Here is a 52,888-nt window from a genome sequence, read left to right on the forward strand (position 1 = left end):
CCGGATCCGGTCTTTATAAGCTCTTTGTAAATAAGATCGGATCCGTATAATAATATAGCTATTAGCTGATAGGACGGCTGCGCCTTTAGGACGCTTCGCTTTAGCTTAATTGCTTGCTACTACAGCATTTATCTTCAGGAACAACATTTCCCCGGATCCGTTCTTTATAATCATCTCCTTGTAAATAAGATCGGATCCGTATAAATCAGGTCAATAGTCAATAGCCATTAGTTGATAGGACGGCTACGCCTTTAAGACGCTGCGCTGTAGCTTGATTGCTTGTTGCATGGTACTTCCCCCTTGCCTCAGGGCAAAGAGGAAGATTGGTTTTTGTAGGAGAAGGCTGCTCTCCGCTCTCAACCCTCTGCTCTTTGCACTCCGCACTTGCCATTGCTCATTGTCTCAGCGCAAGGGATAGCAGCGGTACCCCACAGCGGTGTTATATACCAATGCTTTGTTGCATATGATTGTGTTGGTTGGTGGTGTAGTTGTATGAATATAATAGTGGTAGCGAGGAGTATTAGCGGATAGCCCGACCCGACCTGGAGTGTTTTGCTGATTAAACAAGGGCTTTGGGGAGGGATGCGCCCTAAAAAAAGAAACAAGCTGCTTAAAAAAATAAACAACTTGTTTCAAACTACTAAATCAAACTATATAGAATTATAATGCTCTTGTGATTGGATACCCATGCCGGATTAAACCAGGCATGGGAGGTTACACCTCTTATAAACCTCACTTTATAAAAAGTGTAACGAGGAAAATATGGTTGATTTAAATTTTAATCCACCAAAGGGGGAAATTATGCATTAACTGTTTCTTTGTTTAGTTCAGCCAGAAATTTTTTCATGGCTATTTCGGCTGCCTTGCTTGTTGCAACAGAGCCAGGGCCGTTGATGCATCCACCTTCGCAACCCATTACTTCAATAAAGTTGTAGTCGGGTGCTTTGGCCGTAAAAGCTTTAAGCAACTTGATGTTTTTCTTTGTCAACCCGTTTACCAGGTATTCTTTAAAAGCATATCCATTGGGGATGCTCTGTTTAATGGCATTGGCCACACCTCCACTCAATGCAAAACCACGGGCTTCGGCCGAAATGGTTGGGTATAGTTCAATTTCGCTGGTTTCAGGGAACTTGATGTTGTAAGCCATAAATATGGTGCTGAGTTCCTCGAATGTTAGTACGTAATCGATGTTTCCTGCTTTTTCTGCTTCGCTGCGTTTTGCCAGGCAAGGCCCAATGAAAACACGCTGTGCATTAGGAAACCTTTCTTTTGCAATTTCAGCTGTATATATCATTGGCGATTTGGTGTGTGACACGTTGGGCTGAATATTTTTGATGTGTTTTTCGCTTAATAGTGTATGTGCCGGACAACAAGATGAGGTAAGGAAAGGTTCGTTTTTCTGAACTGTTTCAATCCACTCTTCTGTTTCGTTTTTAGCTGTGATGTCAGCACCTTCAGCTACTTCTATGATATGTGTAAATCCTATTTCTTTTAATGCGCCCAAAAGGTTTTCGGGTTTGGCCTTAAACTGACTGAAAATTGCCGGGGCAACCATGGCTACCATTTCTTTTTTTGCCTTTAGGTTATAGGTTAGGGGAATAACCTGCGATTTTTCCATAATGGCACCAAAGGGACAGGCAGTCATACATTTTCCACAATATATACATTTGTTGTAGTCGATAACTTCAATACCGTTTTCATCCTTTTTAATGGCGTTTACAGGACAAGCCTCTTCGCAGGGAACCGGAAGGTAAGCAATGGCATGGAATGGACAGGCCTTTTGGCAAAGTCCGCAGTTTACACATTTCTGGTGATCGATGATGGCTTTACCGTTTAATACCCTGATGGCATCTTTAGGGCAGTTTACCTGGCAAGCACGGGCTTCGCATCCCTGGCACAGGTTACTAACCGTGTAGTTTACCTGTACGCATGAGCTACATGCCTCATCGATTACGGTAAGGTGGCTTTCTGGAATCTCCGTTTTTTCAATGGCCTTTAGTGCATATTCTTTTAAAGGAGTAAGTTCGTCCTCTTCATCCTCAACACAGTAACCCATCATGGCCATGGCCTTATACTTAATTACAGCCCGGTCTTTATGCACACAGCACCTGATAGGAGTTTTTGATTTAGGGCGCATTTCCAGAGGTATGCGGTCAATTTTATCAAATAACTCATCATCTTTAAGCAGTTTTATTAAGCGGGTTAATAACTCTCTTTTTGTTTGAATCGCATTGTTAAAATAGGTCATGATATGTTTTGTTGTTATTTATTCAAAATTTACTTGTTCTAAAATCTTTGATTTTAGTTTGTTAATGCTGGCCTGTGTAATCATTTCGTTATTGATCCAGGCGATGGGAGGCTTTTGGGAACGGCACATATCTGTGCATACATCCTGACAAAGTACCCCTTTTATGTTAATGCTGTCGATAATGTCTTCGGGAAGGTGGTTTTTGATTAAATGTAAACCTGAACCTCCTGTGATATAGCAATTGGTGCCACAACATATTTTTACTTCTATTTCTTTTTGCATAAACTGTTATAAATATGTTATGTCGGTTATTTTTAAAAATTTCTTTTCAAGGGTTTCGGTAATTCTTTTTATTACGTTTCTCCTTATTTCAAGCTCAACCGGAAGGTTTGGATCCTGATGGGCATTGTTTATTCTGGTGCCGGATATAAAGTGGATTTCATCACTTTCGAGCATCATTGAAATGATTTGTCCTGAAATTCCGGGTGATACACCCGCGTTAGAATCATATTTCTGGAGTTCTTCAGAAACGCGCGCCAGAGTAATAACTCCTTCTGTAACCAGGTCAATTCCTTTCATGGTTGCACGGGGAGGAAGTCCGGGTGTATAATTAGCCAGATCTATCTCTACCTCGGTATCCAGTTCGCGGGCTACAATTTTAGCTGTTGTGCCCCCGCAAATAATGGTTTTTCCCCTGAACTGATTGATGCTTCTGGCCAAATGTACATCGTTTTCTTTGTGATACGGCGGACCGGAAACAATCAATAATTTCCGAGGCTTTCTGTAATAAAGAACACAACAGGATGCATCGTCTTTTAAAGCTCCTTTGTCAATGTTAATGGCTTTATTCATGATGCTTTGTGCCAGTTGTTTGGCCGAGATTCCGGGCTCTTCGCTTACTGTTTTTTGTATGTGTTTTTTTAGTCCGTTTATTTGTAAGCCAAAGTGCATTTCATCGCTACCCATGCCGCTTTGGGTAATTCCATCGCTCACCAATATAATCCGGTCTTCCTTTTGTAGCGAAAAATTATATTGATATAGTTTATTTCTTTTTGTGTGCAGATGGTTTATTGTTTTTTGCTTTTTAGGGATGTCGATAAATTTTCCGTCCCGTAACACCAAAACCGAAGGGTTATCGTATTCAATAACCTTTACTTCGCCCCGGTAATTAACATCTATAATAGAAAAGGTTGAATAGCTCACTTTTCGAAAGGAATCTTCCGGTAGCGTTTTGGTGATGAACTCAGCTGTGCGCTCAATCGATTCTCCCGCTAATGTAAACTGAAGTGCCATGGTGCTTGTCATGGTAGCCGAAATGTTTGCCTTTGCACCACTTCCCAAACCATCAGACATAACGGCAACAAAACGGTTCTCTTCTTTCACTTTACTGAAAAGAACGGCATCGCCGCAGATGACCTCCCCAGCCTTTGCTTGACAAATATTTTCGGCATCAATAACAAACTTACTATGCATGTGTGCTGGCGTTTGGGGCGTTGTTGTCGGCTTTTTCTTCAGAGTAATCGGTGAGGATAGAGTTGAGTAAAGAATCGGTAAAAGATGCATTTTCGCCCAATAGTGCTGCAATCTTTTGTGCTGTTTCCATATTTTTTTTAATTACAACCCTTGTTCTCTTTTCTATAATATCACTTTTAAATTCTTTGCTTTCAAAATTTTGGATGATGCCGGCTACCAACTTATATTTTTGTATGTTAAAAATGGATAGCTGGAAACTCTTTCCATTTTGTACAATAGGCAATTGGTTGTATTCTTTACCTGTGTGTATGGCAGTAGTAAAATGCTCGGTAAAATAACCCAGTTCGTTTATATGTTTATTTAAGATATTGTTGCTTGCTTCATCCTTATGCCAGGGCTGGTGTCCAAGCATATTGATGCAGCTTTGGTTTATTTCAATAATTTTTAACTGCTGGTCGACCAAAACAACTCCTGAAGGAATTTTTTTGAGCAGGATGGAGGCCTGGTTATAGGCTATTTTCTTTAAATGAGAAACGCACATATTGGGTTCTGCCATTCCGCTTAAAGTTGCAATGGCAAATTCGCGGCATGTATTATACCCGCAACTGCCACAATTAAGCTCATCTTTTGGAGATGTTTTTCCAATATTACTTAAAGCCTCCTGTATGGCTTCATGTTTATATTCAGGTTGCTTGATTGGGGTATAGCCAAAGTAATCGCATTCAATATTTAATAGCGCCAATTCTTTGAATGGCACTTCCGGTTTGTTCGATTTGCTGTTTAAAATCTGAATTTTGTTTTGAACCGGATTGTTTTCGCTATTGCACCCAGGGCCATTTACACAGCCTCCTTCACATAACAATAGTTCCAGAAATACAGGTCCGTCATGTTGAATGGTATCTAAGCGGTTTAATACTCCCTTCACTTCATCAATGCCGGCAAACGATAGCTTTAGCAAATTGTTATTGCTGGAAAAGGTGTTGATCATACCCCCTTCAATTGGGTAAATATTTCCGGAATTGGCCTTGAAGGGAAAAAACTCAACATCCTCACTGTGGTTGCTATTATTTGTACCGGGTTCATTCATCCAGGTTTTAAGTTCGTCAAATGTTATCGCCGTATCAACAAGAGAAGGCCAATTGTCGGCCTCTGCCTTTTTAGCAATGCATGGTCCGATAAAAACTACTTTTGCTTCTTTGTTGAGTTCCTTTTTTAAGCTTTTGGCATGAGCCAGCATGGGTGAAAGGAACGGAGTGATATTTACTATATATTGAGGGTAATATTTTTTAATCAACTCAACAACCCCAGGACAGGCAGAAGATATATATATGCCTTTGTTCCTGGCTTTTAGAAACTGCTCGGTATGCCCGCTTACAATCTGGGCACCCAAAGCAGTTTCTGAAATGTAGTTAAAACCAAGTTTTGTTAATTGGGTAATAAACTCTTCGTCAGAAAAATGGCTGAATTCTGCACGAAAAGATGGGGCTACCGATGCAACAGTAGTAGCTCCTGAATTAATTAATTGTTTTACTCTTGATAAACCATCTCTGATTTGTTTGGCATTGGCCGGACACACAGAAACACAACGGCCACAATAGATGCAAAGCTCATCAATTATCGATGCTTTTTGCTCTGTTATCTTAATTGCTTTTGAAGGACAGTTGCGAATACATTTGTAACAATCCATGCAATCATTTTCAATGGTATATATGGGTTTCGTGTTCATTTCAATTAATGATGGTTAATTGCAAATTTTGGTGTTATAGTTGTTCTTGTTTGATCAGATCAGTTTTTCCATTAGTATTTTTTCTACCTGGAACGGCTGAACTTCTTCAAACGACTCACCATCAATTGTTATAACGGGTCCCCTGTTGCAGTTTTCGTTACATAAGTGCCCCCTGAAATCGAGTGAGGCTGCAATGTTTCTTCCTTCAACAAATTTTTGGATAATCTCGAGATTTTCAGCATTTCCTCGCGTGTAGCATGAACTGCCTAAACAAATCCTGATTACATGTTTTGTGTCTTGTGTTTTCATATGATACCAAATTTATATGATGGTATTACCAAAAGTTGGTTTATGAATAACTATATTTGTGCCAAATCATGTAAGTGGTTGTAGTAGATGTGTGTAGTGATTGTATTCCCGGTGATTCAATATGGGAGTGTCCTAATGTATGACATCTTTAAAGTATTATAAATGTCCTAAAAAAGAACAGTGTTCCAAATTAGAACACTCATGTGGTATAGTAAAGCTTAAGAACTCTCTAATCTCACTTTCCACCTCTCATCTCTTATCTCTTATCTCTCATCTCTCATTTCTCAAGTATCCTCTCTTTTAAAACTTAGGATAAAGGCTTTTCTATACCGTATTTTTTCAATTTCTGATATAGAGTATTTCTTCCAATGCCCAATGTTTTTGCTACTTTCGACATGTTTCCCTTGTGTTTTTTGATGGACATACTGATATGTCTTTTTTCCAAATCCTGCAAAGTCATATCGGGAACGGTATCTGCATCAACCGTATTTTCATTGGAAAAGGAATGTTCTTCTTCTGCTGTTTTAAGTTTATGGAAGCTATCCAACGATATTTTTCCATTAAAGTTAACCAATTGTTCAATGTAGTTTTCTAGTTCACGAACATTGCCTGGCCATTCGTAATCAAGCATTTGTTGTAAACTTGAGTATCCCAGGTGGGGGATGTCTTTGTGGAGTTTAAGGCTCTTCTGGTTTAAAAAGTACCTGATTAATGTGGGGATGTCTCCTTTGCGCTCGCGTAAGGATGGTATATATAAAGGAATAACACTGATACGGTAAAATAAATCCATCCTGAATTTACCTTTGTCAACCTCGTTCTGCAGATTTTTATTGGTTGCGGCAATAATCCTTACGTCAACCGGAATTACTTTGTCGCCACCTACACGGGTAATGCTGCTTTCCTGAATTGCCCTTAATAGTTTCACTTGCATATCGGGCTTCATGTCGCCAATCTCATCCAGAAACAATGTGCCGTTGTTGGCAAGTTCAAATTTTCCCGGGTGCCCTCCTTTTTTTGCTCCTGTAAAGGCGCCATCATCGTATCCAAACAACTCGCTTTCAATAAGGTTTTCGGAAATGGCAGCACAGTTTATGGCCACAAATGAAGCATTTTTTCGGTTGCTGGCATTGTGAATACTTTGTGCAAACACTTCTTTACCAGTGCCGCTTTCTCCCTCAATTAATATGGTTGACGGACTGTTAGAGATTGTTTCGGCATACTCTATGGCCTGGCGCATGATTTTGCTTTTGCCAATAATGTTGTCAAATGTATATCGGGCCTGCATTCCTGTGTACTTGTTTACCAATTGGTAAACTTTTTCTATGGAACGAAAGGCCAAAACAAATCCTATTTCATTGTTGTTCGAGTCTTTTATCGACGAACAGTTTAAATTGAATTTTAACGATTCTTCTGGAGTAACCAGGGTGATTTCTTTGTTTGATATCTCGTTGCCCGAACTTACCATTTTGGCAATACTGTCCCAGTTTGGTATTAGTTTGCTGATGGAATACTCCAGTAGTTCGGTCCTTTTAATATTCAATACCCTGCAGCAATGATCGTTGGCATATATTATTTTTCCGGTACTGTTTGTTGATAATACGGCAAAGTTTACGGCATTCATTATTGCAAAAGTAAACTGCTCGTTTTTGTTAAGCAGATGGTGACTGCTTAAATTATTAGTTGAATGGGTGATGATTGTTTTGATTAAACCAACATAGCTATTTGCCAAAGATGGATTGCCTTCAATTAAAACTCCTATAGTGTATAGCAGGTTAGGAAGGATTGTTAATTCCTGAGATGAAAAATTAATATTATCGTTTTCAATCTGGTTGCTGTTTGGTTGTTCCAGAAAATTAACTGTTGAATATTTTTCATAGATATTGGCAGAGGAAGTTGAGTGACTGGAAATTAGTTTTTTATTGTTGTCGAATAAGTATATGATAGCAGGTTCTGCAATTAAATCTTTTATTTCTAATGAAATACAGTTGTTTATATGTTGTACGATATTTTTAGTGCTTATTCCTGTCATTATATCTGGATTTGTACAAGTACAAATCTAGTGATATTTTATAAGAAGCCTCTTGCAGCGACTAGTAAATAAAAATACTAATGGATTATTGCTTTATACATATTTAAAATTAGTAGCTTCATCAAAAAATATTTACAATATAAACTTCAAAAATTATGAGAAAAATTAAAGTTTTGGCCCTTATGTTAGTATTAGTGGCCTCAGTATCTGCCCAAAAAGTAAAGCTTACTTTAAATTTGAACAAAGGCCAGGAATATAACCAAAATATGGACTCAAAAATTACCATTAGTCAGCAAGTTAGCGGTATGACCATGGATATTGGTATGGATATAAAGGGGGTTATGGCGTTTGTAGTAGATGAGGTTAGTAATGAGGGGTACGACATGTCTGTTAGATATAAAAGCCTGACTATGAAAATGGATTTACCAACGGGAGTAATGGAATATTCTTCAGAAAAGGGTGATCTCAACGATATATTTTCCGGTATTTTAGGTAGTATGGTGAATAAAACTTTTTATATAACCATGTTAAAAAGTGGAAGGATTAAAGAGGTGCGTAATGTTGATGTGTTGTTTGGATCTATGTTTGAAAATTTCCCCAATGTTCCGGAAGCACAATTAAAGCAGATTAAAAAACAGTTAAAAGATGCATATGGGGCAAAAGCTTTAAAAGGAAATATGGAAATGGTTACATCTGTTTTTCCTGAAAAGCCTGTTGCGGTTGGAGATACTTGGAATGTGGATACCGATATGGAGTCTGGCTTTGCTGCAAAAATGAACTCAGTTTACAAATACATGGGTCAGGATGAAGGATGCTATTTGATTGAAGGTAATTCAAAAATTAATACTGTTGACAAAGATGTCTATGTTGAAAATAATGGCATGAAAATGAAATACAACATGAAAGGATCTTTGGTTTCTAAAATTAAAGTAGATAAGAAAACAGGTTGGATTGTGGAAGCAAAAATTGACCAGGAGATGAAAGGAACCACAGAAATTCAAAGCAATGCCCAAATGCCCAACGGAATGTCTATCCCAATGGAAATGAAAAACAAAATGACCGTTACAGGAGAGTAAGGATTGGATTGGTACGATTATGGGGCGCGGTTTTATGATGCTGCTTTGGGGCGTTGGCACGTGATTGATAACAAGGCTGAGAAGTATGCCCCAATTACTCCTTATGCATATGCTGCGAATAATCCAATTCTGTTTATAGATCAAGATGGACGGGAAATTAGGGTTTCATCGGTTCAAAATCAAAAAACAGGAGTTACTACAGTTACTTTTACGATGAATATAAAAGTTAAGAATTCATCAAGTTTGTCTCAAGATCAGACTAAAACACATTCTACTGTAATTAAGAATCAAATTCAAAAAAGTTATAACGGGTTCAGTAAAGAATCGAATAAAAAATTTGAAACAAATGTGAATATTGAATATGACAATAATGCAGGAGAAGGTGATTTTTACATTGAATTCGTAGATAAAGTGAGAGATCCTGAATCAAATGATATTCTAGTGTGTAGTGGTGATACAGATAAAATAAGAGATACTCAATCAAATTGAGCTCAAATATTAGCTCCTGGTCAAAGTCCTGATGCAGATGAAATGTATGAAGCGGCTACTGCAGAAAGCGTTGAAAAAAGAACAGGTGCACATGAAGTTGGACACATGGCTGGTTTATATCATCAAAAATCAAAAGATAGCAGAAATGAAATAAATATTGGTGTAAATAACCTTATGTACGTGTATGGAAACAACGGAAATTCTATTAATATAGAACAGTTAATGGATATGTGGAAACGAGTAAAAGAACAACAAGATGAGAAAGAAGATAAGTAAACGTATTTTATTATTATTATATATTATGCCATTGCTTTTCATTTCGGCTTTAAAATGTTATGGTCAAAAAGTAGAGTATGATATTGAAATACTTTATACAACAGTAGACGAAGGTAAACTGTCTTGTAAGAATGATTCCCTTCCTATGTTTGTAGGAAGTGGATTTAATAATGATACCATTGATATATATATAAATGGAAAAAAACGTTTCAATGAAATTGTAAAAACTAGGAATACAACAGGGCTTGCAAAACACTTATATATATCGGATTATAAAAAAACGGATTATATAGGAATCAGAATTAATCGAGGTCATTTAGTTTATATCGAAACTAATAGAAAGTACTATCAACTTGGAGTTGACTTCGAATTTAGGAATAAAGTAATAGTAACTTTTAATAGAAATCCATTTGACTTTCATTAACAATCTCTCCATAGATGCGAGATTGCATCTCGTACCTTTTGAAATAAAACAACAAAACCCGGCAATGACCGGGTTTTGTTCAATTAAAAACAATAAATAATGAAATGATTACGACGATAAATGGTCATACTGAAAATATAATTGCGATGGGCAAAGAAGAAATAACCCAGTATGCGCGGATCTATGATCTGCGAAATAAGCAAGTTGTAAATCATATAAAAGAGTCACAATTTAAAAAGTTGTGGCTTTTATCTTCATCGGAGAACTTACTTAGTTTCAGAATACGTTTCAGAATATTTTTATCAATCTGCACATCCGTTTTACTAACCAGGTAACCCGGCTGTTTATAAAGCAGCCATGCTTTTATTAAAGGAGGCCTTTGAATTTTGTCATTGAATTATTCGGAATCAGACCCAACAAGTTTTTAAAACCTATCAGGTCTAAGTAAACTTTGCAACTATACTTTATCGCAAATAAGGAACGGCTCTGATTTACACGGTGCTTATATAGATCCGATCCATTCAACTAGCATATTGAGTAGAGTCGAGGCCTCAGATTGTGGCTCTATAAAATAACCTACTTTATGGCTTCCGCTGCTGAACACTGCGATTATGCATGGCATAATTCGCCCCAATGGGCGAAAATGCGCGGTGCTATTTTATTTTAGAACTTAAGTTTGTAGGTTGAAAGTTGCATTAGGTCAGGTTGTTATGGTTTTAGTGGGTGGTTTTGCTATTTTTTGGTATGCAACTTGGCTATAAAATGGTACAGCTGAATATTTCAGTTGTATAACCATTTAAAAATTGAGTTATGAAAGTAAAAAAAACGAAAAAAGCCGACCTGGAAAGCAAAAGGAATATGTTTTTGCAGGTTGGTTTTGTTTTAGCCATTGGGGTGTCGTTGGTTGCTTTCGAATGGAAAACGACCAGTGAACTAGTTAAGTTATCCGATGATGAAAAGTTTATTATTGAGGAATTGGATTTGCCACCTATTACTACGGTGAAAGAACCTGAGCTACCAGAGCCTGTTCCTCCTAAGGTTTCGGTTGATGAGATTATTATTGTTGAGGATAATATCGACATTGATGATGACTTTGATTTTTCATCGGAAGCAAACGAAGAAATTGCCGTAGCATTAAATGATGTTGCACTTGATGATGAAGGATCTGATGAAGCAATTCCTTTTGTGGTGTTGGAACACAAACCTGAATTTCCAGGTGGTGAAAAGGCTTTGTTAAAGTACTTGGCCAAGTCTGTTAATTACCCATATATTGCCAAGGAGAATGGCATAGAGGGTAAAGTATTTTTGAGTTTTGTAATCGGTAAAACCGGTAAGGTCAGAGAAGTTAAAATCCTTCGTGGTGCTGACTCTGCATTAGATAAGGAAGCAGTACGTGTGGTTTCGTCTATGCCGGATTGGAAGCCTGGCAGGCAGCGGGATAAGTTTGTTTCCGTATCTTACCAGGTACCCATAAATTTCAGGTTACAATAGGCTGATATTGTTCGTTGGTAATTTTGTAACGTACAATTATCTGAGCTTTAATATTATTAAAATACTATAATCTAATACGTGTTAATAATTTCCCAAAAATGAATTTTATGATGTAAACAAGTTATTATATCAAACTACCCCGTTTATCCCTTTTTTCGGGGTAGTTGATCGTTTCTTTCTAATTTTTAAATTGTTTAATACCTAAATCCATTCAGACATGATTATTTCAAAAAAATATACTATTTTAATTAGCCGTCAGCTATCCTTTGTTGTGATTTTGATTGTCCAGGTAATGTTTTTTGCTGGTTGTAAAACCCAAAGCAGTTCTAATAAAATAAGGTCAATAGGAGCTCCCGGTGAGTTGCTTGTTGTTATGGATCCTTCTTTAAATACAACCCTGGTAAAAAGTGTTGTTGTTGATTTTGCCACCCAGGAATTCCCTTGTATTCCCCAACCTGAGCCAACTTTCAGATTAACTACTATTTCGCCCAAAAATTTTGAGAGGCATTTTAAATCCTATCGAAATATTCTGATTCTTAAACACAACCTTCTTAATAAGGAATTGATTGATTATAAAACTGATGTGTGGGCAAGTAATCAGCAAATTGTAGAAGTTAAATTTTCAGGTGTAGAAAGCTTTGCAAAACTTTTTGGTGAGAATAGAGATCAGATATTTAACCATTTGTATTATGGTGATATAAAAACGATGACAAATGCCAATAAAAAAGGAGCAGATGCAGCAACAAAACGATATGTGAGCGAAAAGTACCATATTGATATTACTATCCCGCAAGGTTATCGTTTGGTGAAAGATACCCTTGGATTTACATGGTTTAGGGCAGATAAACTGGAAACCATCCAGTCTGTTATATTTCATGAATTTGATTTAGATAGCGTCGGATCCTTAAATGTTAATGATTTGGTTACTCTTAGAAATTATGTGACCCAAAAATATGTTCCGGGGCCTAACTCTGATTCGTATATGATAACAGAAGAGCGGTTGCCTGTTCAAACGCGAAAAATATTAAATAATGAATTGGATATTATTGAAATAAGAGGGTTGTGGAAAGTTGAAGGATATTTTATGGGAGGCCCGTTCGTTAATTATTTTATTAAAGATGAACATCATAATAAACTTATAATGGTTGAAGGTTTTGTATATGCACCCAAAAAACAAAACAAAGCCTTTTATGTGCGTCAGATGGAATCGATTCTTCAATCGTTAAGGTTAAGTTAAAAGTGTGATTCAGAAAGTATTTTGTATGCGAAAAACGGGCGCGTGTAAATAATAATTACTTTCTTTGTTAGGTATTTTTTAGAAACGATTTATGTTGGGAAAGGTATTATTAGGTGTAGTAATTTTTATTGCATCCACAACTATATTAAGAGCGCAGGATAAGGATTTTGAATCCATTATTTCCAGGGGGATTGCCGAATATGACATAGGAAACTACGAAGAGGCCTTAAATTTTTTCAAACAAGCATATAAATATGATAAGCATTCTGATTTGGCCTGTTATGAGTTGGCATTAACTCATTTGGCTTTAAACCAGAATGAAGATGCTGCCGTATTAAGCGGGAAATTGCTGTCGAAAGAAGGGGAGTATAACGAAGATGCTTATCTGATAAATGGATCTGCATGGGAAAACCTGGGGAGGGAGCATCGGGCACGAAAAACCTATAAAGAAGGAATTGGAAAGTATCCATCGAACTATTTGTTGCGATATAACCTTGCGCTGTCATTGTATAATGATAAAGAATATGAAGAGGCGCAGGAATATGCTATAAACGCAGTTGAACTGGCTCCGGATCATGGAAGCAGCCATTTGTTATTGGCGTATATTATGTTTGATAAAGGCGAGCGCGTACAGAGCATGTTGCCATTGTATTATTTTTTGTTGATTGAGCAGGATTCGGAAAGAAGTACAACTGCCTATGATTTATTAAATGCATTGTGGGAACAAGGGGTTCGTGTAAAAGGGCAGCGCGATATAAAATTGGTAAAGGCAGGTTTTCATTATAACGATTTTGGTGCTGCAGAATTGGCCATTAGTTTGATTAAGGCAGGAGAGGATAATGTGGAGTTGGCAGATTTATATGGAGAAGGAAGCTGCTTGATCAGTTTTGCAAAAAACAATAAAACATTGTTTAAAATATTGGGAGAATCCGCTATTGATAAATCCGGGTTTTGGTGGGAGTTTTACGTTAACTTTTTCACTAAACTTGAAAAGAATAATCTGTCAGAGCCTTTTAGTTATTTTATTAGCAATTGTAAATATAATGAAGAAGTACTTTTGTGGCTGTCTGATAACCATAAAGAATTTCAACGCTTTACGACCTGGATGGAAGTGTATTAGTGGAAAATGTTAATTTTTGTACTCCATTTTTGTATCCAAATTTAAGAAGTTACGTACCAAATAGAAGTTTACAATAGTGTTGTACAATTTTAAATCCTAAAAAATTATGTCAAAAATTAAAACAAAGCATTTTCAATATACAGGAGTAGATGATTTTGATAAAGCTATAGACCAGCAAATAAATGATTACTTAAATGAAAAAAGTATAGATTCAGATAATTTAATAGATGTAAAGTATTCTGCGCATTCCAGTCAGGGAGTGAATACTTATTCTGCACTGTTGATTTATCAGGATTAAGTTTTTTGATATTGTTTAAAAAAGGGTTGTGTATATTACTACACAGCCCTTTTTTTATATATTTTTGTCTGCGCTTATGGATTTTAATCAGCTGTATTTAATGTTGGTTATAGGGAATCCTGTTACTCTTTTGAGGAATCAGGAACTGTACCCGCAGCCGTATTCTACCTGATAAAGGTGAGGTCAACACCACTGTTTTTCCAATTCATGTAAGGGAAAATGGGAAGGTGCTCGCAAAGAGAGTCGGAAAACCTGCCATAAGCTTTTTAGTTTCATAAACATTTCGGGAGATAGAAGTTATGATTAAGAATGTTTTGTTTTTGGGAATATTGGGGTTGATTATCTATGGTTGTAATCATCAATCTTCTGCAAAAAAGGATTTAAGCGGGGTACAGCAGCCGGACTCGGTATATGTACCCAAATATGCCAATAGGTTTTCAATAAAGTACTATTCGGACCATAAAATAGTAGAGGTTCTCCATCCCTGGGATTCATTGGCTGCTCCTTTGTCGATGGTTTTGTCGGGAAACGAAGCTTTTTTAAAGCGTAACCCTGATGCCATACGTGTGCCTGTAAAAAGATGGATATCGGTTGCTTCTACCCAAATTTGCTATGCTAATGAATTAGGTGTGCTGGATCAATTGGTAGGAATGGCAGAACCGGAATATGTATCAAATGAAAAAGTTAAAAAGGGCATAGAAAAAAGCTTGATCCGTAATATAGGTACAGCGTATGCCCCGGATATGGAAGTGGTATTGTCACTAAACCCTGATATGATGATGATTTCACCATTCAGGGACGATTATTACGGACCTTTGCGTAATGCCGGGATAAAAGTAGCTACCAATAGTAGTTATCTTGAAAATACCCCCTTGGGAAGAATGGAATGGTTAATGTTTGTGGCTTCTTTTTTTGACCGGGAGGATTTTGCGCTAAAAAAAGTTCAGGAAATTGCAGATAAATATAATGCTATCAAAGAAATTGCTTCTCAGGCAAATGATAAACCAGATGTTTTTACTGGTAAAGTTTATCAAGGTGTTTGGTATGTTCCCGCAGCGCAGAGTTATAAGGCTGTTTTTTTAAAGGACGCCGGAGTGAACTATATATTTAATGACAGGCCGGGTGTAGGATCTCATAATTATGATTTTGAAACGGTATACGAGGCTGCCGGTGATTGTAAGTTCTGGTCTATATTGGTAAATTACCCGGGAACATATAGTTATAGTGCCCTAAAAACTGAAGACACCAGATATGCCGACTTTACTGCCTTTAAGGAAAGAAATGTTATCTTTTCCAATACGAATTCATCGCGGTATTATGAAGAGGGTATCATGTGTCCGGAAGTTATTTTGTCGGATATGGTTAAGATGTATCATCCGGAATTGTTAAAAAACTACGAGCCGGTTTTTTATAAAAGGCTGACAAAAGAATAGGGCTATGCAGGGAGATATTGCAAAGGGAAGAAAGAAAGTTGTATTTGGGGGATTGGTAATTCTCTTGTTGCTGTTGTTGTTGATGAATATATCGTTAGGCTCAGTATATATTCCATTTAAAATGGTGATTAAGTGGATGCTAGGCCTGGGTATTGAAAATGAAATATGGGGCAATATACTCCTTAAGTCGAGGTTGCCTCAATCGCTTACAGCTTTGTTGGCCGGTGCTGCCCTGGCAGTAGGAGGTTTGCAGATGCAAACGTTGTTCAGGAATCCCCTGGCTGGCCCATCAATACTGGGTATCAGTTCTGGTGCGGGATTGGGGGTTGCCGTTGTTGTGTTGGCCTTCGGGATTTTTGGTAGTTTGTCTTCGCTGATAGTTTCGTCATTTGGTATGTTAACGGTTTCGTTTGCAGCTTTTTTAGGTGCCTTCGGGGTGTTGTTTGTGGTGTTGTTCTTAGCACGTAAATTAAGAAATAATGCTATGCTGCTTATTGTGGGGATTATGGTCGGCTATGCATCAAGTGCAATAGTTGGCTTGTTGCAATTTTTTAGTACTAAGGAAGATATTAAAAGTTATGTGGTTTGGGAACTGGGATCGTTTAATAATGTATCGTGGGATAAGCATCTGATCTTTATTCCTTTACTTATTGCGGGTCTTATAGCGTCTTTGTTTTTGATCAAATCACTGAATGTATTGTTGTTGGGTGAGAATTATGCCGCTAACCTGGGTTTAAACATTAAACGTTCACGTCTTGGGATATTGGTTGTTACCGGAATACTTACAGCTACCGTAACTGCTTTTTGCGGGCCTATTGCGTTTTTAGGTCTTGCAGTACCTCATTTATGTAAAGGACTTTTTAAAACTGCAGATCATTCTGTTTTGATTCCTGCAGTAATGATGCTGGGTGCAGCTTTAGCTTTGTTTTGTAATGTTATTGCCAGGTTGCCCGGATTTGACGGAGCACTACCGATAAATGCTGTTACTTCTTTGATTGGAGCTCCTATTGTTGTATCTGTTATTTTAAAGAGAAGAAATCTAAGTGAATAAGAAAATGGGCGTTAGTGATAAAGGTATGATGCAAGTAAAAGGCCTGGCTGTTGGATATGGCAATGGTTCAGTTCCATTGCATTCAAATATTGATATAGAAGTTAACGAAGGGGAATTTATATGCCTGCTTGGTCCCAATGGTGCTGGTAAGTCCACATTAATAAAAACATTGGCGGGATTTCTCAAGCCTATTCAGGGAGATGTTTTTTTTAACGGTTGCTCCTTGAAGCAATTGTCAGAATCGGATAGGTCAAAGTTGGTAAGTGTGGTATTGACTGACAGGCTTCAGGTACCGAATCTTACTGTATTTGAGTTGGTAGCGCTGGGGAGGACTCCTTATACTGGTTTTTTTGGGAAGCTAACCCCAGAAGATGTAGAATTGGTTAATAATGCAATTTCTAGGGTTGGTCTTGCAAATTATAGGCATAAGCCCATAGATAAAATGAGTGATGGGGAAAGGCAAAAGGCTATGATTGCCAAAGCGTTGGTTCAGGAAACGCCTTTTATTATTCTTGATGAGCCCACTGCATTTCTTGATCTTCCTGCCAAGTTGGAAATCATGCAATTGCTCAAAAGGCTTTCCTGTGAGCATGGGAGAGGGATTTTGTTGTCAACTCATGATTTGGAAATGGCATTGCAAATTGCGGATAAAATATGGCTGTTGGCACAGGGAAGGAAATTACAGGTAGGCATTCCTGAAGACTTGGTGTTGTCAAATGATTTTAAATCTTTCTTTGAAAGGGAAGGTGTTGTTTTTGATAACCATTCAGGTTCTTTTAAATACCATAAAATTAGTCATAAGCCAGTTTGTGTTAAGGGGACTGGAGTTGAATGTCAGTGGATTGAAAGAGCTTTATACAGGGTGGGGTATAAGCCGGTAAAAACTGAATGTGATTATAGTGTTGCTGTTGATACGGATAATGCCCATAGCTACTCCTTATTTAAAAAAAATACACTGCTTCTGTCCGGAAACAAGATAGAAGATGTTTTAAATCGGTTGGCACTGGAATATTGTCAGTAAAACTCAACCAAATCCACATCAAAAACAACAACGGCATATGGTCCTATCCTTCCGCCAGAACCTTTTTTGCCCCATCCCAATTCTGGAGGTACATAAAATTTATACCTGCTGCCCACTTTCATCATCAACAAAGCTTCCTGGTATCCTTCGATGGTTTCGTTTAGTTTAAATTCCATGGTGGTGTTTTCCTTGTAGGTATCGTCCAGTATTTTACCGCCAAGAAGCATGGCTCTTTGTTTTACAATTACAATGCTATCCTCTTTGGGAGAAGGACCGTTTCCTTCTTTTATTATTTCATATTGAAGACCTGTTGATGTTTCTATGATGTTGGGCTTTTTTAGGTTCTGGGCTAAAAAATCATCAGATTTCTTTCTGTTTTGACCTGCAGACCCACCTAACTTCTGCTTTTTATTTCCTCTTGCCATGTTTTTACGTATGTTTTAGCATAACTTGCAGCAAATATAGGATTAATATGTTATTCTCTTGCTTTTAAAACCATGTATACAGGTAAGTGGTCGCTATATCCGTTCAGATACGTTTTTCCTCCATATGTTCTATGCAAATTGCCTTTAAATTTACCATTCTGTTGAATTAAAAATGGTTTGTTAAATATTCCAGCTGTGTCCATTTGGAGACCTTTGCCTTTGTTTTTACAAAGAGATTCAGATATAATAATTTGGTCAAACAAATCCCATCCGCCGCGGTAATAAAGAGTCCCCATTCCTTGTTTGTAAGTTTTAGCTAAAGGATTATAAAGCTCGTAGTGACTGGAAAAATTGCAATTAGCTTGAGCATTGAGGAAGGTAATAATTGATTGGTCGTTAGGATTGTCGTTAAAATCGCCCATAGTTAATATTTTTGCTTTGGCATTAATACGCAACAATGAATCAATTATACTTCTATTTAAGCTAGCTGCTGCTTTCCTGTGTGGAATGCTGCGTTGCTTTCCTCCATATCGGCTGGGCCAATGATTTACAATTATATGAATAGTGTCTTTTTTTAGGATACCTGTTACCAGCAGTTGATCTCTGGTGTGGATCCTGTTTCCGGAATCTGCATCGTAAATATTGAGCGGATGCCATGAGCTGCATATTTCCTTGAAAGCCGTTTTTTTATATAATAAAGCCACATCAATACCTCTTTTGTCCGGAGAGTCCTTGTGTATGATTTCAAAATTGAATTTTTTCAAGGGAGTTGTTTTAATTAAATCATGAATAACTTGTCTGTTTTCAACTTCACAGAGCCCTATTATGTCAGGGGCATTTAATTCAATATCTTCACCTATTTGAGCAATTACCTTGCTCATATTATTTATTTTTGATGTATACTTTTGGGTATCCCATTTTTTTGATCCTTCAGGAGTAAATTCTCCATCCCATATACCTGGATCATTGATAGTGTCAAATAAGTTCTCCAGGTTATAAAATGCTACTAAATGTTTTTGTTCAGGTAGAGTGGTGCATTGGTAAAATGAAAATACCAGAATAATGAAAGTGTAGACTTGAATGGATTTCATCTATTTAACAAATTATTAGTAATGTTTGGCAAGTTACGATTTTTTTTAAAGACGACAATTTCTTTTAGATTTGTTGATGTTTTACTCATGTTAGGTTCACTTTAGGCATAGGTATGTTAATGTGGTTTTTAATGTTGAATAGACCAATTAGTCAGCAAGGAAAAATGCACTTTCTTGCAAAAATTAAATTGGTAATAAGCTTATGTTTACCCTTAAATTACATCATATCCCTATTTCTTTAATGATGTCTCTGATTCTGTCAAGATGGATATCCAGCAATTGATAATTTTTCTTTCTTAAATCCAGATGATCGGTATAATATTCGTGCTCTTCTGTAATCGGAAAGTCTTTGTTGTAAAATTTGAGTTCCTGTTCTTTTACATCAATCCGGCTTTTTAATCTGGTTAGGTTTTCTTTGTGTTCTTCAAGAGCAATAAGTTCAATGGAGTTAAGTGAATCTTTTTTTCTTTCAGCAGGGAGGTTTTGGTTATGGTGAATCATTAAATCCACTTCTGTGATAAATAGATCCAGTCTTTTTTTCCAAAGTTTATGCTCAAGTTCAATTTCCATTAGATGAATAGTCCCGTTTTTCATTTTTATGGTTTTTAGTTTTAATGTGTTACCATATTAAATTTAAGAAATTGTAGTCTAAAAATCCATATTTTTGTTAGTGTTTTATTACTCTGAGCAAGGTACTATTGTTTGTTGGTTATTCTGTTGATTATGATGGGGATATGAAAAAAGCCAAAGAAAAATCTCTGGCTTATGGTATATTTAGTAGTGTTTTTTTTGTTTAGATGGCTTTTAGGCTGAGATCCATGCTTTTGATGTGATGGGTAAGTGCTCCTACAGAAATATAGTCAACCCCACATTCGGCATAAGATCTTAAAGTTTCAAGGGTGATGCCTCCAGATGATTCTGTTTCGTATTTACCATCAATTAATTCAACCGCCTTTTTTGTTTCCGCCGGAGAAAAATTATCCAGCATGATTCTGTGGATATTTCCAACCCGCAAAACTTCATTGAGTTCATCAAAGTTTCTTACTTCAACCTCAATCTTTAAGTCTTTGTTTTTTTCTTTCAGGTATTTATGAACAGAATGAATTGCTTTTTCAATCCCTCCGGCAAAATCAATATGATTGTCTTTGAGCATTATCATATCGTAAAGACCTATTCTATGATTTACACCACCTCCAATTTTTACTGCCAGCTTTTCAATTTCTCTTAAACCGGGTGTAGTTTTTCGAGTATCCAATACGCGTGTGTGCAATCCTTCAAGTCTCTTTACATATATATTAGTGCGTGTTGCAATACCGCTCATGCGCTGCATAATATTTAAAACAAGTCTTTCAGCTTTTAAAAGGTCCAAAACTTTGCCTTCTACAGTAAATACAATATCTCCTGTCTTTACTTCGGTTCCGTCTTCTATAAACCTTTCTATTTTTATTTGCGGATCAAACTTTTTAAAAACTCTTTCTGCAATTTCTACACCAGCTATAATTCCATTTTCTTTTACCAGTAGTTGTGCTTTGCCTGTAGCGCTGGCCGGTATACATGAGAGGGAAGAATGGTCTCCATCGCCAACGTCTTCCCTGATGGCATTGTCTATTAACGCATTTAGTGTTGTTTCGTTAATCATCTTCTTTTTCTATTCTTAATTGATGGATATAAGTTTTATCATCTTTGTTTTTAGTCAAGAAATAAAACCGATATGTACTTTTATTACTCTGATATTTACCAATTGCAAATGCAGAATTTTGTCGCTTTCCCTGATGGATAACTTTAAAGCTGATTGTAGGATTGTGCTTGAAGAAATCTTCCAAAATCAGTTTAGCTTGCGAATTACTGAATACTCCTGATTTTTGAGGTAATACCAATTCTATTTTTCCATTAAAATAATTTGATAGTTCCTGAGCATTTGCATTTCGGGTAGCTTCAATAATATTATTAGGTAATTGGGCATTCATCGATGCCAAACATCCTCCAAAAACAAATATTAAAAAAAGCAACCAATGTTTTCTTGATCCTGAACTTTTCATTTTTCATTTTTTTGTGAAACAAAAATAATAGTTTACAAATACCAAACCATTTATTTTAGGTATGATTCGTGGTATTTTAATAAAACTCTCCCAATAATGCATTTTATACGTAGCTAAATTAAATTGGTTTTAATATTTTATATTTTTGAGTTTTTATAGTACATATATAGATTTTATGAAAGTTATATTGATTTTGATAGGTAAAACGGATGAAAAATACCTGGAAACGGGAATTGCAAAATATTTTGATAGGTTAAAACATTATATACCCTTTGAAATCAACATTATTCCAGATATAAAAAACACGAAAAATATGTCAGAAATCCAGCAAAAGGAAAAGGAGGGGGATTTGATTCTGCAACATATTCAACCAGGTGATGAGTTGGTGTTGCTTGATGAAGGTGGCAAAATGATGTCATCAAGGGGATTTGCAGGTTTTATGGAACAGAAATTGTTGAGGGGCTTGAAGCGATTGGTTTTTGTGGTAGGAGGCCCCTATGGGTTTTCGGATAAGGTTTATGAAAAAAGTAATGGTAAGATTTCCTTGTCTAAAATGACTTTTTCGCATCAAATGGTTCGCTTAATTTTTACGGAACAATTATACAGGGCCATGACAATTTTGAAAAATCAACCATATCATCATGATTAGAACTTTCTTTTATGCGTAAACGGTTACTAACTACACTTTTTTCATGGCAGATAATTCTTTTTGTTGCCTCTTTGTTTATTGCCACATTGTTTTCGTGGGCGTATTATAATTTTAACGACCATTCGTTTAGTGCCTTACGTTTTCAAAATGTTCTTCATCAGCAAATTATTGAATCACGGCAATTTGTTATGGAATTTAATAAACACCTGGAGGAGGGGGATGAATGGAAGGCAGTGGATACCACTATGTATTCACAACCTGAAGGAATTGAAGTGTTGGTGTATAAGGGGGATTCGTTGTGTTGCTGGACCAACCAGGTATTACCTTATAAAAATGAGGATGCTAAGTTGTTGGAGAAACGTGTGACAAAATTAGCCAACACGTGGTATCTGATAGAAAAAAATCAATATAAAGAATGGAGTGTTTATTCATTAATAGGAATCAAAACCGAATACTCATTTAACAATGCCTTTTTAAAGGAACAGTTTTCAATAGATATCCCAGTTGCCTATTGTAAAGATATATCAGTTGATTCTCATGAAAAAGGAGAAGCTGTGTATGATATGGATGGCAATTATTTATTTACTGCTATAGATTGTGAACATATAAACCCGACATATGCTAACTGGGGTGCCTTGTTTGTTTTGATTTCTATACTGTTATATATTCAGGTTTTAATATTAGTACTTAAAAAGCAACGACGCATTCTGTATAACAATTTGCTCTTTATTGCGAGCATTTTTATTAGTGGAATACTATATTGGTTGCATATATGTTTCCATTATCCTGGTTTTATTTTTGATACCTCTTTGTTTTCGCCAGTATATTTTGGGGCAACAGATGTATTTCCTAACCTCGGGAGTGTCTTGTTTTTTTCGACTCTCACATTTTCACATTCATTTATTTTTTATAAGTATGTATTGATACCTTCTTTTTTATCAGAGCTGAATAACAGAAAGTTCTATAGAAATATGCTTGTAGGGATTACTGTGGCTTTGTCTTTTGGTTTTTGGCATATGCAAAACCATATTGTTACCATGTTAGTTTCGCACTCTTTATCTGCACCGATTTTATTTAAGGTTTCCGATATTCAGTTTTTTGATATTGTACGGTTTTTTATTATTACACTATTGTGGTTGTCTGCTGTTTTTGTTGTAGAAAAGCTTTTGGTAGTATATTTAAAACAGCTTAGTAAAAAACTGTTGTCATTCATCGTGTTGGTTGTAGTGTTGGTTTTAGCGCTTTATAGTTTTAGCCTTATATTCTGGGTGTCATCATTAATGTTTTTGGTTGTTACCATAATGCTTATCTGGGTAACCAGGCGCAAAAATTTTCATGCATATTCTACATTTATATGGTTTGTTGCGGTTTTTTCTGTATTTGCTGTTTATTCATTCTACTTTCATAATTTTAATAAAGAGAGAGAAGAAAGGCAATTGTTGGTTGAAAATCTATCCTTTAGGCTTTTGCAGGAAGAAGATCCGTTGACGGAGTTGATGCTTAAAGAAATCGAAACTAGCATAGCTTCCGATTCATTGATTAAAGAAGAGATTGTAAAAAAAGAGATTGATGTAAATGCGATTGTCAGGTATTTAAAGTCAAGCTATTTTAAAGGGTATCTTGAAAGGTATGAATTGCAGGTTATTCCATGTTGGCCTGGTGGAGATGTGTTTTTGAGTGGTGATGAAAGCAAGTGTAATTGCTATGATTATTTTGGGAAGATGTTAGAAGATGACGGAACCCAGGTTTTGGGTAGCCGGTATTTTTATTTTCTGAAAAATCAGGCTGATTTAATGACTTATTTTGGAGTGTTCCGTTTTTTTGAGGGGGATCGGGATAGGGAAATCCGTTTGTATGTTGAAATGGTGTCAAAACCTTTTTTTGAAGGACCTGGTTATCCTGAATTGCTACTGTCTGAAAGGGAGAGTAAGTTAAGAGAACCCCTGGCCAATTATTCTTACGCTAAATATGTTAAAGGGCAGCTGGCTAAGGTTGTAGGAGATTTTGCTTATCCTATACAGCTAGATAGGTTGTCTTCCAAAATAAAAGATTTTCGTTTTTTTACATATGAAGAATTTTCACATGTTGCCTATGAAGCACAAGAAGGTATTGTTGTTGTGCTATCATTGCCCGTGGTAAGTTTTTCTATGATTTTAGTGGCCTATTCCATATTCTTTGTCGCCTTTTTCTTATTTGGATCAATTATGATTCTGTTGACCAGATTGAAAAAAGGCCGGTTAATGTATGATTTTACGGTTCAGGAGCGAATCCAGATTGCTTTCATCGGGTTAATGATGGCATTGCTGGTTGTTATTGCGAGCGGTTCTGTTTGGCAGACCATGAGACGTTTTGAGGTAAAAAATAATCAAATATTGTCAGAAAAAATTAAATCGGTATTAATGGAACTGGAACACAAAATTGGCCAGGAAGATGAATTATTACCGGAAATGCAGGAGTACCTGGAGTATTTGTTGAAAAAGTTCTCCAGCGTGTTTTATACCGACCTTAACTTGTATGGAACGGATGGCAGGCTTATAGCCACATCCCGCCCTGAACTTTTTGATAAAGGATTATCGGGACATTTAATGAATAGCAGGGGATATATTGAAATAAACCGCAAATCTGAAATTGAATTTATTCACCAGGAATCAATAGGGAGCCTTAAATATTTATCTGCTTATGTGCCTTTTATTAATCATGATAAAAGAGTGTTGGCTTATTTAAATATGCCGTATTTCGTGGGGACGAGTGAATTGAGGGATGAAATTTCTTCTTTGGTAATGGGGATTGTTAACTTCTACCTTATCTTTTTGATCTTTGTTATTGGTCTCACCGTAGTGGTTTCGCGCAGGATAACACATCCTTTAAAGGTTGTTCAGTCAAAGATGGGGAAGTTGAGTTTGGGTAAAAGGAATGAAAAAATTGAATACAAAGGCAGGGATGAAATTGGTCAGCTGGTTTTGGAATATAACAGGATGGTTGATGAACTTGCCGAAAGTGCTGAGAAACTTGCACGCGGTGAAAGAGAAATGGCCTGGAGGGAAATGGCGCGGCAAATTGCCCATGAAATTAAAAACCCACTAACGCCTATGAAATTAAGTATTCAATATTTAGAAAGGGCCCATAAAGATAATACCCCTGATTTTGATGTAAAGTTACGTAAGGTATCCGCAACCCTGGTTGATCAGATAGATAAATTATCTTCTATTGCTTCTGAGTTTTCAAATTTTGCCAAAATGCCGGTGGCAAAAAGAAAGAAGGTGGATATCATTGAAATTTTATTGCAATGTGTTTCACTTTTTGATAAATCGCGCAATGTTGATATTGTTGTGAACAAGGGAGATTTGAAGAAGTTTTGGATTTGTGCTGATGCCGAACAAATGGATAGTGTTTTTAATAATTTGTTGCAAAATGCGGTTCAGTCTATCCCTTCAAAAAGAAACGGGTCAATAGAGGTAAGTGTTGAATATGATATAAAAAGCATTACTATTGCTATTAAGGATAATGGCTTGGGAATTACCGAGGAGGTTCAGGCTAAACTGTTCTCACCTAATTTTACTACCAAAAGTTCAGGTATGGGACTAGGCCTGGCAATTGTGAAGAACATTGTGGTAAATAGTAAGGGTAAAATATGGTTTGAGACGGAGTTGGATAAGGGGTCAGTGTTTTTTGTACAATTTCCCAGGTATGTAGATTGATAAAAAGTCTGGAGCCGGTGTTGCTGTAAGTCGCTACTTTAACCTCATATTGAAGTTTTTTTGTAAGAATTATGAAATATCATCCATTCCGATTATCTGGTTAAGGATAGCATATACAGTTAAGCCGGAAACGGTTTTTATGCCAAGTTTACGGGTAATGTTTTTACGGTGTGAAATAACAGTATGGGTACTGATGAAAAGCTCATTGGCTACTTCCTTATTGGTTTTGCCTAGTGCTACCTTTTGCAACACTTCCTTTTCCCTGTCACTGAGTTCTTCAGAGTTTTCCTGCTGCTGGGTTGATTGCTGAACATTTTTAACCTGGTTTCTCAGTTTGTTTAATAAAACTGATTTGCCATCAAGTATAGAAATTAATTTTTCACTACTGTTGTTGGGTAAAGGTGAATTGAAAATTGATATAATATTGAGTTCTGTTCCTTGCTTCTTTATTAGGGAATCCACTTCAGGGATGCTGCTTAGCGATGTATTAATAATCATCATGTTTGGCATTTCAGAAATTATGGCGTCGCTAATTTCATCAGGGGTGGATACCTCACTAATTTGGGTTACGCATTTTAACTCGTTTAGAATAGTAGATAGTCCTTTACGGACTAAATATGAAGGATCTGCAATTATTATTCTTACCATGGCAAAAAGTTTAAAGGTTTTTAATTTCTCTTTCCATTAATTTGACCTTAGGGATCAGAACCTTGTCTTCCAGTTTTGCATGATCGCTTAAATCCTTTTCAAGTCTGAAAATTTCAAATAATAATGAGTTGTACTTACAATTATCCATTGGAGGAGGGAGGTATTTGATTAATATATTTTTTAAGTCAAATACTTTTTCCTCAATATCATTATGGTCTTCAAGGTATTTTTGGATATTGTAATCAGAAAAACTTTCCTCAAACTTCGGCGTTTTTTTATTTGCCTCCAGTGATTTATCAAGTTCAACAACATACGGAAAGACTTTGTTGTCTTCCAGTTCCATATGTATCTTAAGTTCCCTGATGTATTCGGTAAAAAAGTTTTTTATTAATTCATAGTTTCTTGTTGTTGCTTTCAGGTCTTCAACAAGCCCTTCAATTTTTAATTCAATCTCGGGTATTTTGTGTTCTAATATGCATTGGTGGGTCCTGCGTAAGAAGTTTACCAGCCATTCTGCCTTGAATTCAAAGAAACGTTCTTTAGGAAAGAAATCTTTGTCATGAAACGAATTTGAGATCTGCAAAAAGAAGTCTGTGTTTACGTTATTTTCTTTACAGACTTCATCTATGGTTTTTTCGCGGAAACCCAACGGAATGCCAATTCGTTGTATTACGGCTAATAATTGAAAATCCAGGTGGATTAGATCAGCCATTTTCATATCTGCAGTTATAAGCATAGTTTCTATGTTTTTTGCAAATATAGAAGTTATTTAAATTCTTTCCAAATAAGAAAGGAAGGCAGAGTAGGGGGTAAGAAAGAAAAACTATAGTGATAATAATGCAAAAAGACCTGCCTCTTTTAATTAAATGCAGGTCTTGATGTTATTCCTTAAAATTTCATCTGGCTATCAGGTCACAACAATATTTAAAAATGCACCATTTATTTTTTTCGCATAAATATTTGAACGGGAACTCCTGAAAAATCCCACATCTTACGTATTTTATTTTCTAAAAAGCGTTTGTATGGATCTTTTACGTATTGTGGCAAATTACAGAAAAATGCAAATGCAGGGGTGTTTGTAGGAAGCTGCATAATGTATTTAATCTTGATGTATTTACCTTTTGTTGATGGTGGTGGGTTATCGTGCACAATTTGTTGCATGGCCTCATTTAGTTTGGCCGTTGGTATTTTGCGTGTTTTGTTATCGTATACTGCAACTGCCATTTCCAGGGCTTTATGTATTCTCTGCTTTGTTATTACTGATGTAAATACAATAGGGAAATCAACAAAAGGTGCAAATTTACTACGCACTTGTTCCTCATATTTCTTTGTTGTCATGGTATCTTTTTCAATCAGATCCCATTTGTTAATTAAAACAACCACACCTTTTTTGTTGCGTTGGATTAACTGAAAAATCTTTTGGTCCTGACTTTCAACTCCCCTTGTGGCATCGATCATCAATAAACAAACGTCAGAATTTTCGATGGCACGTATGGCACGCATTACGCTATAAAATTCCAGATCTTCGCTTACTTTTGACTTTTTACGGACGCCGGCTGTATCAACCAGGTAAAAGTCATGGCCAAATTTGTTGTATCGTGTATAAATAGAGTCTCTTGTAGTTCCTGAAATTGGAGTAACAATATTTCTTTCTTCACCAATAAAGGCATTAACTATAGATGATTTACCTGCATTGGGACGGCCAACAATGGCAAAGCGGGGAATATCAAGTTCTTCAACATTTTCAGTGCTGGGGAATAGTTCAACCAGTCTGTCGAGCAATTCTCCTGTACCTCCTCCATTGATGGAGGATATAGGGAACATTTCGTCTAATCCAAGTGAATAAAAATAACTTGCTTCCGTAAGCCTGTCTGTGTTGTCAACCTTGTTTACAACCATAATCACCTGCTTTTTGCTTCTTCTAAGGATGTCGGCAACCATTTCATCATAATCAGTGATGCCGGTTGTAACATCGAGCATAAATAGTATAATATCAGCCTCTTCAATAGCAATGAGTACCTGTTTGCGGATTTCTTCTTCAAAAATATCATCCGAACCAACAGCATAACCTCCTGTATCTACAACCGAAAACTCTAACCCGTTCCAAATGCATTTGCCATACAAACGGTCTCGGGTAACACCACTTTCCTCATTTACAATGGCTGTACGTGTTTCTGTAAGACGGTTGAAAAGCGTTGATTTACCTACATTTGGTCTTCCTACTATAGCTGCTATATTTCCCATTTTATGCTGGTTTTGCGTATTTCAAAAATTTAAAAGCGTGCAAAGATAATTCTTTTTATTAATCTGACAAGATAATGCTATTGGCTATTAGTTATATACGATTGATATACTATCACATTAAATCTGATATAATTGCCCTCCCGTAATGTTGGTTTTAAGGAAGGGCTTTTATAACGACTATGCTTTACCAATGCTTTCAGTGTTTATCCCTGGTCGTAACCAAAGTTTCTGAGTGTTCTGTCTTTGTCTCGCCAGTCTTTATTTACTTTTACATACAGCTGGAGAAATACTTTTTTGCCAAGGAATTTTTCCATGTCTTTACGGGCTTCCGTACCGGTCTTTTTTAATGCGCTTCCTTTGTGCCCTATGATTATGCCTTTTTGAGATTCACGAGCTACGTGTATAATGGCCCTGATATTGATCTGTTCTTCAGCTTCCTTAAATTCTTCTACTTCTACTTCAACCGAATAGGGTATTTCTTTTTGATAATACAAGAGGATTTTTTCCCTGATAATTTCAGAAACGAAAAAGCGTGTAGGTTTGTCAGTCAATGCATCTTTATCGTAGAAAGGTTCACCTTCAGGCAACAATTCTTTGATACGTTTCATCAGGTTTTCGGTATTGAAACCATGTAATGCCGACATGGGGAATATTTCTGCTTTCGGAAGCATCTGCTTCCAGGTAGTAACTAGTTCGTCCAGTTGTTCCGGGTTGGATTCGTCGATTTTATTTATCACCAATAATACCGGGGCATTGGTTTTTTGAACACTACTTAAAAAGTCGCTGTTTTTATCAATTTTTTCAACAACATCGGTCATATATATTATTACATCGGCATCCTGCAAAGCTGTTTTCGAAAACTTGAGCATGGATTCCTGGAGCTTGTAATTGGGTTTTAGCACACCCGGAGTATCCGAGAATACAATCTGGTAGTTTTCATCGTTAACAATACCTAATATCCGGTGACGGGTAGTTTGAGCTTTTGAGGTAATTATTGATAATCTTTCCCCTACTAGTTTATTGGTCAATGTTGATTTTCCAACATTGGGATTACCAACAATATTTACAAATCCTGCTTTATGCTTCATAATATCATTTATAATAAAATATGTTGCGAAGATACGAGAATATGAATTACCCTACAAAATAGGATTTACTAAATGGTAAATCTTTATGGTTTATTAAATTCTGTTACTTTTGAAGCTGTTTGCGAATTAATTATTAACAGTTATGAAGAACTTTTTTATACAGCCGGTAAATATCCGCTATTTTGATATTGATATGAATCACCATGTTAATAACTCAGTGTATTTTACTTATATGGAAAATGCCAGGACAGAGTTGCTCATGGATGATTTTTTGAAATATAAAAAGGATGGGCTCACATTTGTGGTTTCAGAAACTTCGTGTAAATATAAACAACCCATGCGTTTGGGTGACCACGTTGTGTGCGAATTGGTTTTTACCCAATTGCGTGAGGTTCAGTTTTTGGTTGAATATACTTTTAAAAACGCAGATACAGGTGAAATATATGCAATAGGAGATACCAAGATTGTTAAAATAAATGAGGACAAAAACCGTCCTGTACCTTTATCAAAAGAGTTTGTTGAGAATTATATGAATTAAAGGTTTTTGTTTAATCCTATCTGATAATTTGAATGTAGATGTTATTTTTGCACCGCTAAATTAAATAGGTGGATGAATATTTTATCGTTGATTATTGTAGGAATAGGTTTGTCGATTGACAGTTTGGCAGCAAGTATTAGTACAGGAGCTTGTTGTAAAAAACTTTTAAAAAGGCATGTTATTAAGGTAGCGGCCTTTATGGCTATTTTTCAGGGAGGATTACCTTATATTGGATGGTTGATTGGTACAGGATTTAAAAGACTTATTGAAGATTATGATCATTGGGTTGCTTTTATATTGCTGTTTTTAATTGGTGCCAAATTGATTTATGAAGGCCTGTCAAAGCACGAGGAAGGTTGCAGTAATTTTAATCCTACCAATAATTTGTTATTGGCAGGGATGGCTATTGCAACTAGTATAGATGCCTTGGTAGTTGGGATTGGGTTTGGTGTTATTAAAATCAATATCTATCAGGCAATGCTAATTATTGGTATCACAACATTTATATTCTCAACTGTTGGAGTGTACCTGGGAAAAAAGATTGGGACAAAGATCAATTCCGGGATAGAGATTTTTGGTGGTTTGGTATTGATTGGGATTGGAGTTAAGATTTTAATAGAGCATATTTACTACCCATGTTAATCTAAGATCTTTTCATATGCCACTACATCTAATATCCGGCCAAACTTTTCGCCTACCTGCCTGAAGTGGGCGCATTTTTCGTAGCCGCATTTTTCAAATAAACGGATGCTGGCTGTGTTTTCTCCTGTTATGATACCAAGTAAAACCTTGATGTCTTTTTCTTTAGCTAAGGGCTCTATTTGTTTCAGAACGGTTTTTCCAATTCCTTTTCCTCCCATTCCAGGTTTTAAATAAATTGTAACTTCAGCTGTGCGATCATATGCCTGTCGTGGTTTATAACAGCCCAGGTAGGCATATCCACAAACCTCATTATTGTTTTTTATTAAATATGATTTGTATTTTGGGTGCGACAAAGGAATGATATTTTTTACATCATCTATGCCTATCTCTTCAGTGTGAAAAGTGGCAGTTGAGTTTATAATGTAATAATTGTAAATATCTCGTATTTCTATAAGATCAGAAGGGGATACCAAATGTAAGTGAACGGCCATTTTTTATTGCCAAAAGTAGTTTAAAATCAAATATAAATATATTGTTATTGAGATGTTAAAAAGCATAATGGATAGGGAGTGTTTTTATTTGATAATATATTTTTGTGGAATAACAATTTAAATAATTTTTGATATGGCTTTTTTTAGTTTTGGAGAATACATAAGTGGAAAAGGGTACAAGGAAGTGGACGAAAGGGTAATGAGGGGTAGTTCCGGGATAATGTTACTGCTTGGGTTTATAGCTTTTGTTAATGGGTTTGTAATTAAAAACTATGTGATTCTACCTTATATTAGTGGTTTTTTGGCATTAAACTTCTTTTTAGCAGTATTTATTAATCCCAAAATTGCACCTACTGTTTTTGTAGCACGAATCGTAACATTAAAGCAATCGCCGCTACTAATAGGGGCTATTCAAAAAAGGTTTGCGTATAGTTTAGGGATGATATTGTCTGTTGCCATCTTTGCTTTGTCGATATTTTTGCTAACTGATGTTAGTTATTTTGAACCCGTTTGCATGTTGTGCCTGATTTGTTTGTTGTTTTTATTTTTGGAGACGGCTTTTGGAATATGTGTGGGATGCAAATTATATCATCTTTCAGTAAGGGTGAAGTTATTGAAAGCGCCTGAAGAGAAGCCTAATTGTATGGGTGATTCCTGTGAAGTTTAATTGGCCTTCAGCCATCAATAAGTACTTGTTATTGATGGCTGAAGACTAAATATTAATCGTTAAGACCTTTGGCCGTTCTATCTTCCAGAGGTGGGGCAGGGGTTATTAAATGTTTGTTCTCCTTTGTAAGTTTCATTACTTCTTCAACTACCTTTTCCATTTGAGGATCGCGGCCTTGCATCAGAATATTTGGATCGTCCCAGACTTTGAAATCCGGACGAACTCCTTCGCCTTCCCAGAACCAGTGCCCATCATTATCATATAAGCGGGCTCCGGGTACTGTAATTGATCCCCCGTCAATTAATCGGTGACCAGTTGCCGGGCCTACCAAAATGCCTAAAGTACGCTCACCAACTATAGGACCGGCTTTAAGTTCCTGAAATGCCCAGGGTAGTCCATCACCGCCGGATCCTGCCCAACCGTTGATTAGCATTCCTATAGGACCGGTGTTTGTTTTAACAGGGCTTCGGTGATCTTTTCCATGTCGCCAGTGCAGGTGACAGTTTACTGGTCGCTGTATCAATTCCAGAAAACGGTCGGCAAGTTGTCCTCCTCCATTCCAACGCTCATCCAGGATAAAGCCTTTTTTATCCAGCTGGCCATAAAACATACGAACCAATTCCTGTTGCCCCTGACCTCCTGTGTTGGCCATATAAATATAGCCTAGTTGGCCGTTAGATAATTGGTCAACCATTTTACGGTTGTTCTCGATCCATTCTAAATATCTTAGGTTGTATTCGTCTCTTCCTGACAGGCATTGAACCACTACATCTTCAGCCTCTGCTTCTTTTCCGGAAGAAGAAATTTTTAACAATACAGTTTTTCCCGATAAACCTTCAAATGCGGCATAGGGATCCTTGTTAATATCCAGTACAACTCCATTAACTGAATGGATATAATCACCTGCACTTACTTTGATACCGGGTTTGTCAAATGGAGATCTGGTTTGAGTATCCCACTCAGCAGGTTTCACTATTCTTTTTATTTTATACAGGTTGCCATCAATAGCCCAATCAATACCAAGGAATCCATTTCCCATCGAAGGTGATCTTTCAGCATCTCCGCCACCGGCATAGGTGTGTCCTGCACTGAGTTCTGAAACCATATTTTTCTGGATATTGGATATATCCCATCTTGTTCGGGCATCATCAACCAGTTTTGCGTACCTGTCGTGCACTTCTTTCCAGTTTAAACCATGCATGTTTGGGTCGTAAAAGAAATCGCGGTGGCGTCGCCAGGTGTCTGTAAATATCTGCTTCCATTCTTCTTTGCGCACCAGGTTCATGGTGAGACCGTCAGTAGGGATTGGTTTTTCAATTTTTTGGTTGGGAGCAGGTTTTATAATACCATACTTTCCTTTAGAGCTGACTAATAGTGATTTTCCATCGGCTGTGGCATCGGCCATTCTAACATCATCCATTACATTTTTGTCCTCGTGTTTTTTTAGATCAAAAACGTTTAATGAACTACCGTTTTTTTCAGAACCCGTATTGGCTCTTTTTAAGTAAACAATATTGTCGGCAAAAGGTATGATTTTAGAGATATTGCCTGCTTTGGGTGGCAATATTTCCATACGTGCTTCTATGTTTATAAAATCAATTTCTACTTTAATCTTATCCTTTTCCTTATCCTCCTTGTCATTTTTACTTTTACCATTTTTTCCGTTATCACCGTTATCACCGTTCTCTTCAGTATCTTCATCCTTTTTGTCATGCTCCTTTTTCTTATCTCCCTTAATGTCTACCTTATCGTTTTTAGTTTTCATAATTAGCGGGGTATCTTTTTTCAATGCTAAGGAAGCAATTTGGGTTGAGTTGGGATAAATCCATGTTCCATCACCCAATGAAGAATAGGCAGCATTCATGCTCCTGTCGGTTAAATAGAATAAGTATTTTCCGTCGGTACTGAATACTGGGTTGTAGTCGTTGTAAAATCCGCTTGTAACTTTATATCTGGTTTTACTGTTGATATTGTATATAAATATGGCTCCGTTTGCATTGTCCTGGCCAATACTATAAGTAATCCATTCTGAATCTGGCGACCAGGCTATGGGGTAATTGAATCGAGTCCAGTGACCCAGGTTCCACCTGTAGTTATCCGCTATTGTTGTTTCGCCTGTTTTTACATCAGTAATATAAATGTTGTTTGTTTCATCAACAAAAGCCAGTTTTTTGCTATTGGGCGACCATAATAGTTGATACCCGAATCCTTTGCCCCGTTTGGTGAGTTTCTTAGCTTCGCTTTGCTTTTGTGTGTCCTGGAGGTATATCTCATATTCACCTGATTTATCGCTCCAGTATGCTATATGCTTACCATCTGGCGACCATGAAGGAGAGTGGTCGAATGCCCCGCTTGAGCGTGTTAGGTTTAAGGTGAATCCATCTTTAACCGGAACATCGAAAAGTTCGCCCCTGGCTTCGAAAACAATTCTTTTACCACCTGGAGATGCCGTGGCACTTACAATATTACCACTTACTTTTTGAGTGATTGGCATTTCTATTGACAGGTCGCTGATTACATTTATATCAATTTTTTGCGGAGATTTAGTCTGGGTATCCATTAAAAATAAATCTCCACCCATTTCGTAAACCAGTTCATTGCTATTGCCCGATAGAAACGATATGTCGTAATCTTTGTAGTTAGTAACCTGGGTTTTGGATTTTGACGCAGGATTATATTCCCATATGTTCAGGCGCATATTTTTACCCCTGTCTGATAGAAAATAGATTTTATCGCCCACCCAGGCTGGTTTTCCATCGTTAGCTTCATTGGTAGTAATCCGTTCTGTTTTATTTGATGTAAAGTCATATACAATAATATCAGAAGTTAATCCTCCTCTATATCTTTTAAATGGATAGTTTTCAGTTATTTTTGTAATGTAAGCTAATTTCTTGCCATCGGCAGAAAAGTCAGCCAGTTCACCATAAGGAATTGCTATTTTTTGAGGCAGGCCACCATTTTTGTTTATAAGAAAAAACTGGTTTGTACGTGCCTGGCCGCCTTCTCTGGAAGAAGCAAATAGCAGTTGCTTTCCGTTGGGATGCCACTCCACCATCCTGTCGTAAAATCCGTGATAAGTTACCCTGGTTGGTATCCCTCCTTTTACAGGGATTACATAAATATCGGAATTGCCGTTGTAATTTGCCGTATAAGCAATTTCTTTTCCATCAGGCGAAAATTTAGGCCATGATTCCTCACCTGGTGAGTGCGTTATTTGTACGGCTGTTCCTCCTGTTTTATCTACCAACCAAATATCGCCCCCGTATACAAAGGTAATCTGCGTTTTAGAAACATCCATGTAACGCATCAGTTTGGCATTAATCTGCCCAAATACGCTGTACGATAATAATAAGACAACGCATAATAAGAATAACTTCTTCATGTTTTTGAAAATTAGAATTTGTTATAATGATAGACAAGACAAAATGATTGAATTATTCAATCGGACTAAAAAGATAGGGATTAATTTTGAAGATGTAAAAGGAAATCAGTAAACTGGTATCCGCTATTCGTGATAGGCTCAATACTATCTGCTATAAGTTATTGGCTATAAGCTAATGGCTATCCGCTATAAGCTATAAGCTATAACCTATCCGCTACTTACTATTCCAATAATCTCATAAAATAATTGTAGATTTGTTATTCTTGTGTTTAAAACCAACTTTTTGTATTCGGTATTGTTCTTTCTAACAGAGATGAGGAGGATCAATATCAATAGTTATTAGCCTTATTACCATATTAATTTGAATACTTATGAACCGTCGGAAAAGTACGTTTATTATTGTTTCGTTAATTGTTTTGTTAGGAGGCTCGTTTGGCCTCTCAAAGTTGTTTATTTCAATGAAACCGGATTCACCCAAAAGACCGGCCATTGATATGAAACGTTTTGTACAAGCAGAAACCGTTCAATACGGAAAAGTAATATCCCCTCTGGAAGCCAAGGGACGAGTCATATCCAGCAGTGAAGTAGCCCTTGTTGCCGAAGCTTCAGGTAAAGTTCAACAAGGTTCTGTAGCATTAAAAAAAGGAACATCATTTAAAAAAGGACAACTTTTAGCAGTTATTTATAAAGATGAGGTTGAGTTGGCGCTTAAAGCCAGTAAGAGTAAGTTTCTAAACACAATTACAACCTTGCTCCCTGATTTAAAAGTGGATTATCCCGGGTCATTTGATGCGTTTATGAAGTTTTTTAATGATATAGATATCAACAAAGAAATGCCTGATCTACCCGACTATTCCAATGAAAAACTGAAGGTATTTTTAGCCAGCAGGAGCTTGTTGAGCGATTATTATGGCATTCTCCAGGATGAAAAAAAGTTGGGCAGACATTATTTATATGCACCTTTTAATGGTGCTTTTACACAGGTGAGTTTTGAAGTGGGAGCATATGTAAATATCGGAGGGCAGGTTGCCAGGATGATACGAACGGATGAGCTTGAGGTTGAAGTGCCTGTGAAAAATATTCAAAGCAAATGGATTGAAAAGGGCGATAAGGTAAAAATATACTCTGGAAACGGTAACAAATATGTTATGGGGAATGTAGTCCGAAAATCAAATTTTATAGATGAAGATACCCAGTCGAGAAGCATATTTGTAAAATTACCAGATGTTTCAAGCCAGGAGCTGTTGGCAGGTGATTACAAAAAGGTTGAATTTCCAGGACAGGAAATAGAAAATGCGATGCAGTTACCTCGTAATGCTGTATTTAATTCTAATGAAGTATTTGTGGTTATTGAAGGCATGTTGAAAAAGAAAGAAATCAACGTATTGAAATGGAATGAAAATACCTTAGTTTTTGATGGACTTCAGGAAGGTAGTAAAGTGGTGACACAACCATTGATCAATGCCAGGGAAAATAGTCCGGTAGGAATTTTAGGCGAAGAAAGCTCAGGATCAGTCTCCGCTACACAATCCAATCAAAATAAAGAGCAAAAACAATCTAAAAGCAAATAAATATGAAGAAGATTGTTGAAGTATTTGTTAGGTTTCCTTTTTATGCAAACCTGATTATCATTGTTTTTTTGGTGCTGGGAACTATGAGTTTGGTTTCTATGAAAAAATCATTTTTCCCGGAGCGTGAATCACATATTATCCGGATTAGTGTGTTTTATCCCGGAGCCTCACCTGTTGAAATGGAAGAAGGGGTTACTTCCAGGATTGAGGAAGCAGTTCGTGCCATTCCCGGCATATATGAAATCAACTCGGTATCGTCAGAAAACAGCTCAAGGGTTACTATTGAAATAGAGCCGGATTATGATATTGATGAGGCCTTAACAGAAGTAAAAAATGCAGTAGATGGGGTGTCATCCCTACCTTCTGCAGCTGAGCGCCCTATTGTTTCCAAATCCAGGACAACCTCGCCGGCAGCCAGGTTAGCGGTAACTGGGGATGTGGATTTGATGACCTTAAAGAGCTATGCCCAGCAGGTTGAAGAAGATTTTTTGGCTTCTGGGTTTATGAGCCAGGTATCCTTATCAGGATTCCCAAGCATGGAAATATCGGTTGAGGCCAGTGAAGAGGAAATGCTGCGATATGGGTTTACATTTAACGATTTGCAGAATGCCATAACCAATAACAATCAGGATGTTTCCGGAGGACAATTGCGGTCTCAGGAAGAGGAAATGCTGATCCGTTTGCGCTCCAGGAGTGCAGATCCGGATAAAATTGGCAACATCATTTTGCGGGCCAATACAGATGGTAGTGTTATTCGAATCAGGGATATAGCATCTGTAAAAATAAAGTTTTCAGATGTTCCCAATAAAACCATCGAAAAAGGAAATCCCCTGATCAGGATTATGGTGATGAAGCTGATTACCGAAGATTTAGATGAGATTGATGAATACCTGAGGGAATATGTGGAAGAATTTAATACCCAAAATAATGGGGTGGAACTAATGTTGTCCCGTTCCTTTCTTGATATTTTGCATTCAAGGCTCGACTTGCTTTATAAGAACGGTGGACAGGGATTGATACTGGTAATACTTATCCTTAGCCTGATGTTGAGTGTCCGGCTTTCGCTTTGGGTTGCCTGGGGTATTCCGGCTTCCTTTTTAGGGATGTTTATCATAGTGAACATGATGGGCGTAACTATTAATATGATTTCCCTTTTTGGGATGATTCTGGTTATTGGTATCCTGGTAGATGATGGTATTGTTATAGGGGAGAATATATTTCAGCATTTTGAGCAAGGGAAAAATCCTCGCAGGGCTGCAGTTGATGGTACGGTAGAGGTAATACCTGCTGTTGTAGCATCAGTAACAACTACCATTGTAGCATTTTCTCCATTGATTTTCATTACAGGGCGGATGGAGTTTATGTTTGAGATGGCTGTGATTGTTATATTTAGCCTGGGAGTATCCCTGTTTGAAGCCTTCTTTGTTCTTCCTGCTCATATAGGTAATGAAAGTGTGCTGAACAGAGCAAAGCTGACAGCAAAACCAAAGGGCCTTAAAAAATATACTGAGGGATTTTTTACGTGGCTTCGGGAGTATGCTTACGATAGGGTGTTAAAGCTTATTATTGAGTGGCGTTATGTTGTAATTGGAATTCCCCTGGCTATGATGCTCATTACTTTTGGACTGGTGAAAGGGCAGCAAATTAAAATGACCTTCTTCCCTCGTATGGAGTTTGATTCGTTTAATATTAATATTGCTTTTACACCAGGGTCGGGAGAGCGCAAAACCATGGATTATCTGGAACGTTTTGATAGTGTGGTTTGGGTAGTAAATGAAGAATTGATGCAAAAATATAACGATACCATTCCAATTATTGAAAATAGTATCCTTAACCTGGGAAATGCCTTTGATGGATCGGAGAGTGGATCTCATGCCGGAAATGTTGATGTTTCGCCACGAAATTCCGAAGAAACAGGCATCAGCTCGTTTGAGATCATTAACATGATCCGAGACAAAATAGGTCATGTCCCTGAGGCTGAAAAATATTCTATTGGTTCGCGCAGTAGGTTTGGAGCCCCGGTTTCAATTGGTTTGCTTTCGCGTAACATTGAGGAGTTGGAGCATGGGCGTGATTTTGTATTGGCAAAATTGCAGGAGTATCCTCAACTTAAGGATGTGGTAACTAATAATGCCTTGGGTAAGCAGGAAATCTTATTGAAATTAAAGCCCCGGGCATATATGATGGGATTAAACGAATCATCAATTGCCAGTCAGGTAAGGCAGGCTTTTTATGGTGGGCAGGCGCAACGGTTGCAGGTAGGAAGGGATGAGCTCAGGGTTTGGGTGCGTTATCCACCCGAAGGCAGGGAGCGTATTGGACAGCTGGATGAAATGAAAATAATTACTTCCCAGGGAGAATATCCATTAACAGAGCTGGTTGATTATGATATGAAACGCGGGCCTGTAAACATTAACAGGTTTAATGGTAAACGGGAAATCCGGGTTGAAGCTGATATGGTGGATCCTGATGCTTCGGTATCGGATATTAATGAGATCATATCCAGGGAACTGGTGCCTGAAATAAGAGTGCACTACCCTGGTATTTCGGTGGAGTTTCAGGGGCAGCAAAAGGAAAGCAAGAGGAATATGAATGATCTGGCATTTTTGTTCCCACTTGCCTTTTTAGCTATGATTTTTATTTTGATGATCAATTTTAAATCCTTTGAGCAACCTATGATTATCATCCTGATGATCCCAATCTCTATCCTTGGATCCATATGGGGGCACGGAATACATGGTAAACCGCTTTCCATTTTGAGTCTTTGGGGAATTGTTGCTTTAACTGGGGTAATTGTTAATGATGCCGTGGTGTTCCTGGCCAAATATAACCTGTTGATAGAGCAAGGCAGAAAGGTAAAGGCAGCCATTGTTGAAGCCGGGAAATCGAGATTACGCCCCATAATACTGACTACCTTGACCACTTCGGTTGGACTGTACCCGTTGATATTGGAAAAAAGCTTTCAGGCTCAGTTTCTAATCCCAATGGCTATTTCCTTAGTTTATGGAGTGGCTTTTGGCACCTTGTTTATTTTATTGTTTTTTCCGGCCCTGATTATGATTTTAAATGATATAAGAAGGGTTATCAGGGAAAAATGGTCGGGCAGAAAAATAGAAAGAGAGCATGTGGAGATTGCTTACATTAATGGGAAACGAAAGATTGACAATAATGATAACTGATATGAATGGAGAAGTGCGTATGACTTCCCCTTTACAGCCCGTTTAGGGAACAGGGGGGAACAATGGCGTTACAATAAGATAGGGGGTGTTTGTTGATAATGAGTGGTATGTGTAGGGGTTTAAAAACTATTAAATTTAACATCAAATGCATAAAATATATATATCATTAATACTTTTTCTTGTGCTCGGGTTGAGCTTGAAAGCCCAGCAACAACTGTTGTTAGCTGATGCCATAGCAAAGGGCCTGGATAACAATTACTCAGTAAAAATTGTAAAAAATAATCAAAGAATATCTGAAATAAACAATAGTTGGGGTGCAGCTGGTGCCTATCCATATATTGATTTTTCCATAGAGGACAACAACGCTTATAATGTGGTTGATGGGGGTGATAATTACAACCGCTATACCCTTTCGTCGGGTGTATCGTTATGTTGGACTGTTTTTAACGGGTTTGCAGTACGGATAAACAAAAAACGTTTTGAAGAACTGGAGGAACTGTCAAAACAAAATACTGCCGTTATGATTGAAAGTACTATCCAATCAATTGTGTTGGCTTACTTTGATGCATTACTTCAAAAAGATAAATTGGAAGTTGCCAAAGAGGTGATGAAACTATCCGAAGACAGGTTTGTGAGGGAAGAAGAGAGTCGAAAACTAGGAAGTGCTGTTACTTATGATGTGTTACAGGCCAAAAATGCCTATTTATCCGACCAGTCATCTTATTTGTTGCAGGAGGTGAACTATAAAAATGCCTTGCGCGACCTGACGTTTTTAATGGGAGAAAAGGGAACTGAATATTTTTTGGCAGATAGTTTTGAAGCAAAAGAAAATGTTTACGAACTGGCTGATCTGGAAGCGCAGATGATGGCAAATAACAAAAGTTTGCAAAATCAGTATGTTAACCAGCGCCTGCTTGAAAACGCCATTGTTATGGCAAAGAGTGCTTATTCGCCTTCGCTGGCATTAAGAGCCGGAGCAAATGGATCTTCGATATATACCAGTACTAGCGATGCATGGTCAAAATCGGCCAATTTATATGGAGCGTTAACTTTAAACTACAACCTGTTTAGCGGAGGGAGCAGGAAAAGAGCTATGGCCATTGCCCGGATTGATGAGGAAATTGGCACGGTAGAACTGGAAGAAAAAAAGCATGAACTAAGTAATAGTCTGGCCAACCTTTATGAGTTATTCATGGTTCGAAAGCAATTGCTGGCAGTAGCAGAAGATAACCTGGAGGCTGCCAGGCTGAACCTTCAGATCTCAAAAGAAAAATTTGAAACAGGTGCCATTAATTCTTTTAATTACCGCGATGTTCAGAATATCTATTTAAATGCTTCTCAATATAAGCTGGAAGCTATTTACAACTACATAGATACCCATCATGCCTTGTTAAGGATGGTTGGTAGTATAGTGCAGTATCATGAATGAAATGTTTGCTAGTTAAACGAAATATAAAAAGTAGAGCCGATATCCAATTCTGATTCAACTGATAGTTTGGCATCTAAAAGTTCTGCCAGTCTTTTAGATATAGTTAAGCCTAAACCGCCTCCGCGGTATAGTTTAGATAAGCTGCCATCTATTTTTCTGAACCTTTCAAATATTAGCTCCTGGTTTTCCTTTGATATTCCAATGCCGGTATCTTTAACATAGAACTGCAGGCCTTTACCATTTCGGTTTATCCCAAATTCAACAAAGCCGGTTTCTGTAAATTTAAAGGCATTATTTATCAGGTTAATAACAATCTGCCTAAGTTTATGCGGATCAGTTGTTATGGATACAAATTCATTCGAAATATGGTTGTTTACCTTAAACTCAACCTGTCTGGGTAGTATCTTGTTTTTATAAATCTCTGAAATACCGGATAAAAAATCGTTGAGGTCAACCAACTCCGGTTTAATTTTTAGCTGTCCGGCTTCAATATGCGAAAGGTCAATGATGTCATCAATTAAAACAAGCAGGTCATCTGAATTTTGAGTAATCTGGCGTACAAACATATCCCTTTCTTCTGCGTTTATAGAATCATCATTTAACAAAGTTGAAAAACCCACAACAGCGTTTAGAGGGGTTCTGATTTCGTGCGACATATTGGCCAGAAATGCAGATTTAAGCCGGTCAGACTCTTCTGCCTTTTCTTTTGCAACTACAAGTTGTTTGGTGCGTTCCTTTACTTTTTTCTCTAATCCAATCCTATGGTTGTCGAGTTCCTCATTTTGTTGAATAATCTTGTCACGCTGAGCTTTTATTTCCTCATTTTTTTCAAGCAACAAGTTATTGGCGTTGGTAAGCTTAATGGTTCGCTCCGCTACTTTTTCCTGCAATTTTATTTGTTGTTTCCAGATGTTGTTAAGTTTTATCCTGTAAATTAAAACAACGATTATAGCAATAGATAAAATACAGAAGATCCGGAAGTATACATTTTTATAAAAAGGGGCCTCTATTTTAATGGCTATTTGGGCAATAGGCTCATTGGTATTGCCATTGGTATGTTCTGATTTGACTTTAAAAATAAAGTTTCCGGGTTCTAAATTGGTATATATGGCTGTTCGTCGGGAATCAACATAATTCCACGTTTTTTCAAATCCTTCAAGCATATAAGCATAACTAATATTTTCGGGGTGGTGGAAATTTAGTGATGCATAATCAAAGGAGATTACATTCTGTTTGTGCGAAAGAGTGATCCCTTGAATATACTCTATGGGTTTGTTGATGGGAGATTCTGGGTGTTTAAAATCAACAGGGATATTAAAAATACTCATTCCTGTTATTTTTATGGGCGAAGTAAAATAATGGGGTGTTATGCTGTCCGGGTAAAAAGAGGAAAAACCGTTGGTGCCGCCAAATAAAAGTTCGCCATCTGTTTTTCTTAGGTGTGCTCCCCAGTAAAATTCATTGCCTTGTAAATCATCACTTTTATGGTAATTGGTAAATTCCCGTTGTGTGGGATTAAAGTGTGACAATCCATTATTGGTGCTTAACCATAAGAAATTAGCAGTTCCTTTCTCAATACCGTATACTACTTCGTCAGCCAAACCATCTGGTTTGGTATATTTTTCCACAATAATTTTATTATTGCTATAGTTTATTTTGTTTAAACCACCACCAAAAGTTCCTACCCATATGGTGCCTGTGTTGTCTTCCAGTATAGATGTGATCCTGTTATCGCCCAGACTGTGAATGTCATCTTTAACATTAAGGAATCTTTCAAATTTAAATGGTTCAGATACAGGTGTATGTATCTTTTGTCCATTTCTATAGGGTATATCTTCAAGCCTTATTTTGTTCAGACCGTTCCATGTTCCAATCCAGATGTTTTGCTGGCTGTCTTCGATTATACATCCCGATTGTATCCTGTTGTCACAAAGACTGGAAGGGATGTTTTCGCTGTGGTATATCCTATGGAAGGTATTGTCTGTCGGATTATAAATATTCAGGCCGTTTTCAGTTCCTATCCACAAGTTTCCATAACTGTCTTGTGTAATTTCCTGCACAATATTTCCTGAAACCGTTGTGGAATCAAGATAGTTATGGCTGAAATGCCTTATTGAGGGAAGGATTCCTTTCCTGATCAAGGCAATATCTTTTGATTTAAACATGGACACACCGGCTCCCCAGGTACCCACCCATATTTCACCTTCTTTGGTTTCGTAAACGTCCAGGATCCGGTCATCACCAAATACCATATGTCCAGGATCCAGATCGTTCATTCGGATGTATTTGGATTGGTTGGCTATTTTAAGGTTGAGGCCACCACCATCGGTCCCTACCCAAAGATTTCCATTGCTGTCCTCATACAGTGATCGGATGGTGCTATGCGATAAACTAGAAGGGTCGTGGGGAAGGTGTGTTTCATTATTAAAAGTATATTCTCCTATATAGCATTTGTTTACCCCGTGGTTTACAGTACCAATCCACATCAGTTGTTCCTGGTCCATATACATACACCACACCTTATTTCCACTTAATGAATTTGGATTGGAAGTATTGTAGTTGTAATGATAAAATTGTTGCTCTTTACCATTGGGGTTAATAATTTTTGTAATTCCTTTTGTGGTTCCAACCCATAAGTCGCCATAATTATCTACTTGTAATGTATGGATGTAATTATTGGAAATGGAATTATTATCGCCTGGTTTATTATAATAATGAGTAAATTTTCGGGTATTTAAATTGTAGCTGTTCAATCCTTTGGCGGTACCAATCCATATTAAACTATCAGAGGTTTGGGCAAGACAAAGTATATAGTTGTCAGTTAAACTGTTGGTGTTGTAGGTATCATGCTTATAATTTGTGAAAAAGTTTGTTGTTGTATCCATCTGCGCAAGACCGTTGGCTGTTCCTATCCAGGGAATGCCGTCATTGCCAATTAATATAGCCCTGATTTCATTATCAGGTATACTTAATGGGTTGTGTGGGTTATGTTTATAGTTTATAAACATATTGTTTCCCTGATATAATAATGATAAGCCATTATTTGTTCCAATAATTAAGGTGCCATCGTTTAATTGGTTAATAGAATGTACAGAACCATCAGCCAGGCTGTAAGGATTGTTCGGGTCGTTGTCGTATCGGATAAACTCTTCTTTATCCGGAAGAAATTTGTTTAGTCCTTTGAAATTTGTTCCTGCCCATAGGTTATTGTCCCTGTCAATAAAAAGGGTTTCTATAAAATTTTCCGATATGGAAGAGGAGTCGTTTATTTGGTGTTTGAATTTTTTAAATGTATATCCATCATACCGGCTCAATCCATTAAGTGTGGCAAACCACATATATCCTTCTGCATCCTTTACTATATCAAAAATCCGGTTATGGCTTAAACCATGTTTGGCTTTAATATGCTCAAATTTAACAGCATTGTTTTGTGCATGGATAACAAAGGATAGTGCTATGAGTAAGAGAAATATTATATTTTGCTTGTGTGAGGAAAACATTGCTATGTGTTTAAAGTCAATTTCAGGATTATTTTAATTAGAGTCAGCTTTTTGTGAAACAGGAACTTCAAATACAAATGAACTCCCTTTATTAGGAATGCTATCTATAGATATTTTTCCGTGATGTTTTTTAATCAGGGTGTTACAAAGTGCAAGTCCTAATCCTGAACCCTGTTCTCCCATTGTTCCAACTGAATATTTGCCTATTCGTTCTTTTAATACTATGTCAATTTGTTCTTGTGTCATGCCAACTCCATAATCCCTGACTGTAAAAATAATATTGTTGCTGATTTTTTTTGCAATAATATCAACCGTAGAGTGAGGATGCGAAAACTTGATGGCATTACTGACAAAGTTTCTCAATACGGTAAGTATCATGTTTTTATCTGCATAAAAAATAGAAGATTCAACAATGCTGTTGAGTGTAATGTTTTTTGTTGATGCAAGGTGCGAAAGGTGGTCGGTTGTTTTTGAAATAATTTCGCTTATCGAGGTTTTTTCAGGGGTGGATATAAGGTTATCATCACCGCTTTTTGACCACACAAGTAAAGTTTCTAATAGGTTATAGGTTGAGTTTACCATAGGTATATACTTGTTGATAAGTGAAGTTATGGATTTGTTATTGATTAGGTTGTGTTGTATTAATTGGGTAAAGTTTTTCAGGTTTCCCACCGAATCTTTTAAATCGTGGCCAATAATTGATAATATCTTTTGTTTGGAATTGTTTGCTGTATTTAGTTTTTGGGTAAGTATCTTGTTTCTTTTCCAGGCCCGGTTAATTAAAATTAAAACCAAAATACTAATCAGCATTAAGGAAGAGGCTATTATTGTTAGGGCTGTTAGTATTTTTTTTTGTTTGCTAAGTAAGGTATTTGAGTGTTGCGTTGCTTCAATAATTTCATCTTGTTGCAGCAATTTATGCTGTGTTTTAAGGTTTTTAATAATGTTTTCCTGGTTTTTCTTTTCAAGAGAATCGGAATAAGCCTGGTTTAAGAGCGCATATTTTAATGCCGATTTATAGTCTTTTTGAGAGTTGTATATTTTATATAGCAATTGGTAATTGGTTCGGAATAGGTCGTGGTTGTTGAGTTTGGATGTGTAGTTAAGTGAATTATTCAGGTGTTTAATGGCCCGGGCTTCTTTGTTTTGTTTATATAAAGATAGCGCTGCATAATATTCTTCCAGGGCCATATCATAAAGAAGACTGTCTTGAGTAAATGCCTTTAGTGCCTTGTTATGGTAGAGTAAGGCTTTGTGATACTCCTTCTTATCAGAATATGCAATAGCCAGTCTGCTATTATTGTATGCATGTAAAATATCAATATCGCTCTTTATGAAAGTATTTGACAGGTTATAGTAATAAATTGCCGAATCAGCATTGTTAATGGCTATATAATATGAACCGATATTGTGCAGGTCGTACGCTATCTTTAAAGAATCGCCCAGGAGTTTATTGTATTTTAAGGATAACCTATCGTTTATAATTGATAAATCGGATTTTCCCATCAAATCATATTCAATGGATAAGCGGCTGTGGCATGATGCCAGCAAGTCGTATTCGTTTCCGGCATACATCATGGCTTCCTGAATTATATTCAGGGCTTTTTTGTATTCCCCCATCATTGAGTAAATATCGCTAATGCCTAAAAGGTTGTATACAATATGGGTTGAGTCTTGATATTTAACAGACAGGTTTTTAGAAAGTGTGTAATAATGTAAGGCCTCGGTGTGGTTGTTGAGCAGTAGTTCATCTGCCAATTCATATTGAATGGTATATAAAATGCTGTCGTTTTGCGCATTCTGTAATAAGCTTTTTAGGCTATCCGTTTTATTAATGCACAATCCAATAATGCTATTAAATAATAGTAAAAAACCTATAAAAAAGTATTTAACAGATTTTATTCCACCTAATCCCATACTATCTTTCCCCAAAATATAAATCCTCTAACCTATTTTCTTATACAGGTATCATGCAAATACCCTTAATTAGTATCAGCAAGAAAATATCTATAACAATTAAAAATCCAATCGCTCACCCCTGACCCCTAAAGGGGAAATCCCTCGCTCAATTTGGGTTGATGGTTGTCCCTTTAGAGCCTGTCCCGAACTTTTGTTCGGGAGAGTAATAGGGAGTAAGGAGGGAAGAAATCGAATTTTCTTGCCAACACTAATTAAAAACTGTATACATTAATTAATCAATTTGGTTTCAGTATTTCTGCATGAAAATATTTTTTTATTTTGGTATATATCAAGTTTTAATTGGTATATGCAATAATAACAGCCTGCCATTGTAAAAAAATGCCAGCAGGTAGTAACATTGGAGGGGCTTTTTATCAGGGTGAGTCGTTTTAAAATTATCTTTGCTAAAAAAATATTAATCTAATAAAAATAGTCATGTTAAAAGTAAACGAGTATTTTGAGGGAAAAGTAAAATCAATTGCTGTCGACAATAGTACAGGGAAAGCTACTGCTGGAGTTATTGCTCCCGGAGAGTTTGAGTTTGGTACATCTACAGTTGAATATATGACTGTTACTTATGGCCAAATGGAAGTTTTGTTACCAAATGCATCTGATTGGAAACTGTACAATCAAAATGAAACTTTTAAGGTGGAAAAAGGAGAAGCTTTTAAAGTTAAAGTTGCAGAGCCTGTGAGTTACATATGCAGATACGAGTAGAATAAAATATTTAAAGGCCGTGAAAAAGATTATAGTAGGGAGCGAAGAATGGTGCAATTTCCCTCAGTTAAATATTCCAGGAATTAAAGCAAGGATTGATTCCGGTGCCAAAACATCTGCGTTGCATGCAGTTAATATCAGTCCGTTTAATAAAAATGGAATTCCCTGGATCAGCTTTGATGTTCACCCGTTGCAAAATGATGGAAAAACAACGGTCCATTGTGAAGCACCTGTTTTAGATAAAAGGCGGGTTAAGAGTTCAAGCGGTTCGAGTGAAATAAGGTTTGTGATAAAAACCGTATTTTCCATAGGAAACGAAGCTTGGGAAGTTGAAGTAACCCTTACCAACAGAGATTCCATGGGCTATCGTATGCTGTTGGGACGCCAGGCCATGTCGGGTAAAATTTTAGTCGATCCGGAAGCTTCATTTGTATTGGGGGATTTGTCAAAGGAAACCCTAAGTGGATTTTATCATACAAAGATCACAAAACCCACAGGCTTAAAAATTGGTTTGCTGGCCAGTAATCCTGATTTGTACAGTAACCTGAGGATTATGGAAGCCGGGCAGGAACGTGGGCATGAGATGGAGTTTTTAAGTATCAAAGATTGCTATATCAAGCTGGATGGTGAAAATCCGGAAATGCATTATCGTGGAGGACGGATTTTAAACGATTTTGATGCTATCATTCCAAGGATAAGGCCGAGTGCTACATTCTACGGGTGTGCCCTTACAAGGCATTTTGAGGCCATGGGGGTATACACCTTAAATTCAGCCTCTGCCATAACTCAATCGCGGGATAAGCTATATTCCTTGCAGTTGTTAATTAATAATGGATTGCCTATTCCTACAACTGGTTTTGCCAACTCGCCATTGGATACTGATGAATTAATTAAGATGGTGGGAGGTGCTCCTTTGATTGTAAAATTACTGGAAGGTACCCAGGGCAAAGGTGTGGTGCTGGCAGAAACCAAAAAGGCTGCAGAAAGTTTGATCAATGCCTTTAAAAGCTTAAGGGCAAATATTTTGGTGCAGGAGTTTATTAAGGAAGCCAACGGTAAAGATATACGTTGTTTTGTTGTAAATGGAAAGGTAGTGGCCAGTATTATGCGAACAGCAGCCCCCGGTGAGTTTAGGGCAAATATCCATATGGGCGGCACAGCATCCATCACAAAAATTTCGGCCGAAGAAAAGAAAATTGCCCTGCTGGCTGCCAAAACTCTTAATCTGAAAGTGGCAGGGGTTGATATCATCAGGGGTAAGAATGGAGCCATGTTGTTGGAAGTAAATTCCTCGCCTGGACTGGAAGGGATAGAAGGAGCTTCAAACAAAGATATTGCGGGAAAGATGATAGAGGCTGTTGAAAAAGATTTAAAGTATACTAAAGAAAAATGATAGGGGTAAAAAGCAACTTTATTGTTTAAGTATAGATTGATAAGGGGCTGTGCAAACAGTCCTTTATTTTTTTATCCTTGCAGGTTTTATATTTTTGCATCTCTATCCTAATAACATAAATGATGCCGTACAACTATATATATTCCTTTGTTTATAATGATCATGAAATGGAATTGTGCAAGCTCGAAGCACGACATGTTTTTAACCGTGAGGAAAAAAACAAGTTGCTGTTCTCGGATATAAAAGTAGAGCCCTCGCACAGTGCATTCATAAAAAAGAGGCTCGACATTTCACTTTGCTCCCCAAGCTACGACGGGCTTATCGAAGATATTAAAGAGCAGCAAATATGTATGGAAGGCTTTAAAGTGGAGTACTTGGTGCTGGATGGGGATACAACTTCGTACGAAGAGCGGCTCTCAAAATTAAGGGATATAGGCTATAGTATTGATGGAACACCAGATTACTACAATCCTGCAATCACCTATGGATTGTCGTATTATAATGGAGAGTGGTACTTTGGTGTGTTAAATAAAAATAATTTAGATTGGAATAAACACAAGAACAAGCCTTGTTCTTTTAGTAATTCGTTAAATATTAATTTAGCTAAAGCCCTGGTGAATATTTCCTCAAAAGGTAATTCAGGTAAAAAACTGATTGATGCCTGTTGTGGTGTGGGAACGGTGATGTTAGAAGCCTGTTTTGCCGGATATTCTATAGAGGGGTGCGACATCAACTGGAAATCATGTGTGCACACAAGAAAAAACCTTGCGTTTTACAGCTATAAGGCAGAAGTGTACCGTTCAGATATAAAAGATATTACAGCTAGTTACGATGCGGCAATAGTGGATTTGCCTTATAATTTGTATAGTTATTCGAATGATGAAATTACTGCAAATATTATTTGCTCAACCGCCCGGATTGCCCAACGGGTTGTTGTAGTTTCTACATCTGATATAAAAGACATCATACATAAGGCTGGACTGAAAATATCTGATTTTTGCACTCTGGAAAAGGAAGGTAAATCCAAATTTGAACGAAAAATATGGGTGTGTGAGAAGTGAGGGATATATTCATACTTAATGTCTCTATTTAGTGATTAAAAATAGTAGTTTTACTTATTCAATTATTAATCGAAAACAAAATGAAGAAAAATACTTCGGAATCAACATATAACATTACCAATGATACTTCTTTATTGAATGATATTTATGGTATTACCCCCCAAATTAATAGCCATATACAAAAGGCGTATAAAATGGCTCTAAGTGGCAATGCCAGCCAGGTTAAAAAACTACAAGACTTTATAGAAAAATATCCTCAAATACCTCATTTTAAAAACTTTTTATCTGTATTATATCAAAAAAGAGATCAGGAGGATAAAGCATACGAAACGATTAAGCGCACCATACAAGAAAATCCCGATTATCTTTTTGGAAAGCTTAATTATGCTGATATGTTAATTGATGAAGGTGAGTTGGAAAGGATACCTGAAATACTGGGAGAGGAGATGGAGTTGTATGCTTTGTATCCAGAGCGGGATACCTTTCATATTAGCGAGGTTACTTCCTTTTATCAACTCAAAGCTCGCTATTGCATGATGAATAAAGACCTTGACGGAATTGAGGAATGTGGCGAGTTTTTAGATGAAGTAGCACCGGATTCGAATGCTGCAAATATGGTTACCAGGATGCTCGCAATGGAAACTATGCGACAGGGGATGGTGCGTATGGAAAGAGAACAGGAAGATAGGATAGTAGCAGAATTTGAATCGGAAGCAGCGAATAGTAATAAGGTTGAGGAACCTGAATTTACGCATTCCGAAATATTTGCCTTGTATCAAAATGATATGCATATCGATAGGGAGATACTGCATAATATTTTGACCCTGCCTCGTACCAGTGTTATAAAAGATTTGGAGCAGGTTCTGGTTGATAGTATTGAGCGATTTAACCATTTCCATTCTTTATTGAAAGAAGATGATGGGAATGTTGATTTTATGATCCATGCCATATTGTTGTTGGGAGAGTTAGAAGCAGTTGAGAGCCTTCCTGTTGTGTTGAGGATGTTATCGCAACATGAAGAGTATTTTGATATGTACTTTAGCGATTACTTGAACGATGGATTATGGGAGCCTGTATATAAAATTGCCAATAGTAAGTTGGATGAACTAAAAGCCTTTATGCTTGAACCCAATAAACATACTTATGCAAAAAGTATGTTGTTCAAAATAACGGAGCAAATAGTAGCACATCAACCTGAACGAAAGCAAGAAGTAGTAAACTGGTATCAGGATTTATGTACAGAATATGCTAAATGTTCAGTTGGAGATAATATTATTGATAACGAAATGTTTGCATTTTTAATATGGTCGTATGCCGATATAGTTGGCAAGGATGCCGGTCCGTATATTAAACCGCTTTTTACAAAGGGCTGGGTTGCTGAAGGTATTTGCGGTAGTTACAACGATATTATTAGTGAGAGTAAGAAAGATAGAATTAGTAAAGATGAGATTCTGGATATTGATAAAAGGTATGATGATTTATTAAATAAATGGTTTGATTTTATGAATGAAAAGGAATATGAAACACCTTTTAATTCATCAATTTGGGATAACGTGAATCAACCTGTTTTAAATGAGAGTAAAGTGGGGCGCAATGATCCATGTCCTTGTGGTAGTGGAAAAAAGTATAAAAAGTGTTGTTTGGAGAACTAGAGGAAGAGTGGAGAATTAATTTACGGAACGGTTCTGTACTACATAATGTACATACAGAACCGTTCCTTAGAGCACTGTTTAGCTCCGATATATAGTTGGAATTTGGAAGTGATTTACAAGCAGGAAAAACAAGCTGTAAATCACTTTATGTTTTATGCTTCCAACTTTTTATCCTTAGCAAACTGTAAATAATCATTCATCTTCCGGTATCACAACCGTACCTACGTGTATGCTATTACTTACACGATTTGAATCGTCCATGGCAGCGAATGCCAGGTAACAGTGGACTTCGGTTCCGGGAGGGGCATCAGGCAGGAGCATAGTGGCTTTACCTGCTGAACGGATGCTTTCGCAAATGGAATACTCCGGATAATACCCTTCGGCAATGGCTACCATGATAACCCCGTTGTTGGCAAACAGATCATTGTTAGAGGCTTTGTACCTCCAGTTAAAAACAACTTCCTCACCATTAATTTCAACACTTGGTCTGTTAGCTACTTGTAATGGTCCAACAGCTAAAACCAGATTTTCAAGGTTAACCTTACAATTAGGATATTCGCCTTCAATGGTGTATTTCATTAACTCAGACATGGCTGCATTCTGTGGCGACTTTAAGCTGTCCTGATTTTTGAACCCCAATTGTATCACCGGATACAGTGGTTGTAAAAACTTGGTAGCAAGTCTGAATTTTGCTCTGTGTGCCAGTTGTTTTTCACTGGCTTTGTGATTACTAAAATCTGGTAGCGATTTCATAACAGAGATACCTTTCCATTGACTACCAACTGTGCTACCTACTTTTCCTGTGAATCTTCCGTTGATTCCTTTTTTATTATTTTTTTTGTTTTTAATCTTAAATATGTTTTTCACAATGTTGCCTTTTGTTTTAGGCGACGTAACTTCTTTATTTTTATTGGATGTTTTTTCAACCTTATTGCGTTGCATCCATTTTGAAATTACGGTTGTAAGAACTCCTGCTAGCAGGGTGATCGCAGACCGGATAATCATTGTTTGAGGATCTGCATCCTGGGACGAGAAGATTTGAGCATCTGCTGCTTCCATCACTCCTAAAGTACCCAGTGAACCGATGGCGAAATTTTTAAGTTCATGCATCTTTCTGTTTTTGT

Annotated in this window: 43 protein-coding genes and 1 riboswitch; of the genes, 23 read left to right on the forward strand and 20 right to left on the reverse strand. The window is 37.0% G+C overall.

Going from position 1 to position 52,888, the window contains the following annotated elements:
- Positions 1 to 799 precede the first annotated feature (799 nt).
- The 6 genes from OM074_RS15625 to OM074_RS15650 all read right to left on the reverse strand — a co-directional run bounded on the left by OM074_RS15625 (position 800) and on the right by OM074_RS15650 (position 7,785).
- The gene (locus OM074_RS15625) at positions 800 to 2,248 is read right to left on the reverse strand and encodes a monomeric [FeFe] hydrogenase (protein WP_301201112.1); all 1,449 of its coding nucleotides are present in this window, start codon (positions 2,246 to 2,248) and stop codon (positions 800 to 802) included.
- Positions 2,249 to 2,266: 18 nt separating this feature from the next.
- On the reverse strand, positions 2,267 to 2,530 hold the full coding sequence (locus tag OM074_RS15630) for a hypothetical protein (protein ID WP_301201113.1): 264 nt from the start codon (positions 2,528 to 2,530) through the stop codon (positions 2,267 to 2,269).
- Between the two features lie 6 nt (positions 2,531 to 2,536).
- The gene (locus tag OM074_RS15635; protein WP_301201115.1) at positions 2,537 to 3,721 is read right to left on the reverse strand and encodes a SpoIIE family protein phosphatase; all 1,185 of its coding nucleotides are present in this window, start codon (positions 3,719 to 3,721) and stop codon (positions 2,537 to 2,539) included.
- A complete protein-coding gene (locus OM074_RS15640) occupies positions 3,714 to 5,447 on the reverse strand; it encodes a [Fe-Fe] hydrogenase large subunit C-terminal domain-containing protein (protein WP_301201117.1) in 1,734 nt (577 codons plus the stop codon). The genes OM074_RS15635 and OM074_RS15640 overlap by 8 nt, the downstream gene beginning before the upstream one ends.
- Positions 5,448 to 5,501: 54 nt before the next feature.
- Positions 5,502 to 5,756, reverse strand: a complete 255-nt coding sequence (locus OM074_RS15645; protein ID WP_301201119.1) for an NAD(P)H-dependent oxidoreductase subunit E — start codon at positions 5,754 to 5,756, stop codon at positions 5,502 to 5,504.
- A gap of 307 nt (positions 5,757 to 6,063) precedes the next feature.
- Entirely contained in the window at positions 6,064 to 7,785 is a 1,722-nt protein-coding gene (locus OM074_RS15650) for a sigma-54 interaction domain-containing protein (protein WP_301201121.1), read from the reverse strand.
- Positions 7,786 to 7,940: 155 nt separating this feature from the next.
- Here OM074_RS15650 and OM074_RS15655 point away from each other — a divergent pair, with 155 nt between their 5' ends.
- The 11 genes from OM074_RS15655 to OM074_RS15705 all read left to right on the forward strand — a co-directional run bounded on the left by OM074_RS15655 (position 7,941) and on the right by OM074_RS15705 (position 17,701).
- Positions 7,941 to 8,861 carry a DUF6263 family protein gene (locus OM074_RS15655; protein ID WP_301201123.1) on the forward strand — a complete coding sequence of 307 codons (921 nt, stop codon included), beginning with the start codon at positions 7,941 to 7,943 and terminating at the stop codon, positions 8,859 to 8,861.
- A 3-nt stretch (positions 8,862 to 8,864) separates the two neighbouring features.
- Positions 8,865 to 9,350 (forward strand): RHS repeat-associated core domain-containing protein, encoded by a 486-nt coding sequence (locus OM074_RS15660; RefSeq protein ID WP_301201125.1) that lies wholly within the window; start codon positions 8,865 to 8,867, stop codon positions 9,348 to 9,350.
- 42 nt (positions 9,351 to 9,392) lie between these two features.
- A complete protein-coding gene (locus OM074_RS15665; RefSeq protein WP_301201127.1) occupies positions 9,393 to 9,626 on the forward strand; it encodes a hypothetical protein in 234 nt (77 codons plus the stop codon).
- Complete coding sequence (locus tag OM074_RS15670) at positions 9,607 to 10,050, forward strand: hypothetical protein (protein WP_301201129.1); 444 nt, start codon at positions 9,607 to 9,609, stop codon at positions 10,048 to 10,050. The genes OM074_RS15665 and OM074_RS15670 overlap by 20 nt, the downstream gene beginning before the upstream one ends.
- A gap of 810 nt (positions 10,051 to 10,860) precedes the next feature.
- Positions 10,861 to 11,541: an energy transducer TonB gene (locus OM074_RS15675; RefSeq protein WP_301201130.1), complete on the forward strand. Its 681-nt coding sequence runs from the start codon at positions 10,861 to 10,863 to the stop codon at positions 11,539 to 11,541.
- Between the two features lie 217 nt (positions 11,542 to 11,758).
- Positions 11,759 to 12,778 (forward strand): DUF4837 family protein, encoded by a 1,020-nt coding sequence (locus OM074_RS15680; protein WP_301201132.1) that lies wholly within the window; start codon positions 11,759 to 11,761, stop codon positions 12,776 to 12,778.
- Between the two features lie 91 nt (positions 12,779 to 12,869).
- On the forward strand, positions 12,870 to 13,898 hold the full coding sequence (locus tag OM074_RS15685; protein WP_301201134.1) for a tetratricopeptide repeat protein: 1,029 nt from the start codon (positions 12,870 to 12,872) through the stop codon (positions 13,896 to 13,898).
- A 106-nt stretch (positions 13,899 to 14,004) separates the two neighbouring features.
- Positions 14,005 to 14,196 (forward strand): sporulation protein Cse60, encoded by a 192-nt coding sequence (locus OM074_RS15690; RefSeq protein ID WP_301201136.1) that lies wholly within the window; start codon positions 14,005 to 14,007, stop codon positions 14,194 to 14,196.
- A 60-nt stretch (positions 14,197 to 14,256) separates the two neighbouring features.
- Positions 14,257 to 14,470, forward strand: a riboswitch (cobalamin riboswitch).
- Between the two features lie 25 nt (positions 14,471 to 14,495).
- Positions 14,496 to 15,629, forward strand: coding sequence for an ABC transporter substrate-binding protein (locus OM074_RS15695; RefSeq protein ID WP_301201138.1), 1,134 nt, complete (start codon positions 14,496 to 14,498; stop codon positions 15,627 to 15,629).
- 4 nt (positions 15,630 to 15,633) lie between these two features.
- Entirely contained in the window at positions 15,634 to 16,680 is a 1,047-nt protein-coding gene (locus OM074_RS15700; protein WP_301201139.1) for an iron chelate uptake ABC transporter family permease subunit, read from the forward strand.
- Positions 16,673 to 17,701 carry an ABC transporter ATP-binding protein gene (locus OM074_RS15705; protein ID WP_301201141.1) on the forward strand — a complete coding sequence of 343 codons (1,029 nt, stop codon included), beginning with the start codon at positions 16,673 to 16,675 and terminating at the stop codon, positions 17,699 to 17,701. Before OM074_RS15700 ends, OM074_RS15705 begins: the two co-directional genes overlap by 8 nt.
- Here OM074_RS15705 and OM074_RS15710 read toward each other — a convergent pair.
- The 5 genes from OM074_RS15710 to OM074_RS15730 all read right to left on the reverse strand — a co-directional run bounded on the left by OM074_RS15710 (position 17,695) and on the right by OM074_RS15730 (position 21,256).
- The gene (locus tag OM074_RS15710) at positions 17,695 to 18,126 is read right to left on the reverse strand and encodes an FKBP-type peptidyl-prolyl cis-trans isomerase (protein WP_301201143.1); all 432 of its coding nucleotides are present in this window, start codon (positions 18,124 to 18,126) and stop codon (positions 17,695 to 17,697) included. The genes OM074_RS15705 and OM074_RS15710 overlap by 7 nt on opposite strands.
- Before the next feature lie 50 nt (positions 18,127 to 18,176).
- A complete protein-coding gene (locus OM074_RS15715; protein ID WP_301201145.1) occupies positions 18,177 to 19,217 on the reverse strand; it encodes an endonuclease/exonuclease/phosphatase family protein in 1,041 nt (346 codons plus the stop codon).
- Positions 19,218 to 19,439: 222 nt separating this feature from the next.
- Positions 19,440 to 19,811 carry a hypothetical protein gene (locus OM074_RS15720; protein WP_301201147.1) on the reverse strand — a complete coding sequence of 124 codons (372 nt, stop codon included), beginning with the start codon at positions 19,809 to 19,811 and terminating at the stop codon, positions 19,440 to 19,442.
- A 199-nt stretch (positions 19,812 to 20,010) separates the two neighbouring features.
- The gene (gene nadC / locus OM074_RS15725) at positions 20,011 to 20,856 is read right to left on the reverse strand and encodes a carboxylating nicotinate-nucleotide diphosphorylase (RefSeq protein WP_301201149.1); all 846 of its coding nucleotides are present in this window, start codon (positions 20,854 to 20,856) and stop codon (positions 20,011 to 20,013) included.
- Positions 20,849 to 21,256 (reverse strand): DUF4783 domain-containing protein, encoded by a 408-nt coding sequence (locus OM074_RS15730; RefSeq protein WP_301201151.1) that lies wholly within the window; start codon positions 21,254 to 21,256, stop codon positions 20,849 to 20,851. Before OM074_RS15730 ends, nadC begins: the two co-directional genes overlap by 8 nt.
- A 175-nt stretch (positions 21,257 to 21,431) precedes the next feature.
- Between OM074_RS15730 and rlmH the strand changes: the two genes are divergently transcribed.
- Both rlmH and OM074_RS15740 read left to right on the forward strand, forming a co-directional pair.
- The gene (rlmH, locus tag OM074_RS15735; RefSeq protein WP_301201153.1) at positions 21,432 to 21,905 is read left to right on the forward strand and encodes a 23S rRNA (pseudouridine(1915)-N(3))-methyltransferase RlmH; all 474 of its coding nucleotides are present in this window, start codon (positions 21,432 to 21,434) and stop codon (positions 21,903 to 21,905) included.
- Between the two features lie 11 nt (positions 21,906 to 21,916).
- The gene (locus tag OM074_RS15740; RefSeq protein ID WP_301201155.1) at positions 21,917 to 25,603 is read left to right on the forward strand and encodes a sensor histidine kinase; all 3,687 of its coding nucleotides are present in this window, start codon (positions 21,917 to 21,919) and stop codon (positions 25,601 to 25,603) included.
- Positions 25,604 to 25,672: 69 nt separating this feature from the next.
- On the opposite strand, the gene OM074_RS15745 is transcribed toward OM074_RS15740, so the two are convergent.
- From OM074_RS15745 to era, 4 genes are all read right to left on the reverse strand, one after another.
- The gene (locus tag OM074_RS15745; protein ID WP_301201157.1) at positions 25,673 to 26,251 is read right to left on the reverse strand and encodes a response regulator transcription factor; all 579 of its coding nucleotides are present in this window, start codon (positions 26,249 to 26,251) and stop codon (positions 25,673 to 25,675) included.
- A 10-nt stretch (positions 26,252 to 26,261) separates the two neighbouring features.
- Positions 26,262 to 26,987: a hemerythrin domain-containing protein gene (locus OM074_RS15750; RefSeq protein WP_301201159.1), complete on the reverse strand. Its 726-nt coding sequence runs from the start codon at positions 26,985 to 26,987 to the stop codon at positions 26,262 to 26,264.
- 203 nt (positions 26,988 to 27,190) lie between these two features.
- Positions 27,191 to 28,495 (reverse strand): ribosome biogenesis GTPase Der, encoded by a 1,305-nt coding sequence (der, locus tag OM074_RS15755; protein ID WP_301201161.1) that lies wholly within the window; start codon positions 28,493 to 28,495, stop codon positions 27,191 to 27,193.
- 203 nt (positions 28,496 to 28,698) lie between these two features.
- Entirely contained in the window at positions 28,699 to 29,583 is an 885-nt protein-coding gene (era, locus tag OM074_RS15760) for a GTPase Era (RefSeq protein WP_301201163.1), read from the reverse strand.
- 142 nt (positions 29,584 to 29,725) lie between these two features.
- Between era and OM074_RS15765 the strand changes: the two genes are divergently transcribed.
- Entirely contained in the window at positions 29,726 to 30,121 is a 396-nt protein-coding gene (locus OM074_RS15765) for an acyl-CoA thioesterase (protein WP_301201165.1), read from the forward strand.
- Positions 30,122 to 30,193: 72 nt separating this feature from the next.
- On the forward strand, positions 30,194 to 30,763 hold the full coding sequence (locus OM074_RS15770) for a manganese efflux pump MntP (protein WP_301201167.1): 570 nt from the start codon (positions 30,194 to 30,196) through the stop codon (positions 30,761 to 30,763).
- On the opposite strand, the gene OM074_RS15775 is transcribed toward OM074_RS15770, so the two are convergent.
- On the reverse strand, positions 30,760 to 31,254 hold the full coding sequence (locus OM074_RS15775) for a GNAT family N-acetyltransferase (protein ID WP_301201169.1): 495 nt from the start codon (positions 31,252 to 31,254) through the stop codon (positions 30,760 to 30,762). The two genes, OM074_RS15770 and OM074_RS15775, sit on opposite strands and share 4 nt — an antisense overlap.
- A gap of 133 nt (positions 31,255 to 31,387) precedes the next feature.
- Here OM074_RS15775 and OM074_RS15780 point away from each other — a divergent pair, with 133 nt between their 5' ends.
- Complete coding sequence (locus OM074_RS15780) at positions 31,388 to 31,921, forward strand: DUF4395 family protein (protein ID WP_301201171.1); 534 nt, start codon at positions 31,388 to 31,390, stop codon at positions 31,919 to 31,921.
- A gap of 52 nt (positions 31,922 to 31,973) precedes the next feature.
- Here the strand turns inward: OM074_RS15780 and OM074_RS15785 are convergent, their stop codons facing one another.
- Positions 31,974 to 35,303, reverse strand: a complete 3,330-nt coding sequence (locus tag OM074_RS15785; RefSeq protein ID WP_301201173.1) for a S41 family peptidase — start codon at positions 35,301 to 35,303, stop codon at positions 31,974 to 31,976.
- A 371-nt stretch (positions 35,304 to 35,674) separates the two neighbouring features.
- Between OM074_RS15785 and OM074_RS15790 the strand changes: the two genes are divergently transcribed.
- The 3 genes from OM074_RS15790 to OM074_RS15800 all read left to right on the forward strand — a co-directional run bounded on the left by OM074_RS15790 (position 35,675) and on the right by OM074_RS15800 (position 41,482).
- Complete coding sequence (locus OM074_RS15790) at positions 35,675 to 36,874, forward strand: efflux RND transporter periplasmic adaptor subunit (protein WP_301201175.1); 1,200 nt, start codon at positions 35,675 to 35,677, stop codon at positions 36,872 to 36,874.
- Positions 36,875 to 36,876: 2 nt separating this feature from the next.
- The gene (locus OM074_RS15795) at positions 36,877 to 40,053 is read left to right on the forward strand and encodes an efflux RND transporter permease subunit (RefSeq protein WP_301201177.1); all 3,177 of its coding nucleotides are present in this window, start codon (positions 36,877 to 36,879) and stop codon (positions 40,051 to 40,053) included.
- A 145-nt stretch (positions 40,054 to 40,198) separates the two neighbouring features.
- The gene (locus OM074_RS15800; protein WP_301201179.1) at positions 40,199 to 41,482 is read left to right on the forward strand and encodes a TolC family protein; all 1,284 of its coding nucleotides are present in this window, start codon (positions 40,199 to 40,201) and stop codon (positions 41,480 to 41,482) included.
- 8 nt (positions 41,483 to 41,490) lie between these two features.
- Here the strand turns inward: OM074_RS15800 and OM074_RS15805 are convergent, their stop codons facing one another.
- Together OM074_RS15805 and OM074_RS15810 are read right to left on the reverse strand one after the other, a co-directional pair.
- Positions 41,491 to 44,982, reverse strand: a complete 3,492-nt coding sequence (locus OM074_RS15805) for a hybrid sensor histidine kinase/response regulator (RefSeq protein WP_301201181.1) — start codon at positions 44,980 to 44,982, stop codon at positions 41,491 to 41,493.
- Positions 44,983 to 45,015: 33 nt separating this feature from the next.
- The gene (locus tag OM074_RS15810; RefSeq protein ID WP_301201183.1) at positions 45,016 to 46,914 is read right to left on the reverse strand and encodes a tetratricopeptide repeat-containing sensor histidine kinase; all 1,899 of its coding nucleotides are present in this window, start codon (positions 46,912 to 46,914) and stop codon (positions 45,016 to 45,018) included.
- A 462-nt stretch (positions 46,915 to 47,376) separates the two neighbouring features.
- Between OM074_RS15810 and ppnP the strand changes: the two genes are divergently transcribed.
- The 4 genes from ppnP (at position 47,377) to OM074_RS15830 (ending at position 51,764) form a co-directional block, all read left to right on the forward strand.
- On the forward strand, positions 47,377 to 47,658 hold the full coding sequence (gene ppnP, locus OM074_RS15815; RefSeq protein WP_301201185.1) for a pyrimidine/purine nucleoside phosphorylase: 282 nt from the start codon (positions 47,377 to 47,379) through the stop codon (positions 47,656 to 47,658).
- A gap of 19 nt (positions 47,659 to 47,677) precedes the next feature.
- Positions 47,678 to 49,051, forward strand: a complete 1,374-nt coding sequence (gene rimK, locus OM074_RS15820; RefSeq protein WP_301201187.1) for a 30S ribosomal protein S6--L-glutamate ligase — start codon at positions 47,678 to 47,680, stop codon at positions 49,049 to 49,051.
- A 167-nt stretch (positions 49,052 to 49,218) separates the two neighbouring features.
- Positions 49,219 to 50,112, forward strand: coding sequence for a TRM11 family SAM-dependent methyltransferase (locus OM074_RS15825; RefSeq protein ID WP_301201189.1), 894 nt, complete (start codon positions 49,219 to 49,221; stop codon positions 50,110 to 50,112).
- Between the two features lie 80 nt (positions 50,113 to 50,192).
- Complete coding sequence (locus tag OM074_RS15830) at positions 50,193 to 51,764, forward strand: DUF1186 domain-containing protein (RefSeq protein ID WP_301201191.1); 1,572 nt, start codon at positions 50,193 to 50,195, stop codon at positions 51,762 to 51,764.
- A gap of 192 nt (positions 51,765 to 51,956) precedes the next feature.
- Here the strand turns inward: OM074_RS15830 and OM074_RS15835 are convergent.
- Positions 51,957 to 52,888, reverse strand: a 932-nt coding sequence (locus OM074_RS15835) for a DUF6266 family protein (RefSeq protein WP_301201193.1), incomplete at its 5' end; no start/stop codon positions are given.

The organism is Plebeiibacterium marinum (assembly GCF_026013615.1).
In the GTDB taxonomy this organism is placed as follows: domain Bacteria; phylum Bacteroidota; class Bacteroidia; order Bacteroidales; family Marinilabiliaceae; genus Saccharicrinis; species Saccharicrinis marinus_A.

Bases quoted from the DNA above. Each gene is read 5' to 3' on its own strand.
- OM074_RS15625 (WP_301201112.1), bottom strand. From the start codon at position 2,248: ATGACCTATTTTAACAATGCGATTCAAACAAAAAGAGAGTTATTAACC.
- OM074_RS15630 (WP_301201113.1), bottom strand. From the start codon at position 2,530: ATGCAAAAAGAAATAGAAGTAAAAATATGTTGTGGCACCAATTGCTAT.
- OM074_RS15635 (WP_301201115.1), bottom strand. From the start codon at position 3,721: ATGCATAGTAAGTTTGTTATTGATGCCGAAAATATTTGTCAAGCAAAG.
- OM074_RS15640 (WP_301201117.1), bottom strand. From the start codon at position 5,447: ATGAACACGAAACCCATATATACCATTGAAAATGATTGCATGGATTGT.
- OM074_RS15645 (WP_301201119.1), bottom strand. From the start codon at position 5,756: ATGAAAACACAAGACACAAAACATGTAATCAGGATTTGTTTAGGCAGT.
- OM074_RS15650 (WP_301201121.1), bottom strand. From the start codon at position 7,785: ATGACAGGAATAAGCACTAAAAATATCGTACAACATATAAACAACTGT.
- OM074_RS15655 (WP_301201123.1), top strand. From the start codon at position 7,941: ATGAGAAAAATTAAAGTTTTGGCCCTTATGTTAGTATTAGTGGCCTCA.
- OM074_RS15665 (WP_301201127.1), top strand. From the start codon at position 9,393: ATGTATGAAGCGGCTACTGCAGAAAGCGTTGAAAAAAGAACAGGTGCA.
- OM074_RS15670 (WP_301201129.1), top strand. From the start codon at position 9,607: ATGAGAAAGAAGATAAGTAAACGTATTTTATTATTATTATATATTATG.
- OM074_RS15675 (WP_301201130.1), top strand. From the start codon at position 10,861: ATGAAAGTAAAAAAAACGAAAAAAGCCGACCTGGAAAGCAAAAGGAAT.
- OM074_RS15680 (WP_301201132.1), top strand. From the start codon at position 11,759: ATGATTATTTCAAAAAAATATACTATTTTAATTAGCCGTCAGCTATCC.
- OM074_RS15685 (WP_301201134.1), top strand. From the start codon at position 12,870: ATGTTGGGAAAGGTATTATTAGGTGTAGTAATTTTTATTGCATCCACA.
- OM074_RS15690 (WP_301201136.1), top strand. From the start codon at position 14,005: ATGTCAAAAATTAAAACAAAGCATTTTCAATATACAGGAGTAGATGAT.
- OM074_RS15695 (WP_301201138.1), top strand. From the start codon at position 14,496: ATGATTAAGAATGTTTTGTTTTTGGGAATATTGGGGTTGATTATCTAT.
- OM074_RS15700 (WP_301201139.1), top strand. From the start codon at position 15,634: ATGCAGGGAGATATTGCAAAGGGAAGAAAGAAAGTTGTATTTGGGGGA.
- OM074_RS15710 (WP_301201143.1), bottom strand. From the start codon at position 18,126: ATGGCAAGAGGAAATAAAAAGCAGAAGTTAGGTGGGTCTGCAGGTCAA.
- OM074_RS15715 (WP_301201145.1), bottom strand. From the start codon at position 19,217: ATGAAATCCATTCAAGTCTACACTTTCATTATTCTGGTATTTTCATTT.
- OM074_RS15720 (WP_301201147.1), bottom strand. From the start codon at position 19,811: ATGAAAAACGGGACTATTCATCTAATGGAAATTGAACTTGAGCATAAA.
- nadC (WP_301201149.1), bottom strand. From the start codon at position 20,856: ATGATTAACGAAACAACACTAAATGCGTTAATAGACAATGCCATCAGG.
- OM074_RS15730 (WP_301201151.1), bottom strand. From the start codon at position 21,256: ATGAAAAGTTCAGGATCAAGAAAACATTGGTTGCTTTTTTTAATATTT.
- rlmH (WP_301201153.1), top strand. From the start codon at position 21,432: ATGAAAGTTATATTGATTTTGATAGGTAAAACGGATGAAAAATACCTG.
- OM074_RS15740 (WP_301201155.1), top strand. From the start codon at position 21,917: ATGCGTAAACGGTTACTAACTACACTTTTTTCATGGCAGATAATTCTT.
- OM074_RS15745 (WP_301201157.1), bottom strand. From the start codon at position 26,251: ATGGTAAGAATAATAATTGCAGATCCTTCATATTTAGTCCGTAAAGGA.
- OM074_RS15750 (WP_301201159.1), bottom strand. From the start codon at position 26,987: ATGCTTATAACTGCAGATATGAAAATGGCTGATCTAATCCACCTGGAT.
- der (WP_301201161.1), bottom strand. From the start codon at position 28,495: ATGGGAAATATAGCAGCTATAGTAGGAAGACCAAATGTAGGTAAATCA.
- era (WP_301201163.1), bottom strand. From the start codon at position 29,583: ATGAAGCATAAAGCAGGATTTGTAAATATTGTTGGTAATCCCAATGTT.
- OM074_RS15765 (WP_301201165.1), top strand. From the start codon at position 29,726: ATGAAGAACTTTTTTATACAGCCGGTAAATATCCGCTATTTTGATATT.
- OM074_RS15770 (WP_301201167.1), top strand. From the start codon at position 30,194: ATGAATATTTTATCGTTGATTATTGTAGGAATAGGTTTGTCGATTGAC.
- OM074_RS15775 (WP_301201169.1), bottom strand. From the start codon at position 31,254: ATGGCCGTTCACTTACATTTGGTATCCCCTTCTGATCTTATAGAAATA.
- OM074_RS15780 (WP_301201171.1), top strand. From the start codon at position 31,388: ATGGCTTTTTTTAGTTTTGGAGAATACATAAGTGGAAAAGGGTACAAG.
- OM074_RS15785 (WP_301201173.1), bottom strand. From the start codon at position 35,303: ATGAAGAAGTTATTCTTATTATGCGTTGTCTTATTATTATCGTACAGC.
- OM074_RS15790 (WP_301201175.1), top strand. From the start codon at position 35,675: ATGAACCGTCGGAAAAGTACGTTTATTATTGTTTCGTTAATTGTTTTG.
- OM074_RS15795 (WP_301201177.1), top strand. From the start codon at position 36,877: ATGAAGAAGATTGTTGAAGTATTTGTTAGGTTTCCTTTTTATGCAAAC.
- OM074_RS15800 (WP_301201179.1), top strand. From the start codon at position 40,199: ATGCATAAAATATATATATCATTAATACTTTTTCTTGTGCTCGGGTTG.
- OM074_RS15805 (WP_301201181.1), bottom strand. From the start codon at position 44,982: ATGTTTTCCTCACACAAGCAAAATATAATATTTCTCTTACTCATAGCA.
- ppnP (WP_301201185.1), top strand. From the start codon at position 47,377: ATGTTAAAAGTAAACGAGTATTTTGAGGGAAAAGTAAAATCAATTGCT.
- OM074_RS15825 (WP_301201189.1), top strand. From the start codon at position 49,219: ATGGAATTGTGCAAGCTCGAAGCACGACATGTTTTTAACCGTGAGGAA.
- OM074_RS15830 (WP_301201191.1), top strand. From the start codon at position 50,193: ATGAAGAAAAATACTTCGGAATCAACATATAACATTACCAATGATACT.